Raw genomic sequence first — 57,671 nt, 5'->3', positions numbered from 1 at the left:
GATACATGCTGCGTATCCCGCCAGAGGAAGTTAGTTTTTCAAAAGTGCTGAGGATTATTGATGGTCCTATTGCCCCGACTTTATGCGTTTCAACATTCTTTTACGGAAAATGTGACGATTGTCAGGATGAAGTATCTTGTAGCCTCAGGAGCGCATTAGCAAAATGGCGGGATGCAAATTTGTCGGTTCTCGATAATACCACGCTGGCTGATCTTTTGGTTGCCGAAAATGACCACATTATTGGCATTTAGATTTTTAACGGTTATTCGTACAATGTACCTTCCATAACAATTACCGATGAGCCATTGATCCAGATGCTATCCGTTTTGACCTCAAATTGAATAACAGACGGGCGGTTTAATTTTTCACCTTGCAGTATTTGATAAACCGTATCCTGAAGAATACGATTTTTTTGAAATAAAAAGCCTGCCAATGGCCCGGCGGCACTGCCGGTTGCAGGATCTTCGTCAATGCCAATTCCCGGATTGAAAAACCTTGCCTGGGCAAGATAGTCGGGATTCTGATCGGAAATTGTAAAACAATATACACCCTCAAAATCATATTTTTTGGACGCTTCGATTAGTAACCGTTTATCAGGAATAGCCTTGTTTAGTGCTTCCGGATTGCTCAGAGGTACCATTAAATGCGTTACCTCTGTTTTTACGACAGCCGGAGCCAAATCATCTTTCAAAATATCATCTTCCGTTAAGTTTAAAGCTTGGGCCATAATTTTTGGCTCAATATAGGAAAGCACGGTGGCTGGATTTTGCCTCATACCGACAAAAGGAAGTCCGTCTTCCGTATAACGAAGCAAAAGTTTCATCACTTCATCCTTCATCAATACAAACCGCTCGTTTCCCTGTTCACGAAATATATCAAGGTTAGTCAGAAGCGCCACACATACCGCTCCTAACAGGTTATGCCCGGCTCCGTTTACCTCAAAACCCGTGGGTGTAAACGAACGTACTTTTAATGCTTTATCTATTTTTGAATAGTAAATAAATGAAGTTTCAGAATAACCAAACTCTCTTGAAATCTTCTCGTAAACCGGCAATTCAAGATCTGAATCAGTTAAAACAACTGAGAGTTGATTGCCGCGATATTTTTCATTTGTAAAAACATCAACGACATAATATTTTAGAGTTCTCATTTTGGGTGGGTTTTGAGAAGATAAAATCGGGTCACACGGCAGTTAAAAGAGATCCGGGCTCATAGCTGCGTTTATCACAACAATCATAAATATTGGACCCATTGATGCGATGCTAGTGGTTATTTATCAACGTGTTAAAAGGCCTGCGTCCAGTACAAATTGTGATCCGGTAACATAACGGGCTTTGTCAGAAACCAGATAAATCACGGCGTTGGCAACGTCTTCCGGCTCAATCCATGGAAAGGGCAAGAGGTTGCCTGCCGATGCCCCGGCAATTTCCTGCGGTGTTTTTCCTTCCAACGCGGCCAGTCCATCATTCATAGGGGTATTTACACCAGTCGCGTGAACGGAATTTACCCGGATATTGTGAGGTGCCAGTTCAATGGCCCAGGATTTGGTTAGTCCCACCAGTCCCCATTTGGAAGCTGCATAATGGCTTAACCGGTTCATGCCCCGAAGTCCAGCGACAGAAGAATTATTGACAATATTGCCTGATTTTTGTTTGATCATAACCGGAATCACATGCCGGGCAGCGAGCCAGGCACCTTTGAGATTGATGTCGATCATGGCATCCCATTCTTCCTCCGCAAGCTCATGAGCCAGCCCGTAGGCACATATGCCTGCATTATTAAAGAGAATATCAATACGGCCAAGTTGGGAAATCGTTTCATATACTGCGTTTTTTATCGCTGAATCAATACTTATATCACCCTGGAAAATAAGGCACTTAACACCCGTTTGCTGAACCTCCGCCTGGAGAGATAGCAGATCATCCAGTGACCCAAGTTCATAACCCGGATAGGAAAGTGGGCCGCCAATATCGAAAGCCACAATATGTACACCTTCCTTTGCAAGGGCGTGGGCGGTAGCACGGCCCTGACCATGGGCTGCACCGGTTATAAAAGCCACTTTATCTGTTAATGACATAATTCATGCGGTCTGGTGTTTGGACAGATAAGGTGTCAGATATTCGTCAATTTTAGTGTGTATAACGTTGTTGAAAATGTTGGTAGCGATCATAATTCCGGCAAAAGCGGTGAAGACAACGATCTCTTCGTCAGAATACTTTTCCCGGATTGGATCATATATTTCATCGGCAACAAATCCTTTTTGCTGCGCAATTGCTGCGCCGAAAGTTAATAGCTGCTGCTCATCTTCTGTGATGACAAGAGCCTCCGGATTTTCTCCTGATTCGATAATTGCTTTTCTAAAATAAGTACTGCATAACGGGCAATCCGATGCCTTTGAAACAGACCACGCAAATAGCGTCGCAAGTCTGGTGCCCGTTAATCTTTTTAGTTCTTCAAATAAAGGATACCACTGCATATACACGTTGAAGGCGGTTGGGGAGTGTCCCAGCGTGGCCTTCATATTCGTGATCTTGGTGTTGTAAACCGTTTTGTGCTGAATAAATGCTATTTTAATTTCAGTGGATTGTTCATTTGTTTCGAGTGGTGCTATTCTCGGCATAAGTGATTGATTATTTTTGAGTTATAGTAATATTGTCTATTTATTTATGATAGATTTTCAATGGATTATGGCTTCTTTTCATGGTTGTAAATCCTATTTATCCAGCTCAACCGCCTGCACTTGTACATCCCAATGCCCGTCCAGAATCTCAAATCTTCGTTGTTCTTCTTTTTTAAGTTTTTCGGCGTCCGGATAAAGTGCTTTTTTGTAAGGTGTCGTTAAATTGGGATCAAATGCCGCCTGAATATTTTTAAAAACCAGCGTCACCCGGTAGTCCCAACGGCTATCTTCTGTGGAATGCAGCCGTGGTTTTTCTGCTTTAATAGAAATTATATCTCCTTTTTCCAGTGCTTTCTTTAAGAGCGGATAGTGATTTTTTTTAAATAAATCGATGAATTCGTCGGCATAACCCCATTTGGCTTTGTAGTAACCTTCAACTGTAAAAGTTTGATCAGTGTTGTTTTGCTGGGCCGAAGCCTGGCCAACTGTGGCGATGAAAATCAGTGCGAAAAGTGTAAAGCGATGGATCATACGGAATTAGTTTTAAAGGTGATTTGAAAAATCAAATATCACAATTTAATCTATAAAGTCTATGGATTATGAGTAATTATTCATTTTCATAATTTTTTTCTGATCAATTCGGGTTATAGAATTGTTTAAGATCATATTTCTGGCGCGTAGTTCAGAAATTAAAATAGGTATAAATCTTAAGAGAACAGCACTAAAAGATAATTGATATCATAAAACGTATCATTCTCTCATTCAGTTAGTGAAATCGTTTCGATATTCACCATAAAATATTCAGAAACAATTTGCTTCCACATCTGCTTTTAAATACATTTACCTATTAAATCTATAATAGAAATAGACTTTATTTTGAAATCAAAAATACTTTTAATATCAACCTTGCTTGTCAGTACTATTTCATTGGCACAAAACAAGCCAGTACCGGTTACGATCGAAGGAACAGTTCCGCGTTGAATCGGGTTTTGTTTACCTTCAAAAATTCGAGGATAAAATTTTTCATTCTATTGATTCGGTAACGATTCAAAAAGGAAAGTTTTCTTTTAAATCGCCGGTCATTGTTCCTGAGCTTTATGGGTTGACGATAGATAGTAAAAAAACTCCGTTATATGTTTTTCTGGAAAATACCAATGCCGTAAAAGTGACGCTGGATACTGCTTCCAATTATAAAAACAGCGTAGTTTCTGGCTCGCCCGGTCAGGATCTTTTTGAAAAATATAAGAAAACGCCGGATGTTAAAATTGACGAATTCATTAAACAAAACCCTTCTTCTGTTGTATCAGCTTATGTACTTTACAGGAACTTTGCTTACCGGCTGACGCCTGAGGAAATTAACCAGAATATCCATTTATTAAGTCCTTCACTTCAAAGTACGCCTTATGTCAATACACTGCGAAAATTAATAACCACGCTTGACAAGGTATCATTAGGTAAACAGGCAATTGATTTTACAGCTACTGACCCGCAAGGGAAATTTGTGAAACTTTCGGATCATTTCGGGAAATATTTGCTGATCGATTTCTGGGCTGCCTGGTGTGGTCCCTGCCGTAAAGAAAATCCCAATCTGGTAAATGCTTATCAAAAATATAAAGACAAAGGATTTGAGGTTTTCGGAGTTTCGCTGGACAAAAGCAAGGAAAACTGGCTGAGAGCAATTGAGAAAGACGGCCTTGTGTGGATTCAGGTTTCGGATTTGAAATACTGGCACAGTGAGCCCGCAGAACTTTATGGGGTGAGAGCAATTCCTGCAAATTTTCTTTTGGATCCAACAGGAAAAATCATCGGCAAAAATCTGAGAGGAGAGGAACTCCATAAAAAGCTTGAAGAACTTTTAGGAAATCAGCCAGCGACCGGCTCAAAAAGTTCTAAATGATTTTTGATATTTAATTCAATGTCCAACGATATGCCCCGAAGTTACGATGAAGTGGACAGCTATCATATCCACATCTATCTTCAGCCTGATCAGTCACCGGCTGCCCGCCAGTTACGTACATGGATATCCGAACGTTTTTATGTTGAGCTCGGTACCTGGCATGACGGCCCTTTTGGGTCCAATACCCTGCCATCGTATTATGTTGGTTTTCGAAAAGAAGTTCTTCCCAGCCTGCTTCCATGGATTATTTTGAACAGACGCGGACTGAATATACTTATCCATCCAAACACGGATAGTCCACTGGACGATCACACAACTAATGCACTTTGGCTTGGCACGGCACAAGACGTAAATACCAATAATCTGCCGCATTCGCTCAAAGCAATCGGGTTGCCTTTAAAAACAATCAATCCCAATACTTACCCTCATCTGATTGATTTTTAAATTTTACGAAAATATTTATGAGTTTAAGAATCATGATAATACACAAATAGTATGAATATATATTAGAAACTATCGCTGGCGGTGGGCGCTCTGGCACTATTCGGAACTGAGCTAACACTGGCTCAAAATGCAGGAGGAACAGGCTCAAAACCCGCCACCGAATTTACCAGAAAGAGAAACGAAGCCATTTACAGTCAGCTGAATTTTGCCGATACACTGGATTTTATTGAAGCCAGAAAAGGGTTTATCGCTACACTTGACAGTGGAATCATCCGGGGTGCCGCCGGACAAACCGTGGTTAACCTGTACGATTATGACTTTTTAAAAGGCACAGCACCAGCATCAGTAAATCCTGCGCTGTGGAGATAAGCGAAGCTTAGCTGCGCTTGATCTTATACGTAAATTTGTGGGAAACAAGCCCTTGGTGGCTGCAATAGCTACCAGCAGACATGTGATGCAGGACGGAAAGAGCAAGCACCCAAGTACTGTTAGAGCATGATCACTGATGACCATCTGATTTTTGTTCAATAACCATTGTTCTTATGTCGACGATCCTTTTTTTACAAAAAAGAGGTAATAGTAATTCAGCTTGCCTGGCTGGTGAAATTTTTAGCAAACCTCAGCAGGTAACGTGTTGTTTTGGTTGGAGACCATGCTAATCGACAACTTGTTATGCTGTTTGTATTCCTGTAATAATCCTTGTAGCTCTTCCATTTTCATCTTGTTAAGAAATTAAACGGCACCAACTTAGCTTAATTTTCTTTTGCGAAATTAAATATCAATTAATATGGCTTGATAAAACGAGGGTTTATTGCCCGATAATTTCCTTCCGGTGTTCTTTTCCCCAATCTGTCAGATTGTTAATTATGGTCTGCAGCGTTTTGCCGTGTTTGGTGAGTTCATACTGAACAGTTACCGGGTGTGTGTTTAAAACTGTTCGTTCGACCAGTTTGTTTATTTCCAGTTCCTTTAATTCCTTGCTCAGCATTTTGTTGGAAATGCCGGCTACATCATTCAAAATGTCTGAAAATCTTCTTTTGTTGTAATGGCAGATCGATGAGATGATATAGATCTTCCATTTCCCGCTCAGGACGTCCATGGCATCATGGACAGCCATCATTTCTTTTTTGCGATCCGTCTGAAATTCTGGTTTGCACTCCATAGGTTACTTTGTTACTTGAAAGTTACTGTTACTTTTTGAAACAAAGTTACTAAAATATATCTATCTGATCTAACTTTGCAGCTCAATATTAATTAAATAGAAAAATGAGTAAACTAATCAACAAAGTAGCCATAGTTACAGGTGCATCAAAAGGAATAGGTGCATCTATTGCTAAATATTTTGCGGCAGAGGGAGCGAAGGTTGTTGTAAATTATGCATCGGGCAAAGAAGGTGCAGACAAAGTTGTAAAATCGATAATTGATAGTGGCGGGACAGCAATTTCCGTGCAGGGTGATGTGTCAAAAGAAGCTGATATAATCAGACTTTTTGAAGAAACAAAAAATGCTTTCGGCACACTGGATATTTTGGTAAACAATGCGGGCATTTACCAGTATGCTCCAATTGAACTCGTATCCGCAGAATCTATCCATCAGCATTTCAACATCAATGTTTTGGGGTCTGTACTGGCAATCCGCGAAGCTGTAAAACTGTTTGGCGATAAAGGCGGAAATATCATCAATATCAGTTCTGGCGCAAGTAATACGCCTTTGGCCACAGGCTCGGTATATTCTGCAACCAAAGCGGCCTTAGATGCCGTTACGATCTCTTTATCAAAGGAATTTAGCGGAAAAAATATTCGTATCAATTCTATTTTGCCCGGCATAGTAGAAACAGAAGGTTCGCATAGTGCGGGCTTTATCGGTAGCGATTTTGAAGCAAAATTAGTTGCCAGTACGCCACTTGGCCGCACGGGACAACCCGAAGATATTGCAAAAGTAGCCGTATTTCTTGCTTCTGACGATTCGGCGTGGATCACGGGAGAGAAGATCTCCGTTTCTGGCGGTATTTACGGTATTTAAATTTTCATAAATTTAAGATTGAACAAAAAATGACCAAATTAAAAAACAAAGTAGCCGTAATCACAGGCGGCAATAGCGGTATTGGATTCGGTATTGCAGAAGCATTCAGAAAGGAAGGTGCAGTTGGCGCTATTACCGGAAGAAACGAGGCGACATTAGACCTTTCTGCGGACGCGTTGGGTACAAATTTTATCGGCATTAAAGGTGATGTCACCAGTATGAATGATCTGGAAAATATATTCAAAAAAACCGCTGATAAATTTGGAAAGATCGATGTCTTAGTAGTCAATGCAGGCGGTATTGTGGACGGTGTGCCAATGGCTGCGATAAACGACGTTACGGAAGAACATTATGACCGTTACATGGATCTGAATTTGAAAAGTGCCTACTTCTCTGTACAAAAATCGCTTTCCTATTTAAATGACGGTGCTTCCATCATACTTATTGGGTCGAGCGCTGCACATCGTGCCGCACCGGGGATGGCTATCTATGGAGCAGCAAAAGCGGCTATCATATCATTGGCAAAAGGCTTGTCACTGGATTTGTTGTCAAGAAGAATACGGGTTAATGCACTTTCGCCAGGTTCTATTGATACCCCTGTTTTTGGAAAAATTGTACCGCAGGAACAACTGGAACAGGTAAAACAAATTTGGATAGATATTACACCTGCAGGCAGACAAGGACTTCCGTCTGACATTGGAAAGGCTGCTGTATTTTTAGCATCTGAGGACTCGGCTTTTATAGTTGGTACCGAAATTCTATCGGATGGCGGGCTCACCAATATCAGTCTGATGAAATAATTTTCATCAATAAATACATGCTCAACAAAGACAAGTAAGGCGTTTTAAAAAAACAGCGAGAAGTTTGGATCATCCCGCCCCGCTTCAACAATAAGATCATCAAAATGGAAAAAAGTAATTATAACGGAGCGTTACAGAAATCAATAGGTTCAGGATTTAACGCAACATCAACTACAAGTGATGTAATTAAAGGAATTGACCTTAAAGGAAAAATCGCCATTGTTACGGGCGGTAACACTGGTATTGGTTTGGAAACGGTGAAAACCCTTTCCAAAGCAGGGGCAACAATTATTGTACCTGCAAGGGATGTAGAAAAAGCGAAGGAAAACCTGCAAGGAATTGCCAATGTTGAAATAGAGGAAATGGATCTGATCGATGCCAATTCTATTGACAACTTTACCGAAAAGTTTTTGGCTTCGGGCAGGCCATTACATTTGCTCATTAACAACGCGGGTATCATGTTCGTGCCGTTACGCCGTGATTCCAGAGGGAATGAATCGCAGCTCGCAACCAATTATCTGGCGGTGTTTCGGCTTACCGCCAGACTATGGGAAGCGCTGAAAAAAGCGAACGGTGCCAGAGTGATCAATGTTTCTTCCTTAGGGCACCATTTTGCACCTTTCAATTTTGAAGATCCGAATTTTGAACATGGTGAATATGAAACCTTGCAAGCTTACGGACGTTCAAAAACTGCACTCAATCTGTTTTCGCTTGAATTGAACAACAGTGCCAAATCATTCGGCGTAAGAGTATATTCAATACACCCCGGCAATATTTGGGGGACAGAATTAGCCAGAGAGGCCCCAGTTGAAATATTACAGCAATTTGGCTTTTTGGATGACAAAGGAAATCCTGTACCGGAAGTTATTGATTCGCTTAAAACCATTCCGCAAGGTGCGGCCACAACCATATGGGCAGCTACGAGCCCGCTATTAAACGAAACAGGCGGTGTGTACCTCGAAGATGTTGATATAGCCGAATTAGCTATCGACTCATCAATACTCAATGGCGTAAAACCGTATTCCTTAGACGAAGCCAGTGCCATACAATTGTGGAAACTGACCGAGGAATTATCAGGCGTTATATTTAACGTTGATTAATTTTATCTTATTTCATGCAGGCAATGTGGCATTTCAGTTCAAAATACCCGGCATTAAACTTTCCTGGAAGGATGCCACGTTCTTCGGGAAGAAAGTTGTATTAGAGCACCATATACTTGCTGACCGAGAAGCACCTCAAGTGCCATAATTTTAATGAAGTGTATACCGAACGGTATGCACTTCATATTTCTTACAGGCAGTTATTTTTAACAAAAACATTAATTTATTACACCATTTAATAGTTTGCTTAACAATAGATTGCTGTATTTGTAACCAGCCGGTAGAACCAGAAGATATTATTTCTGTAATGAAGCTGCTGAATTAAAGAATTTCTCCACGAAAACGGATACAAAACTATTTCGGCCACATACCTCGGTTTGGATATTCATCTGGTCGCAAGTTGCATTTTGCGCATACTTCCAGGAAATTTATCTGTTTGCAAGTAAATTTGACCCGGATATTAGAAGAGCGACCGATTTGAAGTATTATTAAATCAATATTTGATTAACTATTGGATGAAAGAATCCTTATTAACCTTTCCTGATTGTGATAAATTATTAATAAAATTCTAATTTAACTTTTAATTATCTGTTTTACAGATAGTTGTCTTTTGTTGTTTTGAAATAAAGATATGCGGGACAACCCTGTCAATTTCAAATGGTTCGTTACCATATTACCTTTGCAAGATTCCTTACATGATCTCTCCTTCTTTTAATTGCGGGTGAGGCAAAAAAAGTAACATGAAAATACTGGTCGTAGAGGATGATAGCCGTATCAGCGGCTTTCTTAGTAAAGGTCTAACGGAAGCAGGTTATTATGTGCAGCTTGCCGCTGACGGAAATGAGGCACGGACCTTGATTCAAGCGGAAAACTGGGATCTTTTTATTCTCGATGTAATGCTTCCTGATATTGACGGCCTGCAATTGGCGCAGTTAATCCGATTCAAAAAAATAGATACTCCCGTGCTAATGCTTAGCGCTTTGGGCGAAGCAGAAGACAAAATTAAGGCACTTGATCTTGGCGCAGACGATTACCTTGTCAAGCCGGTACATTTTCCCGAGCTGCTTTCCCGGATTAAAGCGTTGCGCAGGCGCTATGAACTGCATTATGCGAAAGACCAGATTCTTCTTTGCGGCGATTTACGTGTTAATGTTGATGCCAATGTGGTGGAAAGGGCTGGCAATGAGATCATTCTTTCTGCAAAAGAGTTTAAGTTTCTGGTTTTTTTGATGGAAAACAAAAATAAAATTGTTACACGCTCACAAATCCTGCAAATCGTTTGGAACACCAATATGGACACGTTTACTAATGTAGTAGACGTCTATATTTCCTATCTGCGCAATAAAGTTGATAGCAACTTTTCTGAAAAACTCATAAAAACAGTCAAAGGGAGAGGTTATATGATCACTGCCAACGAATGAAAATACAACACAAACTAACGCTTAATTCATCGCTGGTTTTTGGCCTGGTTTTCACGATTGCGTCGGTGCTGATCTATCTTAATTTTATACGGTCTGCCGAACGTATTTTTTTTGAAGACCTCGCCAGAACTGCTTCGCTCACAGCCATGTTTTATTTGGAAGAAGACGAGCTCAGCACTAAAGATTATAGCCGGATTGAAAAGAAATTTCTGACTGCGAGCGCAGATCAGGAAATACGGTTGTATGACAAGACGGGAATGATACATTACGGAGAAGCAGATCCGGATACTAATATTACCAGTAAGATTCTGAAAACCATCAGGGCTAAAAACCGGTATAACTTCAAGGTTGACAATGCTTTTTATTACGCGATTTATTACCGTGATAACCAAGGTTCGTTCAGCATCATCATCAAAGCGAAAAACCCTGTTCTGGAGGCGCAGGAAAATGAGTTGATCCGGATTCTTCTGATTGCTTTGGTCATTGGCGTAGCCGTTATTGTGGCCCTAAGCTATTCCCTGTCCCGGATTGCGTATTCTCCGGTTCGTCACATTATCGAGCAGGTCAAAACGATTGATATGACCGGACAGAAGCACACATTGACGTATCGGCAGACAAAAGATGAACTGGAAGATCTTTTTAAGGAATTCAACTGGATGCTTGAAAAGGTATATCAGAATATTCAGATCCAGAAAAATTTCATTAATCACGCTTCTCATGAATTGAAAAGTCCACTGGCTTCCATTGTAGGAAATCTGGAAGTTCTGCTTCAAAAAGACAGAGAAATTCAGGAGTATAAAAATATCGGTCAAAACGTTTTAAATGATGCCGGGCGTCTTGAAAAAATACTTCAAAATCTTCTGGTACTAGCAGGTTTAGATCAAAATTACAATGAAAAAACAAGTGAGGAACGTATCGATGAGATTTTATGGGAAGTGCTTGATACACTCGCATCAGACTATAAAAAGACTAAGATTAATCTCCACTGGAATCTGCCGCAAGACCATACAGAACTTCTTGAATACCGCTGTGTGAGCACGCAAATCTATATTGCGCTCTATAATCTGATCGAAAATGCAGCCAAGTTTTCATCCGGGAAGCCAGTTAATATTACGGTCGAAAACCAAAGCGGGCATCTCCTTATTCAGATTGAAGATAAGGGGATCGGTATCAATCCGAATGATCTTGATCACATCAAAGAGCCGTTTTACCGGGGCGTAAATGCGGTGCGCACGAAAGGAAACGGGTTGGGCATGACCATTGCCGGGAAAATTCTGGAAAACCATGGCATCGGGATATCGATTGATTCAAAGGTTGGAAGTGGAACACGCATTGGTCTTCTCTTTAGTTAATGCTCTAATTTACTTTTAATGTAGCCTTCATCCGTTTTTAATGTAGTACAAAGGTTAGCTTAATGCTGCCAAATTAATTTTGTGTCTTCAACAACAACAATTTTGTGAAGGCATTTTTTTTAACCGGTCTACTGGTAATTTCTGTTTCAATTTCTTTTGCAAGTCCTTTCTCCGAGGATACTTTAAGGCTATCTCAGAAAGAAGCGGAAGGATTATTTTTGAATAACAACCTTGATCTTCTTGCCCAAAAACTGAGTATTCGGCAGGCCGAAGCGCAGATAATCCAGGCAAAACTGTGGCCAAATCCTGAATTCAGTATTGATGAACTGAATCTTTGGACGACTAAAAATCAACTTTCTTCCGGAGAGACTATTCCTCCGTTGATTGGGAACTTTGGTAAAAACCGAGAGTTTACAGCTGAGTTAACACAGGTTATTGAGACAGCCGGCAAGCGTAAAAAACGCATCGCACTCGAATCAGTATCAAGGGACATTGCCAGTGAATATTTCTCCGAAGTAATCCGTAACCTGAAAACAGAGCTTCGGAAAAATTTATTTGAGCTTGCTTATCATCAGTCGTTTTTATCGGTTTTGAAGGGTCAGGACGATACCTTGGGTTCTCTTCTTTTGTCCTTTGAAAATCAATATGCCCAGGGCAATTTAAATAAGCCTGAACTGTTCCGGTTGAAAGCATTGAAACTGGAACTTAGCCAGCAAATCCTGGAAGCCAGAAAGGAAGTTCATGCCGCTCAGAAATCACTTTCGATCCTGCTAAATCTGCCGGTAAGCCAATATCTGGTCGTTCAAGATATAAGTAGTCCTAATCCGGGCACATTAAAAGCTTTGTCACTGGATAACCTGATGGCAACAGCAGGTTCTGCCCGGCCAGATGCTAAAATCAGCTTTTTACAGCAGACATGGGCGCAGAAAAATTATGATCTCGAATATGCACAACGTAAACCGGATCTGACTTTTGGGATGAACTATGACCGCGGCGGAAATTTTCTCCTTAATTTTTTCGGATTTGGATTTAAAATGGACTTGCCGGTTTTCAACCGAAACCAGGGTGCCATACTGGGAAGCAAGATCGGTATCAGTAAATCCAAAGTCGAGTCAGAACAAAAGATAAAAGGGATTGAGGCAGAAGTTGCTCAGGCATTCCGGGATTTGCAGAAAAGCGTTGATGCTTACCAGAATCTGGACCCTGCCTACGGCGAAGATCTTGATCAGGTATTTCTGACCTATACACTGTATTATACCAAACGGCAAATCGGCATGGTGGAATATCTGGATTTTTTTGAGGCCTATATTTCAAACAAACGGACAATCCTTTTAACGCTTAAACAGTTGCAGGACAGTCGCGAAGAATTAAGTTTTGCGACAGGAGCAGAGATCGAATAATGCCATTTTTAATCAATACGGTAAACAAACCAGAAAACACATTTTAAGCTAAACTATGTCAACTTCAATGTCCTATATACTCGTCCTGTTTTCTGTAATCACGGGACTAGGTTCCTGCGATCAGAAAACGGAGCAGGCATCCGAAACAAAAGAAAAGCCCAAAGCGGGCATACAGGAATTAACGACGTACACCGCGGCTATGGAAAAAATCACGCAGTCAATCAGACTGAACGGCCAGATCGAGTACAATCCCAATCAGGTGGTACATTATGCGAGCCTGGTCAACGGAATTGTTACAAAAACCTATTTTTCGTTGGGTGATAAGGTTACAAAAGGGCAGGTGCTTGCCGAGCTGCGAAGCAGCGAATTGACAGACCTGAACACGCAAAGCAAAACACTGGAATCGCAGTTAAGGGTTGCGAAAAGAAAACTATCGGTGGCAGAATCCATGTTTGCTGACCGCGTATCGTCTGAAAAAGACCTGTTTGAAGCACAAAGTGAGGTAGATATTCTGAAAAGCGAAATAGAAAAAATTCAGGCGAATCTGTCACTTTATAATGCAAGTTCTGAGAAAGGGGTATTTCAAATCAAGGCCCCGGTCAGCGGTTATGTTGTTGAAAATAATATTTCCGGTGGAACCCAGATTAATGGAAATGATAGCGACCTTTTCACCATATCGGATTTGTCAGATGTTTGGGTCATGACCAATGTGTATGCCGTTGATCTTCCTTTTGTTCAAAAAGGCATGAGCGCGGTAATTAAATCAAAAGCGTATCCCGGAGAAACTTTTGACGGGGTTATTTCTGAAATTTCCCAGGTTTTTGATCCTCAGGACCGCGTATTGAAAGCACGTATCCGTATGCCAAATAAAGATCTGAAATTAAAACCCGGACTAACCATTGAAGCGCTGGTAAGAAAGAACCTTTCCGAAATGGCTATCGCGGTCCCGGTTTCTGCTTTGATATTCCATAACAATGAGAATTACGTCCTGATTCAAAAGCAGGACAAATCACTGGAACCCCGTAAAGTAACCATTGACGTGCAGGACAATGACCGTGTTTTCTTCAAAAATGGCATAGAAGCCGGAGAAAAAATAGTCGTTAAAAATCAATTGCTTCTTTTTTCTGAGGCGGTCAGTTCTGAAAAATAAAAATCTTTCATGCAAAAATTAACACAAAACATTGTCGCATTCTCTTTAAGGAATACGATGATCATATTTTTCATGACAGCCGTTTTGGCTGTTGTGGGCATCGTAAGTTATATTAATACGCCTATTGAGGCATTCCCGGACGTGACCAACACGAGGGCAAGGATCATTACCCAGTGGCCGGGAAGAAGTGCAGAGGAGATCGAAAAGTTCATCACCCTTCCGGTGATGAAGGAAATGAATACGATCCCGAAAAAATCAGAGGTTCGGTCAATTTCCCTATTCGGATTATCGGTCGTTACGGTTTTGTTCGAGGACAAAGTTGAGGATTTTTACGCCCAGCAATATGCTTCCACACGGCTTCGCAATATTGATTTACCCAAAGGGGCAGAAGCGGAAATTGAGCCGCCTTACGGGGCCACTGGTGAAATTTTCAGGTATGTCCTCAAAAGTGATAAACCGATCAAAGAGCTTACCGCATTGCAGGAGTGGGTTATTGAGCGCGAACTTGTGGCTGTGCCGGGCGTAGCAAACGTGGCCAGCTTTGGCGGAGAGGAAAAGATTTATGAAGTAAGGGTAAATCCTGCACTGTTGGCGCAATACAAATTAACGCCGCTGGATGTATACGAGGCAGTTGAAAAAAGCAACATTAACGTTGGCGGCGATGTGATCCAGAAAGGGGATCAGGCTTATGTGGTGCGCGGGGTAGGACTTTTGGAAAGTACGCATGATATTGAAAATATTCTCATTAGCGTGAAAGGATCGACACCAGTGCATGTAAAACAGGTGGCCGAGGTTACGATCACAGCCAAACCAAGGCTTGGTCAGGTAGGGCTGGGGGAAGATAAGGATCTGGTCGAAGGAATCGTCGTGATGCTGCGTGGTGAAAATCCAAGTGAAGTGATCGTCAAACTTAAAAAGACCATTGATGAGCTTAACAACCGGATTCTTCCTGACGACGTCAAAATTGTCCCGGTAATTGATCGGACAGAACTTGTGAATTCGACTGTTGATACGGTGACGCACAATCTTGCCGAAGGGATCGTACTGGTTTCGGTCATCGTCTTTATTTTTCTTTTCAACTGGCGTACAACGGTAACGGTTGCCTTGGTCATTCCGTTGTCTTTTCTTTTTGCCATTACAATGCTTCGGATTCAGGGACTGCCTGCAAACCTTATATCGCTTGGCGCTATTGACTTTGGGCTGCTGTTGGAAGGGACCATGGTCATTGTTGAAAAAATTTATGTGGATCTCGAAAAAAGCTCGCTTCGGCTGGGCGTTGAACGTTTCAATAAAATGTCCAAACTAGGGCTGATGAAACGTAGTGTCAAACATGTGGCTTCCCATATTTTCTTTGCACAAATCATTCTGATCGTAGCACTGCTGCCCATTTTCTCGTTCCAGAAAGTGGAAGGGAAAATGTTTACCCCGCTGGCATTTACGCTGGGTTATGCTCTGGTTGGCTCACTGATTTTGAGCCTGACTTTTGTTCCTGCCATGTGTAAGGTCTTATTAAAGAGGGATATAAAAGAGACAAGCAATCCGGTTGTTAACTTTTTTCGAAATAATATTTTCAAACTTTATCTCTGGAGTGACAGAAATAAAAAGCTGGTGTTAACGGGATTTGTTGCCTTGTTTTTGCTTTGTGTGGGCAAGTTCATGACTTACGGCACCGAGTTTATTCCCAAGCTTAATGAGGGGGCAATTTATGTGCGGGCAACTTTGCCTAATAGTATTAACCTTGAACAATCGGTCAAAACGGGGAATGCACTTCGGGACACGCTACGCTCTTTTCAGGAGGTGAAATTTGTCATGAGCCAGACCGGACGGCCTAATGACGGGACCGATCCAACAGGTTTTTTCAACAACGAATTTCACATTCAGCTTAAAGCGGAAAATCAGTGGGAACGACCTATCAAAAAGGACGAACTTTTAAGGGAAATGAAGGAGGTTCTGGCCTCTTTCCCAGGAATCACCTTCGGGTTTAGTCAGCCGATTCAGGATAATGTTGAAGAGTATGTAGCCGGCGTAAAAAGTTCTTTAGTGGTTAAAATCTTTGGTAACGACCTGGTTGATATGGAAAGTAAGGCCGATCAGGTGGCCGAAAATCTGCAAAAGGTCAGGGGTGTTTCTGACGTACTGGTATATCGTAATATCGGTATTCCCGAACTGGCTATCCGCCTCGATGAGCACGGATGGCGCGCCATGGTGTTTCGATGGCTGACGCTCAGGCGGTAATCGAGATGACGATCGGCGGCAAAGCAGCTTCGGTCTTTTATGAAAATGACCGGATGTTTGACATCACGATCCGTTTTCAGGAAGCTTACCGCAATACAGAAGAGGAAATTGGCAACATCCTGATTCCTTCACTCGATGATCATGAGGTACCACTGAAAGAAATCGCCACGATTAGTACAAAAACAGGCCCTGCCTTTATCTACCGTGAAGGCAGCAGCCGGTACATCGGCATTGGATTCAGCATCGACGGCAGGGATCTGGGGAGTACCATTGCGGAAGCACAGCAGGTTGTAAAAGAAAACGTGAAGTTTGCCAAAAACACAAAAGTAGTCTGGGCTGGTGAGTTTGAAAGTAAAGAACGCGCAACCAAGCAGCTGGCGGTCATTATTCCGGCCGCTTTGATACTTATTGTTTTCCTGTTGTATATGGATTTTGGAAACGTGAAAGACACGATGATTTCGCTGATCACCATTCCGTTTGCGTTTGTCGGTGGCTTTTTATCCCTTTGGATGACCGGCACCATCTTTGGTATTTCTGCCGGGATTGGCTTTATCATCCTCTTCGGTGTGTGCACCATCGACGGTATCATTCTGGTGCATGTCATGAAAGAGAATCTGGTGCACAGGCTCCCCTTGAAACAGGCCATTTCCGAAGGTATTTATGGAAGAATCCGCCCGGTGGTCATGATTGCCCTGATGGGGGCACTTGGTCTTTTACCAGCAGCTATGTCCAACGGCATGGGCTCCGAAATCCAGAAACCGCTGGCGATTATGATTGTGGGTGGACTGCTGATCTGTATGTTCCTATCCTTTACGGTTTTACCACAAATATTTTATTGGGCGTACAGAAAAGACAATAAGCAGGAGTGATCATCTGCACTTTTAGGGCACGTAGACTAGCCTGGTTCTAAAAGGTAACCCAATTTATATTGACTATTTTTTAACGCTCAGGCTTTGCAGGATGGCCTTAAACTTAATGGCATGCTTGTATTTTATCGTGTGAAATTGGTTTTGGGCTGTCTTGTTCTATTCAGTAGTGCTCAGGTGTCGGCTCAGGATCGGATGGTGCCCGCGCAAACATATTCGGATTCAACTGTAAATTACATTGAAATTGGTGCTTTTGGGGGCTCTGGTTCCCGGACGCCATTTTGGATGCAGGCCAATCAGTTCGGAACAATTCCCAAATCAAGTCCTGCGGCAACACTTCGATCCGGTTTTGAAAAGTATATCAGGTTTGGTTCTCACAAGAACAGGGCCAAAAACGTATGGCGGGCGGGCTTCGGGATTGAAGCGGTAGGTAATCTAACGGAAAGCTCGAAGCTTCTTTTTCCCCAACTTCATGCAACTTTACGATTCAAGAATTGGGAAATTTTTGCCGGAAGAAAAAAGCAGTGGGTCGGTCTTGCTGATTCCACACTCGGTACGGGCTCCTATGCCTGGTCGGGAAATGCAATGCCAATTCCTAAAATACAAATCGGAACAATCGGTTTTGTCAATGTACCTTTTACCCAGGGGTGGTTATCCTTTAACGCGTTTTACTCGGATGGTTTTTTTGAAAATAATAGGCCTGTGACCAGCGGTTTAAAGCTACACCAGAAAGCGTTGTATTTAAAAATTGGAAATAAGTATAGTCGGCTAAAACTGCTGGGTGGCTTCAATCACCAGGTGCAATGGGGAGGCAAGTCTCCTTATTATACCAAGGACGGCAAACTGCCGGACGGATTTAAAAACTACATCAACGTAATTACGGGACAGCGCTATTTTCTGGGAGACGATCTGACTGAATTCGACTATAATAACCGGATCGGCAATCATCTCGGATCGATCGATCTTGGAATACAGTACATCGGCCATGAATACAGCTGGTTTATCTACCGGCAGAATATCTACGAAGACGGATCGTTATCAAAGCTTTTAAACATAGCAGACGGACTCAATGGGATCAGCATCAGAAAGAACAACTCCTATGGAGCAAATTTCGAAGTAAGCGCAATCGTCGTTGAATTTTTATTTACCAAAAGCCAGGGGGGCTCTGTCTGGGATCTGGAAACAGTGCTTGGACGCGACAATTATTTCAATAACGGACAAATTCGTGACGGCTGGTCCTATTTTGACCGAACCATTGGTACTCCGTTTATTACTCCAACTTCCGATACGAACTGGAAATGGCCTGGTTATTCAGATTCTTTTACAAGCAACAACAGGGTTTCGGTGTTTCACTTTGGGTTCAGCGGGACATTCCTTCAAAAAATCCAGTGGAGCAGCAAGCTTTCTTACTCCAGCAACATTGGTACGTATGACGAACCTTTTCTGAAAAAACCATCACAGTTTTCCGGAATTTTTTCGGTCGGGCTCTCCCTGGACAGGTCGGGCAATACTGCCATTAAAGCGTCCTATGCGCTCGATATCGGGCAGTTATATCCAAACGCCAAAGCGTTCGGTCTGAGTCTGAGAAGGGATTTTGGCTTTCGTAGCCCAGTCGGTAATAAAAAAAATTAAAGACAAAATCTTATGAGAATATTAAAAAAGCCGGAAATATTTTGCAACCCGTTATTACACGTCTGACCGGCCATCCCATAAAATTATCAAGATCAGGAAAAAATCAAAATGAGTGTCAGATAATGGATACTGAATGAAAAAAATACTCATTGCTGGAGATCATCCCGGTGCTTTGCAATATCTTCACAAGGTTCTGCGGTTAAATCATTTCGAGGTAGCAGTTATTGATACGGCAATGATCGCTGAACCTATGGCCTTAAAAGAAAAGTACGACTGCGTATTGGTCGATATTACCACGCCCGGACCTCTTGCACATGAGATCTGCAAACAGTTTCGCTTAAACAAAACCCCGTCCCCGATTATGCTTTTGTCGGAGAACAATTCAATCGAAGCTAAAGTAAAAGGATTAAGCAGCGGAGCGGATGATTTTATTGTCAAACCCTATGATACCAGAGAATTAGTGGCAAGAATTCAGGCTGCTCTACGGTGTTATGAAGCAATTCTTAATTTACATCAAAAAAATGTCCCGCCGGACAGGGACGCGGGAGTAAGTACCCGGATGATTTAATAAAGTCTTGTTCTTAGCATTAAACCATACGATAGAAAGTATAATCAAGACCTTTTCAATCGATTTTATATAACAACGCATTTTGGACAAATCAAAAACTAAATTAGATGGACTTTTAAGCAGAAGGCAGGTTCTTAAAGCGTTGTCGGCCACGGTAGTATCTTCCTGCAATTCCTCGGGTCCCACTATATCATGACTGTGTCAATACTGGGCTATTTTACCTGCCAATACGATTATACCAATAAATAATCCTGGCTTGAATGAAGCTGCCTTAATAAAGAATTCAGTATCAGGTCATACCGATACTGAATTCTTTGAATTTCTTTACAAATCAGAATTTTGAAATACAAGATCTGTTATTATTTACTTCTGGCCATCTAACGCTTTTTGCGCAAAAGCTTCATCATTGCCAGGTGACGATCCGCCTACGCCGATACCACCTATTATTTTCCCATCTTTCATGATCGGAAGTCCTCCCTGTTGTACTGCAATGGCAGAGGAGCCGGCTCCGGATGGTGTAATTTTAGCATTTAAAGCTGTTCCTGCCGCTGCGGCTTCCGCGGCTGTTTTTGTTGGTATGCCAAAGAGTATGGCAGCACGCGCTTTTCCCTGAGAACTGGTTACTGCCATACTGATTGCACCGTCCATTCTTTCAAAATATACCAGGTCGCCATTGGCGTCCACGATGCTGATGGCGACATTGGCATTGGCAGCCTTGGCGGCAGTTACAGTAGCTTCTGTTAAAGATTTGGCAGTTGCTAAATCCATTGACGCTGGTGTGCCGCCACGCGGCGGACCTTGCGCAAAACCAATGTTTACAACAGATAAACTGATAAGGCAATAAAATGAAAATGTTAGCTTTTTCATATCTGGATTGATTAGTTAAGATTATGGAATTATTTATTGTTAATTGCCTTCGCCTTCTTTTACATCCGTATTTTTAATACCCTTCGTTTTGCGTTTGACATCGGTACCTATCTTTCCAATTTTGTAGCTGAAAGTCAATCGCACACCTCTGTTTATAAGTTGATTTCTGGTTGTCTGGACAAAAAGCGGCGAAGAGAAATCACCTGATACCTTGATGCTTTTACTGAAAATATTATCGCCCGTAATACCCAGACTGCCTTTATTGCCTTTGAAATCTTTTCTAAAACCAAATGAATAAAGCATATAGCCACCCATTCGTCCCTGCAATTGAAGAGCCTTTCCGTTAAACATTCCATTGGCTTGAACCTTCCAATTATTGGGGAGCGAAATCTGGGTCATAAAGCGTTTGTTGGCATACCATCCATGGTTCGTTACAGCAATGTTTGCTCCGTCCCTGCCAGCCGAAACACCATTCAGTATGGAGTAGTAGGCATCAATACTGCCGTTTACACTCCAGACGGGCAGGATTTGCCAGGATACGTAAAGGTTGGCACCATAATCATGTTGTTTCCCAATATTCCGGTAAGTGGTCAGGGTCGCGCCTTCGATAGAATCAATGGGTATCCTGACCTGCGAGATCGCGCGTGCAGTCTGGCGGGTGAAAACCGCTGCGTTGATATAAAATTTACCGACCGGACCGCTCGATGAAAGTTCGTAATTATCGGTCAGCTCGGGTCTTAACTGCGGGTTTCCGGTCATCAGATTTTGTGGATTGACGATGTTGATATTCGGGTTAAGCTGCTGAATACCGGGTCTTTGGATACGACGGTTATATCCACCCTTGAAAGTAAACGGTCCTGCTGCCTTTGATATGGCAATGCTCGGGACCAGATTCTGATACGTTGGAATGTTTATTTTGCCTGTTTTACGAGTAGACGCATCAATGGCCGTCAGCTCATACCTTGCTCCTGCTTTAACGGTCCATTTTGATCGGGTGGTGAGCATGTAACTCAGGTAAGCTGCGCCGACATTTTGCCCATATTCCAGATTTCCACCCGTAATGTCCAGGTTTTCCGGACTGGTAACAGCCTGCGAAAAACTGTAACTATAATTGCTTTTGACCGACCTGAAAATACCCTTCGCCCCGAATTCCAGTAGCTGGAACTTGTTGATGGGCGTCGTGTAATCTGCCTGGATCGTGGCTTCCTGGTTATTACTTTTGTTGTCGTTTTTCTGTGTTCCTTGCAGCTGCCTTGAAGCAGAAAATAAGGAGGCGTCCGAATTGTTGGTCAAATCTGCCCGGCTGTATAAAGTGGAAATACTAAGCTCGGTTTGCGGCCTGATGATTTTGATATAATCCAGGTTTACGTCTACCGAATTGGCAAAATCCTTGCTGTCAATATCACGGCCTGAAAGCGTAGGGGCTGCATTACCAACCTGTTGGCTGACCGACATATCCTGTTTTCTGGAAAAACCCCTGGTACCAAACCGGACACCAGCTGAGAGTGATTCGTTCTTTTTCAAATCATAATCCAGTCCCAGGGCATAGTTGCCAAAGCCTCCGAGGTGTTTTGCATTTGAATACTGATTGGTGGTAATATCGGTCAGAATGGTATGTTGGGTAAAATCGTAAATAGCTTTGTTATAAATGGCCCTTCCGGAACCGTTCAGGTTGATCCCGAATTTTCTTTTCCGGTAGCTTCCACTCAGCCCAAGAGTCGATGCGCGGTTTCCGATACCGCTGTCGATGGTTAGCGACATGCCTTCAATGTTATTCTTTTTGGTGATAATGTTGATGATACCACCAGAACCTTCCGCGTCATATTTAGCCGAAGGGGAAGTAATGACTTCGACTGATTTGATCTGGTCTGCCGGAATCTGTTTTAAGGCATCGGCAATACTGGCAGCCAAAATAGTGGAGGGCTTGTTATTGATCAGCACCCTGATATTCTGGCTTCCACGCAACGATACGTTCCCATCCAGGTCGACAGAAAGCAGCGGAACGTTTCTTAATATTTCAGTCGCGTCGCCTCCCTTTGCCGTTAAATCTTTCTCTGCATTATAAACCAGACGGTCCACTTTTTCTTCAATCAACGAAGCCTGCCCGGTAACTGATACTTCGTTCAAAAGCCGGGCTGATGAAGACAGCTTTACATTTTTGAGTGCAACCGTGTTATCATCTACCTTCGGGGCCGTTATCCATTTTTCCTGATATCCCATCGAGGAAATTTTAATGGCATAAGATCCGGTAACGAGCTCAGAGAGTGTAAACTTTCCCTTATCATCCGACATTGCTCCGTTAACGGGTTTGATCAAATCCGGCATTTTAAATAAAGCTACCGTGACATACTCAACCGGGTTTGCAGAAATACTGTCAACCACGTTTCCTGCGATTTTTCCCAAACCCTTTTCGGTTATTTTTACATCAGGTTTCACAGTCGCCTGGGCTAAGCAGGTTGCCTGAGAGCCAACAAGCAAGCAAATAATCATGATCAGCGTTTGGTGTATTTTCATGGGGTGTGAGTCGATAGATGAGAAGAATAAGCCAGGCAGATCTAGTTTTGTTTGAATTCGCCGGTAGCACGCAGCTCTACTTCATCGGCCACTGTTTTTGAAGCAAGTGATGTGCCTACTTTGAAATCCTGCCGGTCAATTTTTGTTGTGACTTTAATTCCCAGGATTTGTTTCTTGCTTCGCTCATCGATATTTGGCCCGAGTAAAGTGACATCCATAGTAACGGGTTTGGTGGTGCCTTTTATGGTCAGGTTACCTGTCATTTTATATTTGTTCCCACTCACTTTGCTGAAGGATGTGCTTTTGAATACGAGGATGGGGAACTTTGTTGTATCAAAAAAACTATCGCCTTTCAAATGTCCGTCCCGCATTTCGTTTTCTGTATTAATGCTTGCGGTTTCAGCGCTCATTTCAAAGACCGCGTCCGAAAAATCGGGTTTGGAAGTGGTGATGCTGGCGTCGAATTTTTTGAAGTAACCATCTACCTCCGATATCAGGTTATGGGTTACCGTAAAACCTGCCTTTGCATGGGCTTTATCCAGTGACCAGCTTTGGGGAAAGCCCAGGAAGGGCAGTAAAATAAATGCGAGTACCGGGATTGTCTTTTTCATGGTTCCTGATCTTTTGATTTAAAAACGATATGTAAACTCTGGTTGAACTGTTTAGGTATATAATTACTGGTGGGCAGGATAACTGCTGTATTTGATTGCTGCGTCCAGTATTTGGTTTGTTACAGCAAGCTCATTTTCATCGCGCGGAGAGTAAATCAGCATGTAAGTCCTGGCTACCTTGTCTTCTCCATTTGCAAGGCCGTGCAGTTCTCCCCATCCTTTATCGATTACCTCTTTCGTGTCGCTCGGGCTGATAATCAGGTGCATGGATCCGTCAAATGCATGGATGTGGCCAATTTCCGCGTGAGAAATACCCACAACGGTCTGGTTCCCTTTGGCAGGATCTGCCAGGAAAATGCCGGGGCTGTGCTTTTCCAGATACGAGTTTCTATAAATCAGCTGACCGTGCGAACCTTCTACTGCTGTATCAAATAATTCAGTCTGTTTTTTTCTGATCTGCTCCGTATTATGCTGGTTGGTCTGGCGGTGCGGTACCGCGAACGGAGCAATGGATGGTTTTGAGCCCAGGCGTTTTGGTAAATTTTTCAATGAAGCCAAATCCCCTTTTTTACCGATATATGGAGTAATCCTGCTTACATCCAGCGGATCCTTCATTGCCATACCTATCTTTTTTACAGTCCGGTAGCCTTCGGGCGTGTGAGGTAACCCACCAATGCCCAGGGCAACCCAGGCCAGATAATCCTGATATTCTGCCGGAGTAAGACTTTTTTGGATATCGGAATTAACCGCAGCCTGTATTTTGACCGGATCATTTACCGCCTGAATGGTATCAGTATCTGGTTTCTGAGCAGAAACGAGAATGGCCATAAAAAAACAAAGGATTGAGATAATCGGGAACGTTTTCATCGCTGCAACAACTGTTGATTGGTTTCAAATGTTGTTACAAAGTAAACGCTCCCTGAAGTGTTGCAGTTAGTACTTTTTACAGGTATGATAGCACTTTCCTCGATACGCCACAAACCTGTGGCTGCTTACAAAATAATGGACTTACGAAATTCAGAAGGGGTGGTTTGGGTATGTTTCTTGAAAAAGCGGTTGAAGTAGGAAAGATTTTCAAAGCCCAGCCGGTAGGCAATTTCAGCAACTTGTAACGAGGTATGGATCAGGTAAGCCTTCGCTTCCAGCAAAAGCTTTTCTTGTATGATCACAGAGGCCGTTTGCCCAGTCACCTTTTTAACTGAGGAATTCAAATAGTTCGGATTCACGTTCATCATTTCGGCAAGTGCTGACACGGACGGCATGACGGTTTGCTGCCCGGCTCCGAGCTGTACAATATAAGATTCGAGATGTTTCCGGAACAAATTGTAGAGCAAACGGTTTTCTTTTGTTTTTTCGGTCAGCGTACCGGTGTTGGCGAGGTAAATTCGTTTTATTTTATGCAGATAAACGGTGAGGAGCTTCCTGAGCATCTCTATTTTATCGGGGCTGGCCGAATCGATTTCCTCAATCATTTCATCTGAAAGCAGTTTCAGGGTTAAGGCCTGCTGATCTGTGATTGGAAGTGGAAAAGCGGTGTCAGCAGTGAAATAGGGGTACATGTTTTCATATCCGGGACGGACAGTATCCAATGGCAGAAAGTCTTTCGAGAAATAAATGACATTACCATAAAGCTTCCCTGACCGGCTCCATGATTCCAGTTTTCCCGGGTAGCTGAAAATAAGGGTATTCGCGCCAATCTCTGTTTTTTTATTTTCCTGAACATGAAAAAGATTTTCGGAGGTCAAATGAATGAGCCGGTAAAAGTTGGTCCTGCAAAGAGGCATGGTCATCAGCCGCTTGTCTGGCTGATCCTGCAAACGCATACACATGATGTCATTATCAACAGGTTTTCCAAGTCCATAGACTCTGAAAAAATCTGAGATTGAATTTAATAGGGGTATGTGTTCAGTAGTTTCTGCCATACCGGCAAAATACTGGATTTCTCTCTGTAAATCTCATTGAATGATGATTTTAAAATCTTGTAGAAAAATGGTTGAGTCTAATAAAATCGAGAAAATAGGTGAAACAGTATTGTTCCGGATTATGTTGGGGTTTGTCCTCCTGTCGGAGAAACCTACCATTATGAAATTACCGTTTACGCTGTTAATACCAGTACTTTGGGATGAATAGCCGCTGCTCGCCCGGCAGAAGTAAAAGAGGCCGTTGCTTCAAAAACTTTGGCATCATCTATCCTTCTAGTTCCCGCAGGAAACTAGTGTTTATAACACAAACAAAATCAGACATTTATTGATAACCGTAATCACAATAATTTTTATGACAAGTATATCTCAAGCGCAGACTTTTAGCTTAAGCAGTAAAGATTTAGATGGTCAAATCACCATGACTACTTGTGTATGGAAAACAATAAATGTCTGATTATTCCCAAATCGAGATTTTTGATTTAAGAGTTTTTGACCAGGGAATCTTACCCCGGAAGTGTTTTATTTTGCTATATTTGTTTGTTAATCAATTATTTCTCATCGATTGCAATGTCGGATTATATGTGATCACGATTTCCGTATTCCTGAGTCTGTGTGCCTATTTTAGCATCCGATATACCTGTCAGTAAAGCCGGTGTTTTTTGATTTGAAGGGGCAAGCAGCAACTATGCCTGCTACGGAATGCCCGGTTTAGTTTCATTGCTTGTTGTCTGGTTTTCTTTAGGGTATTTCGACCAGAGGCTTGAACTAAGACTAACTCAAAGTATGGATGGAGAATTTGGACAGCAGATCATAGGATTACGTAGCAGAATGATGAGTTTGTGAAAGCTCTTGAATTTGATGTATTTGCTATTCAGTAATTTGATTTTTTATGACCTAGATTGTCTTATTGAGATAGACAAAGGATTAGAAATTTCTTCGGTACTAAATTTTTTAACAACAAACTATGAAATTCATTACTCTTTTTTTGCTTGTTAGCCTGCAAGCATTCGCGCAAAAAGCGGATCGTATCGGATTGCTTAACGAAAAGCGCGCAAGCTGTGAGAGAATTATAGCTGAGTTCTCGGGAAAGCCCGAAAGCCTGGATTTGTTGATTAAGGAAGGGCGGGAGGGGCTGAAAATTGCAAATGAAAAGGACTACGAGTACATATATGCCTTTCATCAGGCTATGGGGACGGGATACTATTATAAGCAGGATTTTAAATCTGCAAAAGAGCATTTTGAGCAATCGTATGCTGTTGCCGTTACGGGGAAAATGATCGATAAAAGTTTGAAACCTCTCGGTAATCTGATATCGATAAATTATTATATGGGGCTTAGTAAAGATGCAGATGGAGCTGCGGAAAAACTGAAACATAGCCTGCCAGATATTATTGATCCAAAAATAAAAGCGGATGCCTACTTCAATTTGGGAATGTATAACCAGCAACAAAAGTTTTATTACGGAACGGCTCTTGAAAATTTTTTAAAGAGTATTGAGTTGTACAGGCCGATAATAGATACGACAAAAATCGTCAAGCTTAAAACGGATTATGCTGCCCGGTTAATGATGGTAGCGGAGGTTTACCTTCAGTTGAAACAACCGCAGAAGGCGCTTCAATATTTAAACGAGACCAAACCATTTTTGGGTTTGGCGCTTATTATGGATATATCCATTTATGGTAAATATGTGAGGAGTTATGCATTATTAAAAAACAAAGAGGAGGCTCTGAAATATTATAATTTGTTGCATGAGACAGCTGCAAAAACAAATGGAAACTGGTCTGAGCTGGTATCTTCCAGCTTGATTATGTCGACTTTGTCTCTGGAGGGAAAGGAATATTTACAGGCGAAATTTTACCTGGATAAGGCTGATATACAGGCCAGGAAGGATAACAAGGAAATTATGACGTCCAGTGTCAATTTGAGCTATGGGGACTATTACAAGAGTTTAAAAGACTATAAAAATGCTGCCAAGTATTACAAAATTTCCGAGCCTGGCTCTGCTTTGTATAATAAAGAGCAGTACCTGGAGTTATTGAAGTCTTTAACTGCTGTCGAAATCATGTCTGGAGACCCGAAAGATGCCGGGGCGTATTTTGACAAATACATCTCCCTTTCCGACTCGCTTACCAATCAGAAAATTTCGCTGAACCTGGCTGAAATGGAGGCTATGTTTCAAAACAAGAACAAGCAATTGCAAATTGATGCCCAAAATGTAGAATTAACCTATGCCAAAAAGCAAAGTTTTTGGCTAATTGGAGGTATTCTACTCACGTTACTCGTTGTCACGTTACTAATTGTCATTTACAGAAATAAAAAGCGTACAGCCGATCTGCTTCATGAACAGAATAGAAAACTCACACAGCTCAACAATGATCTGGAAGAAGCCAATCAGACAAAGGCAAAGCTTTTCGGGATCATCAGCCATGACCTTAGGTCTCCAATAAATCAGGTTTATCAGTTTTTGAAGTTACAACAGCTTAATCCGAATTTGTTGAACGAAAATCAAAAAATTGAGCTTGGCAATAAAATCCAAACAGCCACTGGATCTCTTTTAGAAACGATGGAAGAATTATTATTGTGGTCCAAAAGCCAGATGAATCAGTTTAAGACTGACATTCGACCAGTTGATCTTAAGGTGGTCCTGGACCAAAGTCTTCAACTTTTAGAGCTTAATATAGATGCGAAAAAGGTGAAGATCCAAAATGAGATATTACAATCCACATTTGTGAAAGCCGATCTTTACTATCTGCAAACTGTCGTCAGGAATTTATTGCAAAATGCTATTAAAGCTTCGTGGATCGAGGGTGTTGTTGATATAGAATATGTTGAAAATAAGCAAGAAACCACACTTTCCATTCGAAACTCCGGAGCCCCTTTCACGCAGGAGCAATACGAGCAAATATTAGCCAGTACCGAAAATGGTCTTTCCGGCATGGGGTTGAAACTGGTTGATGAGCTTTCCCGAAAAACAGGGGTCTCGATTAATTTTGAAAATAAAAAAGGTGATTCCACCCAAGTGAATTTGAGGTTTTCTATAAGTTGAGCTTACTACAAATAAGAGAATGGTGGCAGAGTTTTTCGGTTACCCGATTGCATTTGATCATATAATTTTCTAACATAATTGATACCAAAGTTATAGGAGCGAATTTGAATTGATAGTGGCAGACATGGTAGCTTTTTACTATATTGGTGCCAGTTATCAACTACCGAAATGAGCTCCGCATTTATTCCAATTCGTTATATTGCCATTGACGACAGTCCGCTGGATCTTCTGGCCATCGAAGAATATATGAGACCGTATCCGTTTTTTTTAAATTGCGGTTATTTTTCAAATGCTTTGGAAGGCTATGGAGCCCAACAATATATAAAACCAGATCTGATATTCCTTGATATTGAAATGCCGGAGATCAACGGGATGGATCTGTTGAGAAAAGTCCGTAACGAGGTACCCATGATCGTTGTCGTTACTTCCCATCCGGAATTTGCATTGGAAGGATTTGAGCTTTCAGTACTTGACTATATCCTTAAACCGCTTACCGAATCACGTATGAAAGATACCGTTCGCAGAGTGCAGGAGTATTGGGCGATGAAACAAAAAGCTGAGGCCTATGAGGTGCTTCTTGAAGAAGATACATTAGTTATTAAAGAAGGATATAATCAGGTGAAACTTGCTCAAAGTGATATTATTTACATAGAAGCTATGCAAGATTACACTAAAATAGTAACAGCCAAAAAGAACTATGTTACCTTGTCGTCAATCACATTCTTTATGGAAAGGCTATCTCCTGAGCGGTTTTTGAGAGTCCATCGGAGCTATGCAGTTGCGGTTAGCCAGATACAGGAACTGCGTCAAACGGAAATAATTTGTCAAAATGCCAGTATACCGGTCGGGAAGACCTACCGCTCGTCCGTTTCCCGATTGAAGATATAAAGAGCAAAATCTGTCTCGTTTTTTCTTACGGTATCTCATTGTATGTCTATTAAGGTTGCTGAGAGTTTTTTCTGTTTGCAGTTCCCGGTTAATTGAAGCTGATTAGAATGTAGCAGAAGGCGGATCGTCAAAAGAGTTGAAAACTTACTGTGGGACCAATACATATTCGTTGATGCTGTTTCCCGTTTTCCTGCTTTCGGTGGTTCGTTTTAATTTGAGCTGATCCTTCGTGGCTTCGGTAATGTAAAACTCAATGTTGCCGGTTGATTCGCTTGGTGGGGGAACCAGATTTTCTAAAATAAGCCGTTGATTATCGGTTGAAAGTGACCAGCTTCCAACTGTTTTTCTACCATCCAGATCAATAAATGTTACCTGATCTGTCAAAGTCAGATCCAGTCTGAACATGGAATAGCTGGGACGCGCATTATTGGCAGCGCCTTGCTGATATACCACCGCACCATTTTGAGTAACTGTTATGGCTTTCCAGACCTTTCTTATTTGGAGCGGTTCCGGTTGCTTTGGCTCGCAGGCAGCCATAAGAAAACTTGTGGCCAGAAATATTTTAATTAATGATCTCATTTCGAATTAGTTTTGAGGTGAGAGAATCGCTATTTTTTGTTTGGTTACCTGATTTTTTTCCTCCAAAACCACGAAGTAAATTCCAGGGGTAAGCTGTTGTAAATCCGTTTGGGAAATCTGTGAAATTTCAAATTCTTTAATTTTTGAGCCATTTATGTTAAAGATTTTTACCGAGGCTCTGCCGGGTTTTATTCTTGCAATATGCAGCACTTTGTTGTACGCATAAACGAGATTGCTCTTTTGCACAGGTTCTGTGCCTGTTATAATAGATGACCCTTTTACATTGGCAAGGTCGCTGTATGTGGACCCCCCGGCTGCGTTAACAGCCTTTATCCGGTAATAGTAATCCTGAACTTCCAGTATTTCCCTGTCGGCGAATCTGGTGATTGAGGCTGTCTGTGTGCCAATCTCGACAAAATCTGTATCAGGTTTCCTGGAACGCTCTATTACCACGTCTGTGGCGTTTATTGATACCGGGTCCCAGGTGAGCTGCACCAGGTCGAAATCTATCGGGGTCGCTGTCAGGTTTTTTGGCTTATCCGGAATCGGTGCTTTGGGTGTTGTTGCATCGACTATGTTGGTATAGGCTGAGGAACCAATTGCGTTGAGGGCTTTTATCCGGAAAAAGTATTTGGTCAGTTGATTCAGGCCTGTGTTTTGATATGCGGTAGCATTGGCAGCAACACCCGCGATTTTGCTGAAATTAGTCCCATCCGTTGATCGCTCAATATCGAAGCCAGCCTCGTTTCCCGACTTGTCTGTCCATGTCAGGTCAATTTGTTGAAATGAAATAGCGGTTGCACTTAGCGCTTCCGGTGCATTGGGCAGCACATCCCGGGTTGTGGCGTTGGCAACATCGGAATAAGCAGAAGGGTTAACGCTGTTTTTCGCCCGCACCCGGTACCAATATCTTGTTGCAGGAAGGAGTCCTGTACTTTGATAGGCTGTAATATTGGGTCCGACTTCGCCTGCTTTATCAAAGGTTGTACCATCGGTAGATCGTTCAATTTCAAAAGTTGTTTCATTGGCAGAATTATCTTTCCAGCCCAGATCAATCTGACTACTGGAGATCATGGTTGCCGTAAGGCTGGAAGGCGCAATGGGTGGTACATCGAAGGTTGTCGTTTCTGCAATATTAGAATAGGGAGAGTAACCAATCGCATTTTTTGCCCGCAGCCGGTACCGGTATTTTGTAAGTGTAGTAAGGTTAGTATTTTGATAGTTGGTTACGTTAGCTCCCAAGTCGGCTATTTTGGAAAAGCTGGCTCCATCAGAGGATATTTCGAGTTCATATCCTGTTTCGGTTCCATAGGTTCCGGAAATATCAGTCCAGCTGACGTTGATCTGTGTGTTGGAAGCCGGCGTTGCTGTAAGATTTTGAGGTGCATCCGGCGCAACATCTTTGGTGGTGGCATCGGCTACGTTGGTGTAGGGAGAACCACCCTGTGAATTTTTAGACCTGACCCTGAACCAGTATTTGGTATTTGGGATAAGTCCTGTACTCTGGAAAGTGCTGGCATTGGCACTGGTATCACCCACTTTTGTGAAATTAGAACCATCGACGGATCTTTCAATTTCGAAACCAGACTCATTCGCGGAATTATCTGTCCAGTTCAGATCAATCTGGCTGCTGGAAACAGTTGTGGCGGTCAGCGCGGAAGGAGCTGCCGGGGGTATATCCAGGGTAGTCGCCTCTGCAACATTGGAATATCCTGAGTTGCCGATCGTATTTTTCGCCCTGACCCGGTACCAGTATTTTGTCAGCGTGGAAAGCCCCGTATTTTCATAGGAAGTCACATTTGCACCCAGGTCGGCGATTTTGGAAAAACTATTTCCATCTGCTGACCTCTCTATCTCAAATCCTGTTTCGTTTCCGGAGTTGTCTATCCAGTTTAGATTAATCCGGATATTGGAAATTGGTGTCGCGGACAAATTTTGAGGCACAGCAGGGGCAACATCTCTTGTGGTTGCATTGGCCGTGTTGGAATAACCAGAGGTACCCCCGTTGTTTTTTGCACGGATCCGATACCAATATTGGGTGTTCGGACTTAATCCGGAGCTTGAATACGAGGTGGTATTTGCAGCAGCGTCCGCAATTTTGGAAAAGTTAGTGCCATCCTGGGAACGTTCCAGTTCAAATCCGGTTTCGTTGTTCGAATTATCTGCCCAGTTTAGGTTTATCTGGTTTTCACTGGCTGCTGTGGCCGTTAAGTTGACCGGTACTGTTGGCGGATCAGGATTGGTTATGGCGTCGGCCACATTGGTATACCCACTGGATCCTACCGCATTTACAGCTCTGACCTTGTAATAATAACGTGTTTCAGCTGCCAGGCCTGAGTTAACGTATTGGGAAATATTGGCTGCAGTAGTAGCTATTTTTACAAAATTTACATTATCGGTACTCCGCTCTATTTCAAACCCGGTTTCGTTGTTAGAGCCGTCAATCCAATTGAGTTGGATCTGAAATGTTGGATCCAGAGATCGGGCAATCAGTGCACTTGGAGCAGCAGGTGCCGTTTGCTGGGTAGTGGCACAGGCAACATTGGAGTACCCGGAATCTTTTCCACTTGTTCTGGCTTTGATTCTGTAACAGTACTGTGTTGAGGGTGACACGCCATTGTCGGTAAAAGTTGTAAAGTCGGCCGTTGAAGTACCAACCTGAGAAAAAGAGCCGCCAGAACCAGTAGAACGCTCTACAATGATCGTTTCACCACTGTCTTTGCCGCCATATCTTGTCCAGGTAATTTGTATACTATTGGGGCTGGTTGCTGTGGCATTCAGGCCTTGTGGGATAGGAATTGCATCGGTAGTACCACACGCAATATTTGAGTAGGCCGATTCGCCGAACGTATTTTTCCCTTTTACCCTGTAACAATACTGTGTTGCTGGGTTCAGGTTCGGGTCGGTGTACTGTGGATTCGATTGTGATGGCTGAGAACCTAATGTCCCGATGGCGTTAAAACTATTTCCTCCATCAGCAGAGCGTTCTATAATAAAATTGACGCTTGTCTTTAAGTCTGAGTCAATCCATGTGATGATAATATAAGTTGTTGATTTTGAATCAACAGTCAGGCTTCTTGGCAGTTTGGGAGAACTTCCCTGTGAAAAGCCTTTTGTCCCGGTAAAAAGAAGTGTCATCAGGATAAGACCTGTCAGAATTTTTCGATATGTTTTCATTTTATGTTCACTTCAATGGTGGAATATTTTAACGCCACTGAACACCAACTAGGTCAGTAGGGGCACTTTCGCGTTTATCGGTCCCAACGACTACAATGCTATAATGGTAAGCAATGCCCGGCGTGGCATATTTGTCTATGAATTCGGCTTGCTGGCCTGCAACGCTTCCTATGACTTTGGGTGCAATGGTTTTCTCGGTATAGCGATACACTACAATTTTGTCCGGTACATCAAACGGGGTATCCCAGGCAACTCTAACCCCTTTGTTCGTGGCCATGACGTTCAATCCACGTACAGACAGTACAGGAGGTAAGGATTTAAAGTAGGTAATTTCAGTACTGAAAGCACTCAGCTTTTTATTCATACCGTATGCCCTGATCCGGTAGTTATATTGCTGCCCTGGTTTTACGGTCAGGTCTTCATAGTTATTCCGCGATTTATCGTCTATCGTTTGTCGATAAATCTCTTTAAAGACTTTTTCATCGTCCGCCTTACGCTCCACGATATACCCCAGTATGTAGGGGTCAATGGTTCTCATATTCTCCCAGACAAGAAGTGCACGTCCTTCCTGATAAAGCATTTCCGGGTTGAGTGGGGCAGCCAGCCGGTCCGGATACCTGGGTTGAGAATAAACGGGTTCACTCATCGGGCCAACATTATAGCTGGTGTTAATTGCGGCAACTGCCCATCGGTATCCTACTCCAATTGCTAATCTTTTGATTGGTACCTGATAATTCATCGTCAGACCGGACGCTAAGATGATATCGGAGTATAGTTTAAGAGAATCCGACTGACTATTGGAGAAATAGAGATAATAGCCGCGTGTGTCAAAATCAGCTGATTGCCACCGGAAGTACAACGTGTCATTTGATTCGGTCAGTGTAAAATGTGCGGGCGAAAGTAAAGCAGGGCGATTGGCTTTAAGCATACCCGATACCCGGACGGACTGAGAAGACCTGTCGTATGTTCCATTTAGTCTGATCTGGTAATAATATCCCCTGACCGGCTCAACAACGTTATCGTAAAATACTGTATCCGTGGCTGAGGCTGTGCCTATGGATTTGTATTCCGAATCGAATTGTTCGCTTCGCCAGATTTCAATGCCTTGCAAGTCCCTGGTTGAGGATAATTTCCATGCTACACGAATGGCACTACTGACTTCTTCTGAGGAAGTTTTGATGCTGTATATGGTCGGCAATGCTTCCTGAGGACGTAAATTGGTGATGGTGATGGTATCGGAAGCATTACTTTCGTTTCCCAGGAAATCTTTCAGGAAAACGATGTAGCTGTACAGCATTTTCCGCCGGGCGTTGTGGTCTGTTATTTCCAGAAACAACGAGTCTTTATCCCCTTTTCTGAAACGCCATTCGGCTGGGCATTCGGAGAAACCGGTTTGTGCATAACTGGCCCTCAGTATCCTTGCTCCTGCAATGTCAGGTCTTGCTTTTTTTATGTGGTATTTAATTTTCACTTCGTTTCCATTGGTGCTGTAACTGACTGATTTTATAGTGGTTGTCAGTCCTGATCCCGGGACGCTAACCGTGGGTGGGTTATGGTAGACGGCACCAGCCGATGTTCTCAGCGGGCTAATGCGGTAGTCGTAACGGCGGCCCTGCATAACCTCCGTGTCTAAGAAACCAAGACCCAGAGCTTCCAGGTATTGCGGATTATATGCATAAGTTCCAAGCGAATCCACAGAGGATATGCTGTGATAACGTCCATAGAGTAATTGCGTCAGCGAATCGTTGGGAAGTTCGTACAACGGGTTTTTACGGGTCAGGATTGCAAGACGAGCTGTCAGATCCTGGGCACTCTGAGGCGGCTTGTCGGTCGTGCAAACAGGTTTCCAATCAGGCTTTGTTGTGTTATTTGCACCGATAAGGAGCCGCTCCACAACATACTGAGGGCCATGTAACAATTTTTCAAACTGGATAAACACGCCGTATGGACCGGCAGTTACCTGTGCTTGCTGCGCCAGCCCCCTGGAAGTCAGGGAAAATGAGCAAATAACAATGATATAGAAAGATGCTTTCATTTTCGATAATATTATTTTTCTGTAACAGAACATTGTGATCCGCATTTTGTAAAACTGGGCTCAAAACTGGGTGAAATCGTTGGTAACTGGCCGATGGTATATGAACCTTTCGCGCCAACTTTGATGCAAAAATCGGCGCTGCCACTATGTTTTATACTGGTTAGTTCTTCTTCCAGCACAACCGAAAATCCTGCACCGACATTTGCGCTGAGGGACAAATCGATTCTTTTGGCTTTCAAATCAAGTGTTAAGCCCGTTTCGATCCCTCCATTGACATGTACTTCTCCGCCGGCGCTTAATGATAATATACTTCCATATGCATAAGCGTGGGCACCTATGCCAAGGCCGGCACCAAAATTAAAGGCTCCCTTGCCCTGATAGACCGCATAAGCATAGGCATCCACATAAGCGTCCAGCCCTACTTTATATCCTCCCACCGCAGGAATGGAAAGTTCACTATTGAACTCAGGAAAGGGGGAGGGGATCTCACCGGTCGCATATACTCCTTTAAAACCCTTATCAAAGCTGCATGGAAGACTTTTTCTATGGCTGTTGGCAAATAACACGCTGGCTGCATCGGAGAGATCGCCGCTAGCGTAATAGCCTAGCATTAGGCCTGCACTCATGGTTATGGGAACAAGAAGCGGTACATTTTCCAGTTTACCTGATGCCACAAAGTAAAAACCATTTCCATCTACGCGTACCTGTGCTATACCGCCTGAGAACGTCATCGTTGGTGGTATTGGCATAGGAGGTAGTTGTATTGTTCCTGTGAACCGGCTTAGTTTGCGGTCATACACCAGGCTTAGGCCTCCCAGAGGAGTATCAATCCCATCAAGTCCTATCTCTTCGTTATTTGCCGTGACTTCGCCGAAAGCAGTGAATGATAACCTGTTTTTCTCTGTTTCCTCCCACATTTTGAAACCTTGCGGCAAACCTGAAAAATTCATAAGTCCCCATTGTGTACCTGTAACGGATTGATGACAGTAAAGCTGGCTAAGTTTGGAGCTGCCTTCCAGTGTCATGCCAAGCTGTTTGAAGCCACCACCCTCATTGTAATATTTGGTATCATTTTTGGGATTGGTAAAATCGTCAGAGTCGGTCACGAATTTCGCAAGATTGGTCTTTTCATGAAGATCCAGGTTACGATTATGGGTAATGTGTGTGAAATCCTTGGTATGGATGAGCAGCACATCATTAATTAAAAGCTTCTCAGGTTCTTCGACCCGTCCGCGTATTGCCATCACGCCGTCTCCAAAGTATATGGCCGTACTCTGTTCGTCATTTTTCGCTACATCCTGTCCAGCTTCGAAATTCAGATAACCACTTGTTTCAAACTTAAACTTGCCAGGAATAACGGTTTTAAGTTTTATTTCCGTCGCGTCTTTGGGTTTTGAATAGATAAAACGCATTGAAACGTCCTGTGGAGCATTGGGTATTCCGGATGACATTCCCGAATCGAAGGCAAACCAATCTGGACCTGTTTCAATGGTTGTTGGCCGGACATCAATAATATTGAAATACCTGAACTTCTTATTCCCCGAGCCAAACGTAACGACATCCTGTCCGTTATCCAGTAAGGAGACTGTTTGAAACTCCATGGCAGCGGTTAATCCGGGTAACGAGTTTGCGGGAAGTTTGGCAGCCGGGGAAGTACCTTCGGGAACCAGTACCAGTGACCAGTGCCCTTTCATATCCGAACCTGTTTGTGTATCATAACCAAAGAATGCCTTTCCTCCCAATTCAAGCTTAGCCACCCCGGCAAGTTCGAGATTCTCGGGTACCGCATCCAGTTTGAAGAAATCGCTTCGAAGATTGAATTCCTTGATCGGGACGTCCAGTTTTCCGGTTTTGATCACGCCTTTGGTTGCGTAAAATCCGCCTTTTTTATAGTCAAGTTTCCAGTCTCTCACTTCTACGGTCCATTTCCCGGCAAGTGGGAAAGTGAGCGGAGTTTGTCCTGTTTTGGTGTCGACAGTATTGTTTTTAATAACGAGATCTCCAATATTGACTATAAGCTCTGAGGGGTTGGCATCTTTTATCTTGCAGGTCATCACGGGATTCAGGTGGATTTCATCCCCGATTAGCCTGGAACCTTCTAATTTACTGGTTGCGTCGAAGGCGAGCAGTTTTAGCTTCATCGGATTTCCATCTTTCTGTGCAATACCGAAATCTGTCCACTTGATAGTATTTTTTTCGGAGTCAAAGGCAGTGACCGCCGGCTTATTTCCGGGTTGCCCTGAGGCATTAGGATCATAGATGAAAAACTGGCCTTTTTCATACGAAAGCAGGTTGGCCGAGAAGTTGAACGAGTTGTCAATAACCTGCGCCTGGGCCATGATTTTTCCCTTCGAAGTTCCGGGAGTTCTGATGATTTTCAATTTTCCTGCCTTTTGGACATCGTCCAAAGAAGTCAGTCTGATGTTGTATTTGATATTTTGAACCGCGATATTGGCCGTTGGGTGATATACCAGGTCGTTTAATACGCCCGTTTCCAGCTCAACTGTTTCGTTTGCGGGAATACCTTCCTGTGGTCTATCCGGATTGGCCTTGAAGACGACATCTTTGAATCGTACTTTTGTGTTTTTATCCATTATACCAAATGGTCCCAAACCGGTATCCGTCAAATCGACCTCACCGGTCACTTTTAGTGTTTTGGGATCCAGTTTTTCAATGGTGACAGGGAAGCCCCAAATCGACTGTACACTGAATTGACTAAAAGTTGTCAAGGTAAGTTTTAGAGAATTTCCTTTGCCCTGGGGAATCACCTGGTCGCTTCTGGCTCCAATGTATGTTACGGCCAGTCCTTGTTTTTCTGATCCGGTTGGACTGAATGTTGCTTCTATAGTGCAATTGGAGAGATTTTTATCGACATCCAGTGAAAATGAACCGTCTTTTTTGGAGATCGTGCTGTATTTCAGCGGGGTATTGGTACCGGCAGAAACGAACACCAGAGCTCCTTCCAGCAGGACATCCACACCCTGCGCCGATTTTACGACCACGATACCATTGACTGTTACCGCTGGTTCGAGCAGCACGATTTTTGTAGCGGAAGTCTTGCTTTCTTCATTCGTTATCGATTTTGTCTGGGTAACGTAGCCGGGTGCGGAGATTTCAACATAGAGATTTTCTACCGAAATATTTTTGAACCGGGTTTCGACGACACCCTGTTGATTGCTGGGGCCGAAAACGAAACCAGACTCCTCTTTCCCAAAGAGCTTGACGATAGCTCCGGCCACTTCTTTTCCCGAGCCTTTCTCAAAGATCTTGAAAGTAACCCGGTGATCACGCTGGTAGATGTCTATATCACCGGCGTTGATGCTGAATTTTCCTCCGGAAAGGGATGCAGGCTTGGGTAATTCAGTCCTGATAAGCCGTTGTTCATTGAAATAGCTAAGATTAACCGGGATGATTTTGAGCGTATCTGCTGACGATGGAGCATCCATATCAAATGCCCACATGTCATTTTTGAAGGCTGTTTTGAATAAATATCCATCATCGGCTTGTACATAAGCCTCCATGGTCTGGCCTAAGCCCAGTTCCGGTTTGGTGTTTTCCTGGGTATTATTCGTTTGCGCAATAACGGAGACATTGGGTTGGATCTTTGACGGTTTGGCATTACTTATCTGTCCGTTAAGGCCAGTCCCGGCTTTCAGTACATTCTGTGCAGAAACGGTTTTGGTTTTATTGTCTTGATCCGTTTTAGAATCATAGTCAATGGCTCGTCCGGTAATATGGGTATTGGGTTGCATCAGAACAGTGGGGTAATAACTGTTCTGGCCCAGCATTACATCCCCGACATTTAGGTAATATTTCGAAAACGGTGCGCTTCCGGGAATTTTGATTGTCGGCGGGTTGGCGTCATAATAGTAGCCGTCTGCAATGATTTTCACTTTTGCATTTTTACCGGGTTTGAGCACAAATGGAGAGGTAATCCAGCCATTGGCATCTGTCATTTTGTTGGTGTTGCCTATAGATCCGTCCTCGGGATCATAGGAAAGGCTTACCAACGCGTTTTTAATACCCTTTGTCGGGTCGGATTTGTCGACCACCCGAACGTTAACTGTTGGTGCGCCTGGTTGCAAGTACCGCTGGACGATGTCGGAAGCATCGTATTTGTACTGATCCGCAAATACCGTTTCATTTGCTGTGACAAGGCCAAGGCCAATGTCAATACCTGGCTGGGTAGCGGGGAACACATTGCCGGTCAGCAGTACTTTTTGGTTAATGGGCGCATCACTAAGTTTTTGTCCAAGCCAGTAATCATTAGCCTGCTCACAGTCATTTCCATAAATTTTTTGACATTTGGGATCCGACATATAGCTTTTGATACTTTCTGCATCTGCGGGCGAGTCCAGGTAGTAAGTGGAGGACGTACTGTAGGCATTTAATCCCGCGGTAGGGCATCGGAATTTTACAGTTTGACGACAATTGACAAGGGCGCCGTTTTGCTTTGTCTTGCCAGCTTTTTCCGATATTGCTTTCTCGGCTGCCGTAGGGGTGGTGGTATAAACGTCCGCCCAGGCTTCGTTAACAATGATCCGCTTGAGTGAAACCAGCTGGTAATTATTTAACCCGTCCACATTTGATTCTGTGGCAATGAAATAGGTGTCATTTACGCCATTGGCCATCACCATCCTCGGGAAAGTAATTTTGCCATTTACGTCGGATTTACCGGTGCCAATGGTTTTGTAGGAGTGGTCTTTGATTTTTATGATTGTGTGCTCGCCAAAACCCTCATCTGAGGGCGGGCGTTTGTTAGCGCCCGGCGTCGGAATTTTTTGTTGCAAATCACGCAGCACGGATACTCTCATTCCGAAAAGATTCTCTTTAATTCCGGCTTTTTGTACGAGAATCTGCGATATCCCGGTTGTATCTGATTTGACCTGTACCCGAAGATTGTAACTTTTGACTTTGCCAATGATCGTTCCAAAATCGTGAAGTCCCTGGGGGCTCATTTGTTCTTCCCCTGTCCCAAATTCTTCTACCGGGCTCGCATAGTAGGGATTGTCGATAACAACCCGGATCGATCTGGTGTAAATAGTGGGTTTGTCTCCTAGCTCTCCTGAGGAACCTTTTGATTTTGCAAGCATTCCCAAAATCATGGGTTTGGTCATTTTAACAGAGAATTCGAAAGACCCGTCGGGCTTGGTCACTTTTGTGTCGAGAACGGAACTGAATTCTGTGTGAAAATCAGTTATTTCCTTGCTCAGGTTACTGCCGAATGTGCTTACTTTACCTGTTTCGTTATTTTTATAAACCACCTGTAAAGTTACCTGCGTATTGCCAAGCGGTTGCACCATAGCCCCGTCTTGTCCCGGATCTGCAAACTTGTAAGCCAGCTTGCCTTTGAATGTCATGGTTGGCGGCTCAGTTGTTTCAATGTTGAAGGTGTCTTTTTCTATTCGGGCGATTAGTGTTGAAAGTTTTTCCTTCGGATGTAAGAAAATAATTGCCTGACCATCATCAGGTTTTTGACCGCAGCCAGGGCAATAAACCCGGTAGTTGTCGTAGGATTTATCAGCATATACGAGCCTTTCAAAGGTTGTTGAATAGGTATTTCCATTGGCTTTTAATTGTGAGATGCCAATGAACTGGTAGCCAGCGGCTATGACTTCATTTTTTATTTTTTCTTGCAGTTCGTTCCGGGTTGACAACGTTTCTGTTTCAGAAATAATTGAGACTACTGAACTTGTAACGATGCTGCTTCCGGATAAAGTTGGAGGACCTGTTGATGTTAGGTTTTGTGACGCGGGCTTTAAAGCCACTGCGGATGGAGTATTGCCGGTTCCGCTCCCTGAACCTGAAAAGGGCAGCTGGCTATTGATAATATTGGAATTTAACTGGTTATTCACAATGCCTTGATTTGTTGAATATGTCAAATCGGTCTTCGCTTGCTTTTCAACCTGTCCCTCAACCGGAAGCCGTAATTTGTCATAGTATTCCAGCAATCCTTTCTTGCGGTATAGGACTATATATTGGTCCGCCAGCTTTGCGTCGGCTGCTCCGGGCCAGTTTTTATACGTCTGCCTGGCTATCAGATCCAGGCTGTAACCCGACGCAAGCCAGGTGATACCTTCCACGTGATATGTTCCCTGTTCTGTACGCGCGATTTGAAATGTATTTTCATTGCTGGTTTGATAAGAGCCGGCAGATGTGTTGGGCTGAATAAACGGATTAACCGGATCTACGACGCAGCGTGTAAAGGTCTGTAACAGATCCGGGCCATGAAGGGTCGATTTTAGTACTTTGATGTTGTAACGGCCCGAAGCGTCTGAGTTTCCATGTGCCACGGTCAGGATGTAGTTGCCGGTTTCTATTTTTGACAAAACCACTTTGGTATTTGGCAGAATATGTGCCGGACCCGCTTCTCCCGGATATTTGTAAGCCAGTATGCCACTGATTGTAAGCGTATCATCCGCATTACCCTTGTCTTTGGCAACAAGAGAAAATGACTGTGGTTTTGACGATAAATGTTCGTCGAAAAGCTGGGCTTGCTTGCGCATCAGGTCAGACACGCCAGTCAATTCAACCGACACTTCGTAACTTTTACCGTGAACCATGGCGGAGGGAAGAGCCGTCTTTTCGAGCTGCAAATGCGGAGTCCTTACCTGACGATCAAAAACGGGTTTGTCAGTTGGTCTGGCTGGTGAAGTTCTCACTTGTATCTTGTAGCTCAGGGCTGAAACATAATCCAGCAAAGATTTTTGAGATGCCGGAACGTTATATACTTTCCGGAGTTTTGTTTCAAATTCCTTGTCAAGTTCCCATGCAAATTCGAGAGGATTATTATTTCCTATTTCGATTTTAGCGGGCTTTCTGCTTCTTCCGCCGTTGGGGACTTTCATGGTGATGTATTCAAGATTCTCCGGTGTGGTGATCAAACCATAGGTAAACACCTGCACCGGACTCTTGCCTTCGTTCATGAAATTGAGTTTCTGGCTGGTTGGAAGGGCCTGTACCCGCCATGCGTATCTTTTGCCGTACTGTAATGGCGGCTGCGACGGGCCGTACAGAAAAGTGGCAGTCTTTAAATTCCTCACCTCCAGACCGGTTTTTGGTAAAACCATGGCATCGATATAGACATTTGGGTTTACGTCCGTACCTGGCAGTTCCACGATACGTAAGATATATTCTACCTGATTGGGCAGAATTCCAACGGGCGCTGACCAACTGAAAAGCTGGATCTGCGGCGTTTTGCTAATCACCTCTTCGTTATCGAATGGTGAGATCAGGATCGGTGGTTCAACGATCCTGACGGGTATGAGCCCGCTGCAACCCATGGGGAATTCAGCGGAAAGTGGGTGTATAGTGGCATTGTCAAAAGCCTGAACACAAAGCTGATAATTACCCTCGGGTAGGGGCAAACCTCTGTATAGTTCGTTTTTATTCATACCCTGTACCTCAATCTGAGCCAAATCGAAAAGCCCTTCCAGCTCTGTACGAGTCAGCATACGATTTACGTCCGTCGGGCGCAATTCCAGCGGGCGAAGCGGGCGGTAGTTGCGGGACGTCTGAATCACGACGCCATTATCACCTTCCAATTTTCCCAGCAAGCGGACAGAAAGTGTTTTTCCTGATAAATTGGATATGAAAACCTGCACGCGATTGCCCGTTCCCGGGTAATCCTGGATATACGGACTGTATGGGGGAAGTACGTTGGTGGTGATCCGTATCTGGTTTTGTGCCCGGGATTCTGAAATCACCGTACAGAAAAACGCCAATAAAATGAAATTGGCCAGGTTTAGTACCTGTTTCATATAGCTGTTTTTAAAAGGTGATCCCATAGCTTAAGTTTCCTCTGAATTCGTTAAATTTTTCTGATGCCTGACCTGTGTCGGAACTGAGATAGTTGAACGACAAACTGATACTTTGTCTCTTTCCGATCTGATATCCTGCATTTGCCGAAGCGGTAAGCACCTTGCCTGTAATACCAAACTGCTGATTGACCAGGTAAGACACATTAGCCGAAGTGTTCAGTTTTTTTTTCAAAAATGCGTAGTTGGTTCCCAAAGCAGGACCGTAGAACTTTACTTTTGAGCCTTTCGATGCTGAATCAATAACCGGCAGGCCGGATTGCGTATAAGACAGCATCAGGTTCGCCCCAAAGCCCGATTGGTTGTGGACCAGAAAATAGCCCAGGTTCAGGTTTTGATTATTGTTTTCGGTATTCGATGCCGTATTTTGGTTCAGATCTGAGAGTTGCTGGTGGGTGCCGGTAACATTGAAAATGTGAGACATTTCATTATTCAGGATTGAATAACGCAGGTTCACCGTGGCCGACAGGTTGTTTTGGGCAATACGCAATGTATCAATCAGTGGCCTGATGCCGGCCTTCTGGCTTAAACCATAATTAGAAAGAGAAATATCTGCGCCAAATTCCGGCTGCGGATTAACAGAAACCATAAAAGAACCAATTGTCCGACCCGTGCGCGCGCTTTTGTTATTGGCAAGATTATCAAATTGAATACCGTAACTACCAGAAATCCGTGCTTTCCCTTTTAGCAGGTTCAAGGTAGTAGCCGCAGTATAGCTTTGAATATCACTTTGAAAATAATAGGAGCCCATAGTCTGGAAGTTGGGATCAATTCGTTTGTATTGCAGTTTCACAGATCCCCATTTGTCCTGATAACCTACCGCGGTCTGCATAGCTTGTGTCAGCTGGGTGGAAAGTCTTGAGGTAATCATTTTACCAAACAATCTGACCAAAACATTGCTGCCCTGGGCTTGAACCTCTGAAGCGAACATGTCACGTGTATACGAGCTGGCAGCCGCATCAACTTCTACGGTAAAGTGTTTAATGATCAGCAAGCGGGAACTGATACCAACGACAAGATTTTCAGCCGGAGTAACGCTTTGGCCGGGATTGGCAGAAATACCGGAAATTGATGAAGTGTCGTCATGGGCCCGAAGAACCAATAAATCGATGTAGTTATTTGCCTTTCCATAACCGACTTTGAAAGCATAACCTGTTCTTTTAAAAGTTGGCATAATTTCCGGATCTGCGATGGTGGAGGAGGCAGCTTTGTTGAACCGGCCATAAACAGCCCCAATCCGGAGCATTCCGGGGTTCAGTTCAAAACCCCCGCCCAGAAAAGTATGTCCGGCCAGGGTAAATGGTGAAAAGGAAACATTGCGATAGCCGGCATGGATGGTTGCCCATTTGTAAGCGGGACTTACCCCAAATTGATTGAAGGGCTGTCTGAAACTGCTTCCCTGATTTCCCAGGACAGCTGAAAAAGGAAGACTTATCCCGCCGGGCAGGATAATATTCACGGATCCGCTTAGGCCAAATGGGGCCGACTGATTTCGGGCGCTTATGCCGCCAGGTGTGTAAAATCCTGCGTAAGCATTGATACCTCCGGATACCTGGACTGGTTTTGTGTTCTTACCACCCGGTTGAGCCAACAGCATTTTTGGGGTTAGCAATAGTGTGCTGATGCATAAAATAGAGGCGTAAATATGCAGCATATTTCAAGTACATTTAGTTGCTGAATAAAAAAATACCCGGACCTTAACGGTAATTTTTTTAATATTCAGAAAAGTACTTGAATCTGTTTTGAGTCTTACTTTTAATCGATAAACGGTATCTTAAAATCGATGAACGAATAGCGAAATTGTTTTCAGTCTTCGTTGCATTCGGCAAAATAAACTTGATTGGCTGTTAATTCGGTTATTTGATCATTTGCGCTGCTTTTTTGAGGTGAATTGACTTGATTAAGTCATTGGCGGGCATACCTTTTAATGACCGGGTTTTTGTTCAGTGCGGTTATGCTGATAAGAGTGAATAGTTTGGTAAACCGGTATCAATCAGAGGGAATTATGCAGTCGCAGGCAAACCCGGCGAGTATCATAATATGGATAGTCAAAGCAGAAAAAACGGTTTTCTCATAAAAAAATTAGTGCAATTGCCGTAATAAGCATGAGGAGCAATAACCCGGCAAACAATTTTCGTCGTGATTTTGGATTCGAATTCATATTATTTCAGTTTCAACGTTGATCTGACTGCCCGAACCCGTTCGCATTCTTTTAGAAAATAATATCTGCAAAGTTTTGCCACAGGGCAGTTGATTGAAAATTGTACTTCCATGCTAGATCCAGTGCGAGAGACAAAAGGAGTGAAATAATATAAGGCGTGTAATTCCTATTATTTTTAATATCCAATAAAATAAGTGCAAGCATGATCAAGGCAGGTACCATCATGCCCCCATACCAGACGCCATCGGGAAAAGAAAATCCAAAAAACATAATAAGAATACGGCCCAGGGCTGGTCCAATCAGAATTAAAGAGGATGTGATGATGTACCGGAGATGTGCAGGCGTATGATGTCGATTAATCATGGCCAGTAAGTAGAAAAGGCCGAATAGAAATAGACTCAGCAGGTTCATGAATGTTCCTGCCAGCACTTCCTTTTCAGGGAGATGCTGAACAATTCCGTTTTTATAGCTTGTTTGTGTAGCCATAAAAATGGAAATGAGTACCAGGGGCATCAGGAAATATGAAAATTTACCGACAAGCCTGTGCAAGGCAAACTTTTTATACCGGATTAAAAAGGGCTGGATTATTAACACTGTATACCAGGCAATGAAAATCAGGGCATGGAAATGGTGTATGGGTGTAAGATTTTTAAATTCAGGAAATTGTCCGAAATAGGTGATGTAAAAACCTGCGAAGGTGAGTGCCAGAAGGCCAATGAAAAAATAACCGATATTTTTGTAAGCCGTTTCCATGGATCAATCAAAGTTAATGGTTTTGCGAGGTATACAACTTTATTCACAGGGACGTCAGCTTAAATTAAGCGTATTGTAAAGACTTCCATGTGTGCTGATTTACAGGAAAGTTAGAGCAAGAACCTTGTCAAAAATACATCTTTGTACAACTGGCTGTTTTGATTGTACAAGTGAGATTTTCTTAACTATTTTGAATCGTTTGGAAGTTATCAGTTTTAAAAACCGATAACTTCCATGAACTCTTTTTTTCTTCTTTTGGATACATCGAGTTCGGTTCCGTCTTTCAAAACAACACTGCCGCCTTCTCCACGCAGATATTCACGGATATGCCAAAGATTGATCACTGTGGAATGATGAATTCTGAAGAAATTTAGATTTGCCATCATCGCTTCGTAGTCGCCAAGGTTTCGCGATGAAACAATCTTCTGTTTATTTTCAAGGTAAATCATCGTGTAGTTGCCTTCCGAGCTTAAATAAAGAATATCCGTGAGCGGCACAAACGTTATTCCGCGTAAAGAGGGTACCGGAATTTTATCAAATTGCGCATCCACCATTCTGTACGATGATTTTCCGGCTTTGTTTTTTGCATGCAGCTTTTGTATCAAACGGTCAATAGCGGTTGACAATTCCAGAACGGAGACTGGCTTTAAAAGAAAATCAAGCGCACTTTGCCTGACAGCCTGGATCGCATATTCGTCGTGCGCTGTACTGATGATTACTTCAAAACAGCGGTTCGGGAAGTTTTCAAGAAATTGAAAACCATCCAGTTCCGGCATTTCTACATCCAGGAATATGACATCGGGAGCGAGTTTCTCTATTTTTACCATCGCTTCTGAGGCTGACGTGTAAGTTTTAATAATTTCGATCTCGTCAGAAGCTTTCAGGATTTTCATTTTCAAAGCTTCGATGCTTAGCGGTTCATCATCAATTAGTATGGCTTTTATCATGACTTTATATTTTCAAATGTGAGTAATGGCAATCCGATCTCTACAATAGTTCCGGAATCCGTTTCAGTCAGGATATCGGTAATTTTTAAATACGCCTGTTTTGGGTATATCTCGTTGATTTTCAGTATTCTGTCTTCTGTAAGTTTCAGGCCGAGAGATTTACTTTGATGTTTTCTTGATAAGTTGATTCGTCCTGCGGCAATCCTTCCAATCCCGTTGTCAATGATGCTGCAAATCAGTTGATTATTCCGGGTCGTTATATTAATAAAAAATGCTCCGGCTTCTTCTTTTTTATGCCGCAAACCGTGTAGAATAGCATTTTCTACAAAAGGCTGGAACAACATCGAAGGTATCAGATACTCATTTTTGGTTAACGTTTCATGAACCGATATTTCGTAACTAAACGCGTAACTGCCGCGTTCCTGTTCCAGCTGAATATATAGTTCCAGTGCATGGATATCGTCTTGAATACTAATATACTCCTGCCTCGAATATTCAAGGATTAACCTGACAAGTTTTGAGAATTTCTGAAGAAATTCACTGGCCTGTATTGTTTTACTCAGAAAGATGTAAGAATCAATTGTGTTCATGCAATTGAAGATAAAGTGCGGGTTCATCTGGGAGCGCAGCGCGTTAATTTCGGCCTGGGCCCTGATGTGTTTTACCTGCTCTTTGTACTTTGTATCTGACTGGATCTGTGTCAACCGGATGCGGAAGAAAATATAACCCAATCCAATAAATATGGAAACCAGAATGGTACGAAACCAAATGGTACGCCAAAAAGGCGCCTGTATGACAACGCGTATACTTTTAACCGGGGAGCTTAATTTTCCGGTTTCATCCAAAGCCCTGGCCATAAATTCATAGGTACCTGCCGGGATATCTGTATAGCGTGCTGAGGCCGGATTTCCAACCGAAATCCACCTTTTATCAATACCGCCAAGTTTGTATTGAAGCTTCACTTTTTGCGGAAAGCCAAACTCAATTCCTGCCAGGTCAAAGCCAAAAGAACTTTGATTCCGCTCCGGCTGCACCTCAGCGAGCTCCCCGGCATAGGCGGGCTGACGGACACTCCTTTCATTGACAAAAAAATCGGTAACCTGGATTTTCGGTTTTACGTAGTAGGTTTGATTGGCTCTTGGATCAATGACTGTCAGCCCGTTGTTTCCGCCAAAAACGGCACGGCCGTCGGGTAAAATAAAGTTACCGTACCAGTCATATTCCTTGGAATCAGCGCCGTCCCGGCCGGTGTAATTCCGGTATTCATTCAACTTTCGGTCGTAATGGGCAATGCCCCTGTTTGTCACAAGCCAATAATTGCCATTTTTTTCGGGGACAATATTGGTTACAATGTTATCAGGCAGGCCATCTTTTTCTGTGAAAAGCCTGTATGTGAAAGTTTTTGTATCCATTAAAGCAAGGCCTTTGTCGGTGCAAAGCCAGATTTTACTTTTCTCAAAAGCCATGGCAATCCAGAATACCCTGAATTGTAGATCCGGTCTTTTCAAAAACATCCAATGGTCCATTTTCTTTCTTAGCACATAAAACCCCGACCACCAGTTTGCACTTAAAAAGACCTGTTGGTTCAGGCTGTCATATAGCATCGGGTGGCAGTCCAATAATCCTTCTTTTTTTAAATCGTCAATAGGATTTGCCTTGAATTTTTTTCCGTTTTCAAGGATCTCAAACAGTCTGTCATAAGCGGCCAGGTATTTGCCGGCAGAGGTCTCAATGACAAAATGTAAACCATCCGCTGGTAATCCGAGGTCTTTGGTATTGATTCTTTTTACAATTATATTGTCGGTATTAACGATTATCCATTCCCCCTTTTTAGAAAGCCAGATCCGGTTTTTGCTATCTTTTAAAATAACGGAATGCAGCTTATAATTACGCAGTATTTTTCCGTTCGAATCCAGTACCACGGTACCGGCACCCAGCATTTTTGTCCACGTTTGGCTATTGCGTTGCACAAGATGGCTCACATGGTTATCAGCCAGTCCATATTTCAAACAATCTGCCTGGCTTAACCATTGTTCAACGTTGTGATGATTCAGATTAGTAAAATCAACCCCAAACCCAAGCTGAGAGATAAAAAGGTTTTGGTCCCGGTCAAGATAGGGCGTTTCATTCCAGTTGGCTGATAAACTGGAAGGAATGGAGGCGGAGTGTGTCAGGATCTGAACAAATTGTTCGGCGATGGTATCAAAAAAGTAAAGCCCTTTGGCAGAGCCTATGATCAGATAGTGTTTAAATTTAACGATGTGACTCAATTGCGTGTCCAATGGTTTTTCTTGAAACTGATTGAAAATTCGGACTGTCTTCTTGTTGGTATTGATTTTGATCAGCCCATCGGTTAATCCGCCTGCCCAAACAATCGAGTCGCCATCCGGGCATGCGTAGTAACCAATGTTTGAGAAAGCCGGCTGGTTTTTTTTGCCATCCAGAAAGGATTCTATTTTGACGACTTTATTATCTTTTAATATGATTTTGTTGATTCCCAAGTCATTACGGTTACCGCAGTGAATAGCCCTGACTTCCTGAAAAGTATCATTTTGATGTCTGGGCAGGTTCTCGGATATTTCGGCCGTTACAAAAATATACTGCCTCGTACGGGGATTATAAGTATACAATCCTTTTGACTTATTGCCTGAAAATTTAATCCAGATAAGGCCCTTGTTGTCAACACAGTAAGGGAAAGACAGGAAATGTTTCTCATGACCAGGCGCGGGTATCGAGGTGAATTTATCGGTTTTCCGGTCATATTTACTTAAACCGTTTTCCGTACCAATCCAAAGATTTCCTGATTGATCTTCTACGATATTTTTGATATCCGTACCATCAATATTCGCATTATCCGGTTTGTATACACGGCAGGTAGTTCCGTCAAAACGGTTGAGGCCGTTCGCTGTTCCCAGCCAGATAAATCCTCGGGAATCCCTGAGTAAACAAAATACGTTGTTATTGGAAAGTCCTTCTTCCCGCGTAAGATGATGAAAAGACAGACGGAAAGGTGCCTGCCCGAAACAGAGGTTAGCGGCAAGTATTAAAAACAGAATGATACAGTACCTGCCCATATTCTTTCCGGATTATCTTTCTGCGGGGAACTTTTGAAATTTTACCGGTTATTATCATACAAGATAAAGGAACTTGCATGTTTTATGACATTCGCAGCAGCTATTGTTATTATCCGGTGATGGTTTCTGCTCACTGAATTTTGCTTCGATCCATTCGTCTTGGCATGACTGATTTTATTGTCAATTTTGGAATTGTCTTATTTACAATCAAGGTCACCGGATATGGTTTCCCATATCCGGTGACCTTGATTGGTTTTAATTTTAAAGTTGATTTGAATCTTTTAAAGAAGTGTGATTATGCCGCAATTCGTCTTAGTATGTGAGTTTGATGATTTTTCCAAGAGCCATTGACACGACATAATAAGTTTTGTCGCCTGTTCTTTCTATATCCGTAGGCATCATCAGGCCGTCGAGCAAAGTCAGTCCATTTTCGTCAGAAACTTTTCCGGTATTGGGAAGAAAACCATCGGGCAGCGCAAACTTTGCAAATTGAATAACAACCGGTTTTCCTGAGGGCGTTAGCGTTATGTCGGTTAATGTCGTAAAACCGCCTTTGTAAATGCCCGGAGTTCCGGCCTGGTCGATTTGGTAAATGGCCGCTTTGCCTTCGATAAAAGGAAATCCGCTGAGTGTTGAAACCAAAAATTTGTATCCGTCGTAAACTATTCCCGTTGGCACAACATCAATCATAGGCGGTCCAACAGGCCCCGGGTTCGCGAAAGGTGCAAACTGGGAAAATATGCTAAGATCTCCGTTGGACTTTCTGCGAATGATCGCATTGGCGGCGGCATCGGTAAAAAAAAGATCTCCATCCGGTCCCCAGGTAAGGTTGTATAAGTGAGATTCCTGTGTATCGACCAAAAAATCATACTTCAAAACAAACTGACTAATGTTTTCGCTCGGCAGGGAGCTGGCCTGCATGGGTTTGTCACCTGGCTTAAAAGCTGAAACATTTGCCTTGTAAAGGAATCCCTCCCCGCCATGAATAATATACAAGATCCCATCTTTGTAAGTCAAATGAGTAAGTCCGTCAGGTAAGCCTTCTTCCTCACTTATGGAGGATTTAAAGCCGACGATGACAGGATATACTTTTCCGTCCGGCGTAATAAGTGAAACACGTCCGTCGTCTTTGCCGGTACCTATTTCAGTAATCCAAAAATAATCATTTGCCCCTTTTGTAATGGCAAAGGGTGTTAGTAGTTGTCCGGCCAGATCTTCAGATTTGAATTGCTTTGGTTCTTCAAAAATGTTATGATCCGTACAGCCCCAGGCAAGCAAAAGCGGCACAAGAGCAAGTTTTGATAAAAATGTAGTTTTCATGGGGATGATTATTCGTTATTAAATTAGTATGGATCGTATGTTATCTGAGATTGTGCAAGTAGGAAAAGATAGCCCTGAGCTCATCCCTGGTATAGGTGAATTCTCTCCATGGCATAGCAGAACTAAGTTGCTTTTTCTCGGGGGTTTTACCTGTTTGAAGCGTTGTTATAAAAGCTTCTGCTGTCCATTTTCCAAGATGGCCGGTGGAGGTAATATCCGGGATCTTTGGTTCATTCGGGCCATGTGAATCTGCTCCTTTAAGCGTAGCCGTGTGGCAACCGGTACATGTAATCGCCAGATACTGTCCATATTCGGGAGTAATCGATGGCATTACCACATCAGGATACGTAGCGTCATGATCAATTTTTTCAGCAGGAAAAAGTGGAAATTTTCCAAGAAAGGTCAGTATTCTGCCTAAGGGTTTTAAAGATTTGGATGGAGAGATTTTATCCACCGGAGGACGTGTTTTTACATAACTGATCAGCGAAGCCATGTCCTGGTTGGAAATTTTGTATATTTCATGGGAAGGCATAAACCAAAGAGAACGGTTATCTCGTCCCAGGCCATGGCGCAAGGTTCTGATCCAATCTTCATTTGTATATTGAACGCCACCTTTTCCGGAAGTGATATTGACGCTGTACAAAATGCCTATGGGTGACTGGTCATCGGCAAACGCGTATCCGCCGGCAAAATCTTTTCCATGACAGCCCGTGCAGGCCCTGATCACCGCAAGATGCTTTCCCCTGGAAAGAGAAGCGCTATCCGTTGGTATTATAAGTTTTTGAACTTTGACATCATAGATTTTAGCCGCCCGTCTCTCAATGTCGTAGTATATCCACACATAAGTAAGCGTTACAAAAATCACGATACTTCCCAGCAAAATACCTGCCCATTTTAATATTTTTGTGATCATAGCCAGATAAGAAATTTAATGAGCCCTGAGCCAAATTCTTCGAGGATTATTTTCAGAGCGGGTTGGCGTTTTTTATCAAAACTGATCATAAATGCCTTTTGAAAGCATGGGACTGTACAACTGGTGGTATTGCTTGCGTAAGTGGAAGTTTTGAAAGAGGTAAAGTTTCATTGACCAGAGGGAAATGCTGACAACGGAGGGAAGTGGACTTTTGGAAAGTGCTTTATGATAGTAAAATCATAAAGCTTGGGAAGGGATTTACTATCATTAACTTGCGGAGTAAACTATTGCCAGTACTGACTTATCGTGTTTTAGCAAGTGTGAACAGCCGAAATATTACATGCTGAAAAGTATGAGAAGACTTGTGAAGTACCATTGGGCGCTTATAATTTATGCCCGATTTGTCATAAAACCAGGCATAAATTTAAATTCTGTGCTAACTAGCTCAGTTTCCAGTCAGGTCTTTCAAAGTGGCAGGTATATCCACCAGGATTTTTCTGCAAATAATCCTGATGCTCGGTTTCTGCATTCCAGAAATCAGTAGCGGGGAGAACTTCCGTAACAATCTTCCCCGGCCATACACCGGAAGCATCCATTTCTGCGATCAGCACGTTAGCAACCTTATGCTGGCTTTCATCCATAAAGAAAATAGCAGAACGATATGAAGCTCCTATGTCGTTTCCCTGCCGGTTTCGCGTTGTAGGATTATGGATCTGGAAGAAATATTCGAGGAGTGCACGATAAGTTAGTTGTGCCGGATCAAATATGATCTCAATTGCTTCTGCATGGGTTCCATGATTCCGGTAAGTTGCATTCGGGACATCGCCGCCGGTGTATCCCACCACCGTCGAAATTACACCGGGATAATGTCTGATAAGTTCTTCTACCCCCCAAAAGCAACCACCTGCCAAAATGGCTTTTTCAGTAATCATATAGTTTATTTTAATGTGATAATGCTATTGTACAAATTTCATGCCCCAAATTATAGAATTTATTTTATAGTTAATTGATTTGTCGTTATCCGTTTGCAGGCATTTGCCAGACGTGCAGGCAATTTGTTTATGCAATTCCTGATGTCAAAAATGTGCAGATTTTTTCCTTAGGAAATCTGGAACGGTAGCAACTATGGCTACGGAGTGGCTTCGCGTTTTAAATATTGATTTTCGGTACTTAAATAAGGATTTCGGAAAGACTGACTTTTGATAGATCGTTTAAAAAGTACCTGATCTTACTTCGCGATTGGATTATTTGGTAAAATAAATTCCTTGAACATAACAGTATTTAAAGGTCAGCGGGGACCGGCCGTGGCTGCTTCAAACACGCGGCAGAAATTGCCACCACCTATCTTACCAATTTCATCAGAAGTAAAACCGATTTTTAGCATAGCATCGACGACGGTGTAATAAAATCCGAATTTCTGGTCCTGCCACGTCAGGTTGGTACGCTCGCCAATTCTTTCACGCTTTTGACCACCACCCGGTTTATTTTGTGCGTCAGGAGAACTGTAAGACGAGGTTAGTTTGGTGTCGGTACCAATGCACACATGGTCAACCCCGATGACATCCACCAAAGCCCGAATATTTTTGGCATATTCCAGAGAGGTGTCTGCCAGATGTGTCCAAACGCCAATCACACCACCTGCCTCGGCAACGATTTTAGCTTGTTCCTTGCTGATAAGTCTTGGTTTCATCATGGCAGCCATTGACGTGTTCTGACCTAGCCGGGTATCAAGACCAGTGTGAGAAATAATTACCGGATGGGCTGCTATTTTGAGCGCAGCGGTCACAGTCTCCGTATTGGCGTGCGCCAGATCGATAAGAATTCCAAGCCGGTTACATTCCTTGATGACTTCCGCTCCAAACGCTGTTAGTCCGCCCCAACGTACGGGATTTGTGTAAACATCGCCCAAAGGAACAGATGCATCATTGTCATGAAGTAGTCCCAGGTGTCTCAAACCACGATTATAGACCTCTTCGACGCGCTCCACATGTCCTTCAAGAAAGTGACCACCCTCGACTGACTGAATGACGGTCGGCTGATGCTTTTTGTGAGCGGCATTTAGGTCTGCCATATTTAGAGCGCGCTTCATGCCATTTTTAACGAGCTGGTTATCCATTGAAGCCAAAGCATTCATGAACCGTTCGTAAGCCTCTCCCGGATTGTGCAACTCCGGACGGTCGACGGCGAATGTCATGCAAATGGCCGACAAACCCGACTTTTTCAACTCGCTGGCCAGGTCAATATCAGGACCCGGTACCTCAGCTTTGGCGAAGGGAACATCAATATGATTGTGCGAGTCAATGCCGATCGTAGCGGCCACAATCGCTGCTACCCGTGGGTCCGGCTCGTCCATAGCCCACGATGATAGCGGGTTAAACATCATCATAGCACTTGTCCCGGCAACAGATGACAAGAATTCCCGCCGTGACCACTGAGTGTGTAATTTTATCATGATTCAGAATAAAGAAACTGCTGATAGGATAAGATTGTCTTGATAACTATGGGGCAAACTTGATTAAATATAACCCGTATTCCAATTAAGGTCTGACAAAATCGGCGTTTAGCTGCTTTTTCCTGACCAACGCTTTGATAGCCGGTCACAACTATTCATCAGAACAATTAATCAATCCTGATTTTGACTACAACAATAATTGATTTGGCTACATCCATTACCCGGTTCTTGTTGAAATTTGTATCAACAAAAGAATAGAAACCAAAATAGAAAGCATATGCGCGTTTTTGTTACAGGAGCAACAGGTTTTGTAGGCTCCGCCGTCGTTCGGGAATTAATTAGTGCAGGGCACCAGGTATTAGGACTTGCCCGCTCAGAAGAAAGTGCAAAATCACTTATCGCTGCCGGTGCTGAGGTTCACCGGGGAAATCTCGAAGACCTGGAGAGTTTAAGGCGTGGTGCTGCCGCATCGGACGGCGTGATCCATACCGGTTTTGTTCATGATTTTACAAGATTTAAGGAAGTTTGCGAGATTGATAGACTTGTCATTAATGCATTGGGTTCGGAACTGGCTGGTTCGGACAGGCCTTTGATTATCACTTCGGGCATTGGAATTTTGTCAATACCAGATCGTTTGGTAACAGAAGAAGATATGCCGGTAGCATCCAGTCCAAACCCAAGAGTTGCTTCGGAACTTGCTGCAAATGAGCTTGCTGAAAAGGGCGTTCGTGTTTCTGTGGTGCGTTTGCCGCCGACTGTTCACGATTCAGGCGACCACGGTTTTGTTCCAATTCTCATTGGTATCGCACGTGAGAAAGGGATTTCAGTTTATAAAGAAGAAGGGTCAAATTGCTGGCCGGCTGTGCATCGTTTAGACGCTGCCAGGTTATTCCGACTGGCGCTTGAACAAGCTCCGGAGGGATTTGTACGTTATCATGCAGTGGCGGAAGAAGGTATTGCTTTTCGGAACATAGCAGAAGCCATTGGTAAGGGCCTCAATATTCCGGTAGTCAGTAAATCAGCAGTGGAGGCCGCCGAACATTTTAGCTGGTTTACACATTTTGCAGGAATGGACTGTGCTGCAAGCAGTCGGCAAACTCAGACAATTCTGGGCTGGAATCCGGTACATCCGGGTTTAATCGAAGATCTGGATAAAGGTGATTATTTCAGACTTTAAATTATCATGTCAAACATACAACCTTATCGTTTTAAAACGATTTCTGAATTTCACAAGTTCAGAGGATTACCCAAACCCGAGCATCCTTTGATAAGCGTCATTAATGTAGAATTGATGAATGATCTTCTGGTTGATGAATTCCATGTGATCAAGGATTTTTATTCGATAGCCATGAAGCGGAACCTAAACTATAAAGTGAAATATGGTCAAAATTCGTATGATTTCGATGAGGGTGTAATGTTTTTTACGTCGCCGGGGCAGCTTCTGAAACTTACGTTTGAGAAAGATGAACCCGTTTATCAATCTGGATGGATGTTGCTGATCCATCCAGATTTTCTATGGAATACGCCATTGGCCAAAACCATCAGGCAATATGAATATTTTAGCTACTTGGTGAATGAAGCGCTTTTTCTTTCCGAAAAAGAAGAAACCATGATGACTGGTATTGTGCAATATATGGAGCAGGAGTATCATGCAAATATTGACCAATTCAGCCAGACAGTCATTCTTGCCCAGCTTGAACTGTTGCTGACTTATGCAGACCGGTTTTACCAGCGTCAGTTCATTACCCGAAAGATCGCAAATCATCAGATTCTCGCTCGTCTTGAAGATATTCTCGACAATTATTTTAAAAGTGATAGTTTGGTTCAAAACGGATTACCAACGGTTGGATTTATTGCAGAGTCTTTAAATATATCACCCAATTATTTAGGAAGTATGTTAAAAGTACTGACCGGACAAAATGCCCGGCAACACTTGCACGATAAGCTGATAGGGCTGGCGAAGGAGAAATTAACCACAACGGATTTATCTGTCAGCGAAATCGCCTATGCGTTAGGTTTTGAACATTCGCAGTCTTTCAGCAAATTATTTAAAAACAAAACCGATCTTTCGCCATTGGAATTCAGGCATTCATTTAATTAAAATAGGGGTGGGAAATACAGCTAATCGTACTATTTTTCATCTTTAATTTCAAATTGTATTTTGGCTAAGTCATAAATTTTAAGTTGGTTTATCCGGAAAATTTCTTCGTGATATTCATAGAAATGATTTTCGGGATTAGATCTTACTTGAAAATTGCAAACATATACTTAGTTTTACAAAGTTGCCAATAGTAAACTAAATTTACTATTTATGCGTTTTGAAATGAAAATGAAATATAAAGAATGGAAAATCATATCAATACCCGATTGCTTTTTAAGGTCATATACATTCTGAAAAGGTTGACGGACGAGTGGGGTGATACCGTATTTACACAATTGCTACCTGGCTTTAAAATCGGATATGTTCCTGTTTTTATGTGCATTGGAACGGATGGGATATCGAATAACGAGGTAGCCCGGGAATTGCAAATTACCAAAATGGCTGCAAGTAAAATTATTAAAGAACTATTTGCGCTTAAATTAATAACCAGCGAAAAAGATCCACTGGATGCACGGTCTGAGAGAATAACGCTTACATCCAAAGGGATAGAGATTAGTGCGAAGGTCAAAGAATCGGCGAGTGGGATCGTTGATGAATACCGCAAGATCACCGGAGATGAAAATTATGATGCTGCGATTGATGTTCTTTTGGCCATTACCCGTTATCATGAAGAAATTAAAATAAGGAATTAGAGTATGTTTTGGGATCTTATTTTGTTATTCTATTCAAAAAAATGGATAAGTAGGCAATTTCAAGCATTGCCTCAGCAGATTCTACGGTTTTCTCAACATCTCTAAATAGTCGACGTTTAAAATTTAGCCATCCAAACGATCTTTCTACTTGCCAGCGATTTTTCTGAGGGATAAATCCTTGTGCTGATTCTGGTTTTTGTGCAATTTCCACCTCCCATTTATACTCTTTGATTACATAATCTATGAATGTTATTTTATAACCGTTGTCGGCAGTAATTTTTTGTAAATCAGGCAC

General features: G+C 42.9%; 42 protein-coding genes and 1 pseudogene (1 of these 43 running past the window's edge). 20 read left to right on the top strand and 23 right to left on the bottom strand.

The features are described from left to right. Positions 1 to 251: the 3' portion of an RrF2 family transcriptional regulator gene (locus FDK13_RS07315; protein WP_137339349.1), read on the top strand. It extends 187 nt beyond the left edge of the window; 251 of the gene's 438 nt are visible here — the last part of the coding sequence; the start codon falls outside the window, past its left edge; its stop codon occupies positions 249 to 251. Between the two features lie 11 nt (positions 252 to 262). Here FDK13_RS07315 and FDK13_RS07310 read toward each other — a convergent pair whose 3' ends face one another. The 4 genes from FDK13_RS07310 to FDK13_RS07295 form a co-directional block, all read right to left on the bottom strand. Next, a complete protein-coding gene (locus FDK13_RS07310) occupies positions 263 to 1,150 on the bottom strand; it encodes a PhzF family protein (RefSeq protein WP_137339348.1) in 888 nt (295 codons plus the stop codon). Positions 1,151 to 1,276: 126 nt separating this feature from the next. Beyond that, the gene (locus tag FDK13_RS07305) at positions 1,277 to 2,077 is read right to left on the bottom strand and encodes a mycofactocin-coupled SDR family oxidoreductase (protein WP_137339347.1); all 801 of its coding nucleotides are present in this window, start codon (positions 2,075 to 2,077) and stop codon (positions 1,277 to 1,279) included. A gap of 3 nt (positions 2,078 to 2,080) precedes the next feature. After that, positions 2,081 to 2,620 carry a carboxymuconolactone decarboxylase family protein gene (locus tag FDK13_RS07300; protein ID WP_137339346.1) on the bottom strand — a complete coding sequence of 180 codons (540 nt, stop codon included), beginning with the start codon at positions 2,618 to 2,620 and terminating at the stop codon, positions 2,081 to 2,083. A gap of 93 nt (positions 2,621 to 2,713) precedes the next feature. Then, a complete protein-coding gene (locus FDK13_RS07295) occupies positions 2,714 to 3,151 on the bottom strand; it encodes a hypothetical protein (RefSeq protein ID WP_137339345.1) in 438 nt (145 codons plus the stop codon). A 379-nt stretch (positions 3,152 to 3,530) separates the two neighbouring features. Between FDK13_RS07295 and FDK13_RS07290 the strand changes: the two genes are divergently transcribed. From FDK13_RS07290 to FDK13_RS07280, 3 genes are all read left to right on the top strand, one after another. Continuing rightward, positions 3,531 to 4,517 (top strand): TlpA disulfide reductase family protein, encoded by a 987-nt coding sequence (locus FDK13_RS07290; RefSeq protein WP_220417335.1) that lies wholly within the window; start codon positions 3,531 to 3,533, stop codon positions 4,515 to 4,517. 30 nt (positions 4,518 to 4,547) lie between these two features. Further along, complete coding sequence (locus FDK13_RS07285; protein WP_170982738.1) at positions 4,548 to 4,961, top strand: DOPA 4,5-dioxygenase family protein; 414 nt, start codon at positions 4,548 to 4,550, stop codon at positions 4,959 to 4,961. Positions 4,962 to 5,042: 81 nt separating this feature from the next. Next, entirely contained in the window at positions 5,043 to 5,330 is a 288-nt protein-coding gene (locus tag FDK13_RS07280; RefSeq protein ID WP_137339343.1) for a hypothetical protein, read from the top strand. 439 nt (positions 5,331 to 5,769) lie between these two features. On the opposite strand, the gene FDK13_RS07275 is transcribed toward FDK13_RS07280, so the two are convergent. Next, entirely contained in the window at positions 5,770 to 6,123 is a 354-nt protein-coding gene (locus FDK13_RS07275; RefSeq protein WP_137339342.1) for a winged helix-turn-helix transcriptional regulator, read from the bottom strand. Positions 6,124 to 6,227: 104 nt separating this feature from the next. Here FDK13_RS07275 and FDK13_RS07270 point away from each other — a divergent pair, with 104 nt between their 5' ends. The 10 genes and pseudogenes from FDK13_RS07270 (at position 6,228) to FDK13_RS07225 (ending at position 19,507) form a co-directional block, all read left to right on the top strand. After that, the gene (locus FDK13_RS07270) at positions 6,228 to 6,983 is read left to right on the top strand and encodes an SDR family NAD(P)-dependent oxidoreductase (RefSeq protein WP_137339341.1); all 756 of its coding nucleotides are present in this window, start codon (positions 6,228 to 6,230) and stop codon (positions 6,981 to 6,983) included. 29 nt (positions 6,984 to 7,012) lie between these two features. Beyond that, positions 7,013 to 7,783, top strand: a complete 771-nt coding sequence (locus FDK13_RS07265; RefSeq protein ID WP_137339340.1) for an SDR family oxidoreductase — start codon at positions 7,013 to 7,015, stop codon at positions 7,781 to 7,783. Between the two features lie 104 nt (positions 7,784 to 7,887). After that, positions 7,888 to 8,883: an SDR family NAD(P)-dependent oxidoreductase gene (locus FDK13_RS07260; protein ID WP_137339339.1), complete on the top strand. Its 996-nt coding sequence runs from the start codon at positions 7,888 to 7,890 to the stop codon at positions 8,881 to 8,883. Positions 8,884 to 9,623: 740 nt separating this feature from the next. Then, a complete protein-coding gene (locus FDK13_RS07255) occupies positions 9,624 to 10,304 on the top strand; it encodes a response regulator transcription factor (RefSeq protein ID WP_137339338.1) in 681 nt (226 codons plus the stop codon). Further along, positions 10,301 to 11,656, top strand: coding sequence for a sensor histidine kinase (locus tag FDK13_RS07250; RefSeq protein ID WP_137339337.1), 1,356 nt, complete (start codon positions 10,301 to 10,303; stop codon positions 11,654 to 11,656). Before FDK13_RS07255 ends, FDK13_RS07250 begins: the two co-directional genes overlap by 4 nt. Positions 11,657 to 11,760: 104 nt before the next feature. Next, positions 11,761 to 13,056 (top strand): TolC family protein, encoded by a 1,296-nt coding sequence (locus FDK13_RS07245; RefSeq protein ID WP_137339336.1) that lies wholly within the window; start codon positions 11,761 to 11,763, stop codon positions 13,054 to 13,056. A gap of 67 nt (positions 13,057 to 13,123) precedes the next feature. Continuing rightward, positions 13,124 to 14,206: an efflux RND transporter periplasmic adaptor subunit gene (locus FDK13_RS07240; protein WP_229215939.1), complete on the top strand. Its 1,083-nt coding sequence runs from the start codon at positions 13,124 to 13,126 to the stop codon at positions 14,204 to 14,206. 9 nt (positions 14,207 to 14,215) lie between these two features. Then, positions 14,216 to 17,310, top strand: a pseudogene (locus tag FDK13_RS07235) (efflux RND transporter permease subunit). A gap of 111 nt (positions 17,311 to 17,421) precedes the next feature. Then, positions 17,422 to 18,939 (top strand): capsule assembly Wzi family protein, encoded by a 1,518-nt coding sequence (locus tag FDK13_RS07230; protein ID WP_229215938.1) that lies wholly within the window; start codon positions 17,422 to 17,424, stop codon positions 18,937 to 18,939. Positions 18,940 to 19,072: 133 nt separating this feature from the next. Then, the gene (locus tag FDK13_RS07225; protein ID WP_137339334.1) at positions 19,073 to 19,507 is read left to right on the top strand and encodes a response regulator transcription factor; all 435 of its coding nucleotides are present in this window, start codon (positions 19,073 to 19,075) and stop codon (positions 19,505 to 19,507) included. A gap of 363 nt (positions 19,508 to 19,870) precedes the next feature. On the opposite strand, the gene FDK13_RS07220 is transcribed toward FDK13_RS07225, so the two are convergent. From FDK13_RS07220 to FDK13_RS07200, 5 genes are all read right to left on the bottom strand, one after another. After that, a complete protein-coding gene (locus FDK13_RS07220; protein WP_137339333.1) occupies positions 19,871 to 20,374 on the bottom strand; it encodes a heme-binding protein in 504 nt (167 codons plus the stop codon). Positions 20,375 to 20,413: 39 nt separating this feature from the next. Continuing rightward, the gene (locus FDK13_RS07215; protein ID WP_137339332.1) at positions 20,414 to 22,888 is read right to left on the bottom strand and encodes a TonB-dependent receptor; all 2,475 of its coding nucleotides are present in this window, start codon (positions 22,886 to 22,888) and stop codon (positions 20,414 to 20,416) included. A 41-nt stretch (positions 22,889 to 22,929) separates the two neighbouring features. Beyond that, a complete protein-coding gene (locus tag FDK13_RS07210; RefSeq protein WP_137339331.1) occupies positions 22,930 to 23,499 on the bottom strand; it encodes a YceI family protein in 570 nt (189 codons plus the stop codon). Positions 23,500 to 23,562: 63 nt separating this feature from the next. Further along, positions 23,563 to 24,327: a luciferase domain-containing protein gene (locus FDK13_RS07205; protein WP_137339330.1), complete on the bottom strand. Its 765-nt coding sequence runs from the start codon at positions 24,325 to 24,327 to the stop codon at positions 23,563 to 23,565. Between the two features lie 164 nt (positions 24,328 to 24,491). Next, positions 24,492 to 25,421, bottom strand: a complete 930-nt coding sequence (locus FDK13_RS07200; protein ID WP_137339329.1) for a helix-turn-helix domain-containing protein — start codon at positions 25,419 to 25,421, stop codon at positions 24,492 to 24,494. Between the two features lie 964 nt (positions 25,422 to 26,385). On the opposite strand from FDK13_RS07200, the gene FDK13_RS07195 reads away from it, so the two are divergent. Both FDK13_RS07195 and FDK13_RS07190 read left to right on the top strand, forming a co-directional pair. Next, positions 26,386 to 28,467, top strand: a complete 2,082-nt coding sequence (locus tag FDK13_RS07195) for a tetratricopeptide repeat-containing sensor histidine kinase (RefSeq protein ID WP_137339328.1) — start codon at positions 26,386 to 26,388, stop codon at positions 28,465 to 28,467. A gap of 168 nt (positions 28,468 to 28,635) precedes the next feature. After that, the gene (locus FDK13_RS07190) at positions 28,636 to 29,355 is read left to right on the top strand and encodes a LytR/AlgR family response regulator transcription factor (protein ID WP_137339327.1); all 720 of its coding nucleotides are present in this window, start codon (positions 28,636 to 28,638) and stop codon (positions 29,353 to 29,355) included. Positions 29,356 to 29,499: 144 nt separating this feature from the next. On the opposite strand, the gene FDK13_RS07185 is transcribed toward FDK13_RS07190, so the two are convergent. From FDK13_RS07185 to FDK13_RS07130, 12 genes are all read right to left on the bottom strand, one after another. Beyond that, positions 29,500 to 29,934, bottom strand: coding sequence for a hypothetical protein (locus FDK13_RS07185; protein WP_137339326.1), 435 nt, complete (start codon positions 29,932 to 29,934; stop codon positions 29,500 to 29,502). 6 nt (positions 29,935 to 29,940) lie between these two features. Then, positions 29,941 to 33,111 carry a fibronectin type III domain-containing protein gene (locus FDK13_RS07180; protein ID WP_137339325.1) on the bottom strand — a complete coding sequence of 1,057 codons (3,171 nt, stop codon included), beginning with the start codon at positions 33,109 to 33,111 and terminating at the stop codon, positions 29,941 to 29,943. A 28-nt stretch (positions 33,112 to 33,139) separates the two neighbouring features. Further along, entirely contained in the window at positions 33,140 to 35,146 is a 2,007-nt protein-coding gene (locus tag FDK13_RS07175; RefSeq protein ID WP_137339324.1) for a fibronectin type III domain-containing protein, read from the bottom strand. 11 nt (positions 35,147 to 35,157) lie between these two features. Beyond that, complete coding sequence (locus tag FDK13_RS07170) at positions 35,158 to 42,906, bottom strand: hypothetical protein (protein ID WP_137339323.1); 7,749 nt, start codon at positions 42,904 to 42,906, stop codon at positions 35,158 to 35,160. Positions 42,907 to 42,916: 10 nt separating this feature from the next. Further along, positions 42,917 to 44,617 (bottom strand): hypothetical protein, encoded by a 1,701-nt coding sequence (locus tag FDK13_RS07165; RefSeq protein WP_229215937.1) that lies wholly within the window; start codon positions 44,615 to 44,617, stop codon positions 42,917 to 42,919. 558 nt (positions 44,618 to 45,175) lie between these two features. Then, positions 45,176 to 45,877: a hypothetical protein gene (locus FDK13_RS07160; RefSeq protein WP_137339322.1), complete on the bottom strand. Its 702-nt coding sequence runs from the start codon at positions 45,875 to 45,877 to the stop codon at positions 45,176 to 45,178. A 215-nt stretch (positions 45,878 to 46,092) separates the two neighbouring features. Then, on the bottom strand, positions 46,093 to 46,824 hold the full coding sequence (locus FDK13_RS07155; RefSeq protein WP_137339321.1) for a LytR/AlgR family response regulator transcription factor: 732 nt from the start codon (positions 46,822 to 46,824) through the stop codon (positions 46,093 to 46,095). Then, positions 46,821 to 49,898: a ligand-binding sensor domain-containing protein gene (locus tag FDK13_RS07150; RefSeq protein ID WP_137339320.1), complete on the bottom strand. Its 3,078-nt coding sequence runs from the start codon at positions 49,896 to 49,898 to the stop codon at positions 46,821 to 46,823. Before FDK13_RS07150 ends, FDK13_RS07155 begins: the two co-directional genes overlap by 4 nt. 312 nt (positions 49,899 to 50,210) lie before the next feature. After that, positions 50,211 to 51,218 carry a ScyD/ScyE family protein gene (locus FDK13_RS07145; protein WP_137339319.1) on the bottom strand — a complete coding sequence of 336 codons (1,008 nt, stop codon included), beginning with the start codon at positions 51,216 to 51,218 and terminating at the stop codon, positions 50,211 to 50,213. Positions 51,219 to 51,258: 40 nt separating this feature from the next. Then, positions 51,259 to 52,131, bottom strand: coding sequence for a c-type cytochrome (locus tag FDK13_RS07140; RefSeq protein ID WP_137339318.1), 873 nt, complete (start codon positions 52,129 to 52,131; stop codon positions 51,259 to 51,261). A gap of 440 nt (positions 52,132 to 52,571) precedes the next feature. Then, the gene (msrA, locus tag FDK13_RS07135; protein ID WP_137339317.1) at positions 52,572 to 53,063 is read right to left on the bottom strand and encodes a peptide-methionine (S)-S-oxide reductase MsrA; all 492 of its coding nucleotides are present in this window, start codon (positions 53,061 to 53,063) and stop codon (positions 52,572 to 52,574) included. A gap of 356 nt (positions 53,064 to 53,419) precedes the next feature. Then, positions 53,420 to 54,484: a dipeptidase gene (locus tag FDK13_RS07130; RefSeq protein WP_220417334.1), complete on the bottom strand. Its 1,065-nt coding sequence runs from the start codon at positions 54,482 to 54,484 to the stop codon at positions 53,420 to 53,422. Here FDK13_RS07130 and FDK13_RS36385 point away from each other — a divergent pair. The 4 genes from FDK13_RS36385 to FDK13_RS07115 all read left to right on the top strand — a co-directional run bounded on the left by FDK13_RS36385 (position 54,432) and on the right by FDK13_RS07115 (position 57,376). After that, a complete protein-coding gene (locus tag FDK13_RS36385) occupies positions 54,432 to 54,566 on the top strand; it encodes a hypothetical protein (protein WP_262711813.1) in 135 nt (44 codons plus the stop codon). The genes FDK13_RS07130 and FDK13_RS36385 overlap by 53 nt on opposite strands. A gap of 294 nt (positions 54,567 to 54,860) precedes the next feature. Beyond that, positions 54,861 to 55,760 (top strand): SDR family oxidoreductase, encoded by a 900-nt coding sequence (locus tag FDK13_RS07125; RefSeq protein WP_137339315.1) that lies wholly within the window; start codon positions 54,861 to 54,863, stop codon positions 55,758 to 55,760. Positions 55,761 to 55,766: 6 nt separating this feature from the next. Then, entirely contained in the window at positions 55,767 to 56,684 is a 918-nt protein-coding gene (locus FDK13_RS07120; RefSeq protein WP_137339314.1) for a helix-turn-helix domain-containing protein, read from the top strand. 242 nt (positions 56,685 to 56,926) lie between these two features. Then, positions 56,927 to 57,376, top strand: a complete 450-nt coding sequence (locus tag FDK13_RS07115) for a MarR family winged helix-turn-helix transcriptional regulator (protein ID WP_137339313.1) — start codon at positions 56,927 to 56,929, stop codon at positions 57,374 to 57,376. Between the two features lie 16 nt (positions 57,377 to 57,392). On the opposite strand, the gene FDK13_RS07110 is transcribed toward FDK13_RS07115, so the two are convergent. Next, on the bottom strand, positions 57,393 to 57,671 hold a 279-nt coding region (locus FDK13_RS07110; protein ID WP_170982737.1), incomplete at its 5' end, for a transposase.

Source organism: Dyadobacter frigoris, from assembly GCF_005280585.1.
In the GTDB taxonomy this organism is placed as follows: Bacteria; Bacteroidota; Bacteroidia; order Cytophagales; family Spirosomataceae; genus Dyadobacter; species Dyadobacter frigoris.
Note: the sequence above shows the minus strand (reverse complement) of the source record. Positions and strands in the feature narration are given on the sequence as shown.

Excerpts from the sequence above, each read along its gene's own strand:
- FDK13_RS07310 (WP_137339348.1), bottom strand. The coding sequence starts at position 1,150 with ATGAGAACTCTAAAATATTATGTCGTTGATGTTTTTACAAATGAAAAA.
- FDK13_RS07305 (WP_137339347.1), bottom strand. The coding sequence starts at position 2,077 with ATGTCATTAACAGATAAAGTGGCTTTTATAACCGGTGCAGCCCATGGT.
- FDK13_RS07300 (WP_137339346.1), bottom strand. The coding sequence starts at position 2,620 with ATGCCGAGAATAGCACCACTCGAAACAAATGAACAATCCACTGAAATT.
- FDK13_RS07295 (WP_137339345.1), bottom strand. The coding sequence starts at position 3,151 with ATGATCCATCGCTTTACACTTTTCGCACTGATTTTCATCGCCACAGTT.
- FDK13_RS07285 (WP_170982738.1), top strand. The coding sequence starts at position 4,548 with ATGCCCCGAAGTTACGATGAAGTGGACAGCTATCATATCCACATCTAT.
- FDK13_RS07275 (WP_137339342.1), bottom strand. The coding sequence starts at position 6,123 with ATGGAGTGCAAACCAGAATTTCAGACGGATCGCAAAAAAGAAATGATG.
- FDK13_RS07270 (WP_137339341.1), top strand. The coding sequence starts at position 6,228 with ATGAGTAAACTAATCAACAAAGTAGCCATAGTTACAGGTGCATCAAAA.
- FDK13_RS07265 (WP_137339340.1), top strand. The coding sequence starts at position 7,013 with ATGACCAAATTAAAAAACAAAGTAGCCGTAATCACAGGCGGCAATAGC.
- FDK13_RS07260 (WP_137339339.1), top strand. The coding sequence starts at position 7,888 with ATGGAAAAAAGTAATTATAACGGAGCGTTACAGAAATCAATAGGTTCA.
- FDK13_RS07255 (WP_137339338.1), top strand. The coding sequence starts at position 9,624 with ATGAAAATACTGGTCGTAGAGGATGATAGCCGTATCAGCGGCTTTCTT.
- FDK13_RS07250 (WP_137339337.1), top strand. The coding sequence starts at position 10,301 with ATGAAAATACAACACAAACTAACGCTTAATTCATCGCTGGTTTTTGGC.
- FDK13_RS07240 (WP_229215939.1), top strand. The coding sequence starts at position 13,124 with ATGTCCTATATACTCGTCCTGTTTTCTGTAATCACGGGACTAGGTTCC.
- FDK13_RS07230 (WP_229215938.1), top strand. The coding sequence starts at position 17,422 with ATGCTTGTATTTTATCGTGTGAAATTGGTTTTGGGCTGTCTTGTTCTA.
- FDK13_RS07225 (WP_137339334.1), top strand. The coding sequence starts at position 19,073 with ATGAAAAAAATACTCATTGCTGGAGATCATCCCGGTGCTTTGCAATAT.
- FDK13_RS07220 (WP_137339333.1), bottom strand. The coding sequence starts at position 20,374 with ATGAAAAAGCTAACATTTTCATTTTATTGCCTTATCAGTTTATCTGTT.
- FDK13_RS07215 (WP_137339332.1), bottom strand. The coding sequence starts at position 22,888 with ATGAAAATACACCAAACGCTGATCATGATTATTTGCTTGCTTGTTGGC.
- FDK13_RS07210 (WP_137339331.1), bottom strand. The coding sequence starts at position 23,499 with ATGAAAAAGACAATCCCGGTACTCGCATTTATTTTACTGCCCTTCCTG.
- FDK13_RS07205 (WP_137339330.1), bottom strand. The coding sequence starts at position 24,327 with ATGGCCATTCTCGTTTCTGCTCAGAAACCAGATACTGATACCATTCAG.
- FDK13_RS07200 (WP_137339329.1), bottom strand. The coding sequence starts at position 25,421 with ATGGCAGAAACTACTGAACACATACCCCTATTAAATTCAATCTCAGAT.
- FDK13_RS07195 (WP_137339328.1), top strand. The coding sequence starts at position 26,386 with ATGAAATTCATTACTCTTTTTTTGCTTGTTAGCCTGCAAGCATTCGCG.
- FDK13_RS07190 (WP_137339327.1), top strand. The coding sequence starts at position 28,636 with ATGAGCTCCGCATTTATTCCAATTCGTTATATTGCCATTGACGACAGT.
- FDK13_RS07185 (WP_137339326.1), bottom strand. The coding sequence starts at position 29,934 with ATGAGATCATTAATTAAAATATTTCTGGCCACAAGTTTTCTTATGGCT.
- FDK13_RS07180 (WP_137339325.1), bottom strand. The coding sequence starts at position 33,111 with ATGAAAACATATCGAAAAATTCTGACAGGTCTTATCCTGATGACACTT.
- FDK13_RS07175 (WP_137339324.1), bottom strand. The coding sequence starts at position 35,146 with ATGAAAGCATCTTTCTATATCATTGTTATTTGCTCATTTTCCCTGACT.
- FDK13_RS07170 (WP_137339323.1), bottom strand. The coding sequence starts at position 42,906 with ATGAAACAGGTACTAAACCTGGCCAATTTCATTTTATTGGCGTTTTTC.
- FDK13_RS07165 (WP_229215937.1), bottom strand. The coding sequence starts at position 44,617 with ATGCTGCATATTTACGCCTCTATTTTATGCATCAGCACACTATTGCTA.
- FDK13_RS07160 (WP_137339322.1), bottom strand. The coding sequence starts at position 45,877 with ATGGAAACGGCTTACAAAAATATCGGTTATTTTTTCATTGGCCTTCTG.
- FDK13_RS07155 (WP_137339321.1), bottom strand. The coding sequence starts at position 46,824 with ATGATAAAAGCCATACTAATTGATGATGAACCGCTAAGCATCGAAGCT.
- FDK13_RS07150 (WP_137339320.1), bottom strand. The coding sequence starts at position 49,898 with ATGGGCAGGTACTGTATCATTCTGTTTTTAATACTTGCCGCTAACCTC.
- FDK13_RS07145 (WP_137339319.1), bottom strand. The coding sequence starts at position 51,218 with ATGAAAACTACATTTTTATCAAAACTTGCTCTTGTGCCGCTTTTGCTT.
- FDK13_RS07140 (WP_137339318.1), bottom strand. The coding sequence starts at position 52,131 with ATGATCACAAAAATATTAAAATGGGCAGGTATTTTGCTGGGAAGTATC.
- msrA (WP_137339317.1), bottom strand. The coding sequence starts at position 53,063 with ATGATTACTGAAAAAGCCATTTTGGCAGGTGGTTGCTTTTGGGGGGTA.
- FDK13_RS36385 (WP_262711813.1), top strand. The coding sequence starts at position 54,432 with ATGCCGATCGTAGCGGCCACAATCGCTGCTACCCGTGGGTCCGGCTCG.
- FDK13_RS07130 (WP_220417334.1), bottom strand. The coding sequence starts at position 54,484 with ATGGACGAGCCGGACCCACGGGTAGCAGCGATTGTGGCCGCTACGATC.
- FDK13_RS07125 (WP_137339315.1), top strand. The coding sequence starts at position 54,861 with ATGCGCGTTTTTGTTACAGGAGCAACAGGTTTTGTAGGCTCCGCCGTC.
- FDK13_RS07120 (WP_137339314.1), top strand. The coding sequence starts at position 55,767 with ATGTCAAACATACAACCTTATCGTTTTAAAACGATTTCTGAATTTCAC.
- FDK13_RS07115 (WP_137339313.1), top strand. The coding sequence starts at position 56,927 with ATGGAAAATCATATCAATACCCGATTGCTTTTTAAGGTCATATACATT.